Annotated in this window: 59 protein-coding genes and 2 pseudogenes (1 of these 61 only partly in view); 33 read left to right on the top strand and 28 right to left on the bottom strand. The window is 66.0% G+C overall.

Translation table 11 applies throughout. The features are described from left to right. From WC704_RS16370 to WC704_RS16335, 8 genes are all read right to left on the bottom strand, one after another. On the bottom strand, nt 1-2,152 hold the 5' portion of the coding sequence (locus WC704_RS16370; protein WP_372891859.1) for a heavy metal translocating P-type ATPase. Its footprint begins 107 nt before the window's first position; 2,152 of the gene's 2,259 nt are visible here — the first part of the coding sequence; its start codon is at nt 2,150-2,152; its stop codon lies beyond the left edge, outside the window. Nucleotides 2,153-2,402: 250 nt separating this feature from the next. Next, nucleotides 2,403-2,990: an RNA polymerase sigma factor gene (locus tag WC704_RS16365; protein ID WP_372891829.1), complete on the bottom strand. Its 588-nt coding sequence runs from the start codon at nt 2,988-2,990 to the stop codon at nt 2,403-2,405. Continuing rightward, entirely contained in the window at nt 2,987-3,433 is a 447-nt protein-coding gene (locus WC704_RS16360; RefSeq protein WP_372891827.1) for a periplasmic heavy metal sensor, read from the bottom strand. The genes WC704_RS16365 and WC704_RS16360 overlap by 4 nt, the downstream gene beginning before the upstream one ends. Next, complete coding sequence (locus WC704_RS16355) at nt 3,430-3,711, bottom strand: hypothetical protein (RefSeq protein WP_372891825.1); 282 nt, start codon at nt 3,709-3,711, stop codon at nt 3,430-3,432. The genes WC704_RS16360 and WC704_RS16355 overlap by 4 nt, the downstream gene beginning before the upstream one ends. 28 nt (nt 3,712-3,739) lie before the next feature. Continuing rightward, complete coding sequence (locus WC704_RS16350) at nt 3,740-4,630, bottom strand: hypothetical protein (RefSeq protein WP_372891823.1); 891 nt, start codon at nt 4,628-4,630, stop codon at nt 3,740-3,742. 14 nt (nt 4,631-4,644) lie between these two features. Next, on the bottom strand, nt 4,645-7,764 hold the full coding sequence (locus WC704_RS16345) for an efflux RND transporter permease subunit (RefSeq protein ID WP_372891821.1): 3,120 nt from the start codon (nt 7,762-7,764) through the stop codon (nt 4,645-4,647). A gap of 3 nt (nt 7,765-7,767) precedes the next feature. Further along, complete coding sequence (locus WC704_RS16340) at nt 7,768-9,399, bottom strand: efflux RND transporter periplasmic adaptor subunit (RefSeq protein ID WP_372891819.1); 1,632 nt, start codon at nt 9,397-9,399, stop codon at nt 7,768-7,770. Next, nucleotides 9,396-10,514 (bottom strand): TolC family protein, encoded by a 1,119-nt coding sequence (locus tag WC704_RS16335; RefSeq protein WP_372891817.1) that lies wholly within the window; start codon nt 10,512-10,514, stop codon nt 9,396-9,398. The genes WC704_RS16340 and WC704_RS16335 overlap by 4 nt, the downstream gene beginning before the upstream one ends. A 288-nt stretch (nt 10,515-10,802) precedes the next feature. Between WC704_RS16335 and WC704_RS16330 the strand changes: the two genes are divergently transcribed. The 11 genes and pseudogenes from WC704_RS16330 to WC704_RS16280 all read left to right on the top strand — a co-directional run. Then, a complete protein-coding gene (locus WC704_RS16330; RefSeq protein ID WP_372891815.1) occupies nt 10,803-11,189 on the top strand; it encodes a copper resistance protein CopC in 387 nt (128 codons plus the stop codon). Nucleotides 11,190-11,544: 355 nt separating this feature from the next. Then, on the top strand, nt 11,545-11,925 hold the full coding sequence (locus tag WC704_RS16325) for a DUF305 domain-containing protein (protein WP_372891813.1): 381 nt from the start codon (nt 11,545-11,547) through the stop codon (nt 11,923-11,925). A 28-nt stretch (nt 11,926-11,953) separates the two neighbouring features. Next, the gene (locus tag WC704_RS16320; RefSeq protein ID WP_372891811.1) at nt 11,954-12,400 is read left to right on the top strand and encodes a DUF305 domain-containing protein; all 447 of its coding nucleotides are present in this window, start codon (nt 11,954-11,956) and stop codon (nt 12,398-12,400) included. A gap of 40 nt (nt 12,401-12,440) precedes the next feature. Next, nucleotides 12,441-12,707 carry a metal-sensing transcriptional repressor gene (locus WC704_RS16315; protein ID WP_372891809.1) on the top strand — a complete coding sequence of 89 codons (267 nt, stop codon included), beginning with the start codon at nt 12,441-12,443 and terminating at the stop codon, nt 12,705-12,707. A 10-nt stretch (nt 12,708-12,717) separates the two neighbouring features. Then, nucleotides 12,718-13,845 (top strand): cation diffusion facilitator family transporter, encoded by a 1,128-nt coding sequence (locus WC704_RS16310; protein WP_372891807.1) that lies wholly within the window; start codon nt 12,718-12,720, stop codon nt 13,843-13,845. Between the two features lie 277 nt (nt 13,846-14,122). Further along, a complete protein-coding gene (locus WC704_RS16305) occupies nt 14,123-14,485 on the top strand; it encodes a hypothetical protein (RefSeq protein ID WP_372891805.1) in 363 nt (120 codons plus the stop codon). A 98-nt stretch (nt 14,486-14,583) separates the two neighbouring features. Continuing rightward, nucleotides 14,584-14,877: a hypothetical protein gene (locus WC704_RS16300; RefSeq protein WP_372891803.1), complete on the top strand. Its 294-nt coding sequence runs from the start codon at nt 14,584-14,586 to the stop codon at nt 14,875-14,877. A 103-nt stretch (nt 14,878-14,980) separates the two neighbouring features. After that, nucleotides 14,981-16,210: a TolC family protein gene (locus WC704_RS16295; protein WP_372891800.1), complete on the top strand. Its 1,230-nt coding sequence runs from the start codon at nt 14,981-14,983 to the stop codon at nt 16,208-16,210. Then, nucleotides 16,207-17,418 (top strand): efflux RND transporter periplasmic adaptor subunit, encoded by a 1,212-nt coding sequence (locus WC704_RS16290; protein ID WP_372891798.1) that lies wholly within the window; start codon nt 16,207-16,209, stop codon nt 17,416-17,418. Before WC704_RS16295 ends, WC704_RS16290 begins: the two co-directional genes overlap by 4 nt. Beyond that, a complete protein-coding gene (locus tag WC704_RS16285) occupies nt 17,415-20,564 on the top strand; it encodes an efflux RND transporter permease subunit (protein ID WP_372891796.1) in 3,150 nt (1,049 codons plus the stop codon). Before WC704_RS16290 ends, WC704_RS16285 begins: the two co-directional genes overlap by 4 nt. Further along, nucleotides 20,561-20,827: pseudogene (locus WC704_RS16280) on the top strand (copper-binding protein); the annotation flags it as partial. The gene WC704_RS16285 and the pseudogene WC704_RS16280, both read left to right, overlap by 4 nt. On the opposite strand, the gene WC704_RS16275 reads toward WC704_RS16280, so the two are convergent. The 3 genes from WC704_RS16275 to WC704_RS16265 form a co-directional block, all read right to left on the bottom strand. After that, nucleotides 20,743-21,357: a phytanoyl-CoA dioxygenase family protein gene (locus WC704_RS16275; protein WP_372891794.1), complete on the bottom strand. Its 615-nt coding sequence runs from the start codon at nt 21,355-21,357 to the stop codon at nt 20,743-20,745. The pseudogene WC704_RS16280 and the gene WC704_RS16275 overlap by 85 nt on opposite strands. Nucleotides 21,358-21,374: 17 nt before the next feature. Next, nucleotides 21,375-21,995 carry an acyl-homoserine-lactone synthase gene (locus WC704_RS16270; protein ID WP_372891792.1) on the bottom strand — a complete coding sequence of 207 codons (621 nt, stop codon included), beginning with the start codon at nt 21,993-21,995 and terminating at the stop codon, nt 21,375-21,377. Nucleotides 21,996-22,069: 74 nt separating this feature from the next. After that, the gene (locus tag WC704_RS16265) at nt 22,070-22,819 is read right to left on the bottom strand and encodes a LuxR family transcriptional regulator (RefSeq protein ID WP_372891790.1); all 750 of its coding nucleotides are present in this window, start codon (nt 22,817-22,819) and stop codon (nt 22,070-22,072) included. Nucleotides 22,820-23,031: 212 nt separating this feature from the next. Here WC704_RS16265 and WC704_RS16260 point away from each other — a divergent pair, with 212 nt between their 5' ends. Next, nucleotides 23,032-23,382: a transcriptional regulator domain-containing protein gene (locus WC704_RS16260; RefSeq protein ID WP_372891788.1), complete on the top strand. Its 351-nt coding sequence runs from the start codon at nt 23,032-23,034 to the stop codon at nt 23,380-23,382. 61 nt (nt 23,383-23,443) lie between these two features. After that, nucleotides 23,444-23,875: a DUF2285 domain-containing protein gene (locus tag WC704_RS16255; protein ID WP_372891786.1), complete on the top strand. Its 432-nt coding sequence runs from the start codon at nt 23,444-23,446 to the stop codon at nt 23,873-23,875. Between the two features lie 83 nt (nt 23,876-23,958). On the opposite strand, the gene WC704_RS16250 is transcribed toward WC704_RS16255, so the two are convergent. Further along, a complete protein-coding gene (locus WC704_RS16250; RefSeq protein WP_372891784.1) occupies nt 23,959-24,354 on the bottom strand; it encodes a response regulator in 396 nt (131 codons plus the stop codon). A 148-nt stretch (nt 24,355-24,502) separates the two neighbouring features. Continuing rightward, nucleotides 24,503-25,585 carry a sensor histidine kinase gene (locus WC704_RS16245; RefSeq protein WP_372891782.1) on the bottom strand — a complete coding sequence of 361 codons (1,083 nt, stop codon included), beginning with the start codon at nt 25,583-25,585 and terminating at the stop codon, nt 24,503-24,505. Nucleotides 25,586-26,481: 896 nt separating this feature from the next. Here WC704_RS16245 and WC704_RS16240 point away from each other — a divergent pair. From WC704_RS16240 to WC704_RS16215, 6 genes are all read left to right on the top strand, one after another. Continuing rightward, entirely contained in the window at nt 26,482-27,441 is a 960-nt protein-coding gene (locus WC704_RS16240; RefSeq protein ID WP_372891857.1) for an ArdC family protein, read from the top strand. Continuing rightward, nucleotides 27,438-27,653: a hypothetical protein gene (locus tag WC704_RS16235; RefSeq protein WP_372891780.1), complete on the top strand. Its 216-nt coding sequence runs from the start codon at nt 27,438-27,440 to the stop codon at nt 27,651-27,653. Before WC704_RS16240 ends, WC704_RS16235 begins: the two co-directional genes overlap by 4 nt. A 2-nt stretch (nt 27,654-27,655) precedes the next feature. Then, the gene (locus tag WC704_RS16230; protein ID WP_372891778.1) at nt 27,656-28,096 is read left to right on the top strand and encodes a DUF2958 domain-containing protein; all 441 of its coding nucleotides are present in this window, start codon (nt 27,656-27,658) and stop codon (nt 28,094-28,096) included. A gap of 90 nt (nt 28,097-28,186) precedes the next feature. Then, nucleotides 28,187-30,028, top strand: a complete 1,842-nt coding sequence (locus WC704_RS16225; protein WP_372891776.1) for a ParB/RepB/Spo0J family partition protein — start codon at nt 28,187-28,189, stop codon at nt 30,026-30,028. A gap of 132 nt (nt 30,029-30,160) precedes the next feature. Beyond that, nucleotides 30,161-30,604, top strand: a complete 444-nt coding sequence (locus WC704_RS16220) for a hypothetical protein (protein ID WP_372891774.1) — start codon at nt 30,161-30,163, stop codon at nt 30,602-30,604. Between the two features lie 123 nt (nt 30,605-30,727). After that, nucleotides 30,728-31,234 carry a DUF2306 domain-containing protein gene (locus WC704_RS16215; protein WP_372891772.1) on the top strand — a complete coding sequence of 169 codons (507 nt, stop codon included), beginning with the start codon at nt 30,728-30,730 and terminating at the stop codon, nt 31,232-31,234. 85 nt (nt 31,235-31,319) lie between these two features. Here WC704_RS16215 and WC704_RS16210 read toward each other — a convergent pair whose 3' ends face one another. The 3 genes from WC704_RS16210 to WC704_RS16200 all read right to left on the bottom strand — a co-directional run bounded on the left by WC704_RS16210 (nt 31,320) and on the right by WC704_RS16200 (nt 32,709). Continuing rightward, nucleotides 31,320-31,937, bottom strand: a complete 618-nt coding sequence (locus WC704_RS16210; protein WP_372891770.1) for a cation transporter — start codon at nt 31,935-31,937, stop codon at nt 31,320-31,322. Between the two features lie 143 nt (nt 31,938-32,080). Beyond that, nucleotides 32,081-32,287 carry a hypothetical protein gene (locus WC704_RS16205; protein WP_372891768.1) on the bottom strand — a complete coding sequence of 69 codons (207 nt, stop codon included), beginning with the start codon at nt 32,285-32,287 and terminating at the stop codon, nt 32,081-32,083. A gap of 5 nt (nt 32,288-32,292) precedes the next feature. Next, a complete protein-coding gene (locus WC704_RS16200; RefSeq protein WP_372891766.1) occupies nt 32,293-32,709 on the bottom strand; it encodes a thermonuclease family protein in 417 nt (138 codons plus the stop codon). Between the two features lie 440 nt (nt 32,710-33,149). Here WC704_RS16200 and WC704_RS16195 point away from each other — a divergent pair, with 440 nt between their 5' ends. From WC704_RS16195 to WC704_RS16180, 4 genes are all read left to right on the top strand, one after another. Next, entirely contained in the window at nt 33,150-33,470 is a 321-nt protein-coding gene (locus WC704_RS16195) for a DUF736 domain-containing protein (protein WP_372891764.1), read from the top strand. A gap of 180 nt (nt 33,471-33,650) precedes the next feature. Next, nucleotides 33,651-33,875, top strand: a complete 225-nt coding sequence (locus tag WC704_RS16190) for a helix-turn-helix transcriptional regulator (RefSeq protein ID WP_372891762.1) — start codon at nt 33,651-33,653, stop codon at nt 33,873-33,875. Then, nucleotides 33,868-34,473, top strand: a complete 606-nt coding sequence (locus tag WC704_RS16185; protein ID WP_372891760.1) for a S26 family signal peptidase — start codon at nt 33,868-33,870, stop codon at nt 34,471-34,473. The genes WC704_RS16190 and WC704_RS16185 overlap by 8 nt, the downstream gene beginning before the upstream one ends. Next, nucleotides 34,461-35,078, top strand: coding sequence for a lytic transglycosylase domain-containing protein (locus tag WC704_RS16180; RefSeq protein ID WP_372891758.1), 618 nt, complete (start codon nt 34,461-34,463; stop codon nt 35,076-35,078). The genes WC704_RS16185 and WC704_RS16180 overlap by 13 nt, the downstream gene beginning before the upstream one ends. Before the next feature lie 13 nt (nt 35,079-35,091). Here WC704_RS16180 and WC704_RS16175 read toward each other — a convergent pair whose 3' ends face one another. Beyond that, nucleotides 35,092-35,403 carry a hypothetical protein gene (locus WC704_RS16175; protein WP_372891756.1) on the bottom strand — a complete coding sequence of 104 codons (312 nt, stop codon included), beginning with the start codon at nt 35,401-35,403 and terminating at the stop codon, nt 35,092-35,094. 396 nt (nt 35,404-35,799) lie between these two features. Here WC704_RS16175 and WC704_RS16170 point away from each other — a divergent pair, with 396 nt between their 5' ends. Together WC704_RS16170 and WC704_RS16165 are read left to right on the top strand one after the other, a co-directional pair. After that, nucleotides 35,800-36,159, top strand: coding sequence for a hypothetical protein (locus WC704_RS16170; RefSeq protein WP_372891754.1), 360 nt, complete (start codon nt 35,800-35,802; stop codon nt 36,157-36,159). 344 nt (nt 36,160-36,503) lie between these two features. After that, nucleotides 36,504-37,520, top strand: a complete 1,017-nt coding sequence (locus WC704_RS16165) for a DUF4238 domain-containing protein (RefSeq protein ID WP_372891752.1) — start codon at nt 36,504-36,506, stop codon at nt 37,518-37,520. Between the two features lie 123 nt (nt 37,521-37,643). Here the strand turns inward: WC704_RS16165 and WC704_RS16160 are convergent, their stop codons facing one another. Then, nucleotides 37,644-38,687 carry a nucleotidyl transferase AbiEii/AbiGii toxin family protein gene (locus tag WC704_RS16160; RefSeq protein ID WP_372891750.1) on the bottom strand — a complete coding sequence of 348 codons (1,044 nt, stop codon included), beginning with the start codon at nt 38,685-38,687 and terminating at the stop codon, nt 37,644-37,646. A gap of 10 nt (nt 38,688-38,697) precedes the next feature. Next, nucleotides 38,698-39,330 (bottom strand): DUF6088 family protein, encoded by a 633-nt coding sequence (locus WC704_RS16155; RefSeq protein ID WP_372891748.1) that lies wholly within the window; start codon nt 39,328-39,330, stop codon nt 38,698-38,700. 235 nt (nt 39,331-39,565) lie between these two features. Between WC704_RS16155 and rlxS the strand changes: the two genes are divergently transcribed. Continuing rightward, nucleotides 39,566-41,578, top strand: coding sequence for a relaxase/mobilization nuclease RlxS (gene rlxS / locus WC704_RS16150; protein WP_372891746.1), 2,013 nt, complete (start codon nt 39,566-39,568; stop codon nt 41,576-41,578). Between the two features lie 100 nt (nt 41,579-41,678). On the opposite strand, the gene WC704_RS16145 is transcribed toward rlxS, so the two are convergent. The 4 genes from WC704_RS16145 to WC704_RS16130 are packed head-to-tail and all read right to left on the bottom strand — an operon-like array spanning nt 41,679 to nt 44,035. After that, nucleotides 41,679-43,031 carry an NAD(P)/FAD-dependent oxidoreductase gene (locus WC704_RS16145; protein WP_372891855.1) on the bottom strand — a complete coding sequence of 451 codons (1,353 nt, stop codon included), beginning with the start codon at nt 43,029-43,031 and terminating at the stop codon, nt 41,679-41,681. Beyond that, the gene (locus WC704_RS16140) at nt 43,031-43,264 is read right to left on the bottom strand and encodes a GDCCVxC domain-containing (seleno)protein (RefSeq protein ID WP_372891744.1); all 234 of its coding nucleotides are present in this window, start codon (nt 43,262-43,264) and stop codon (nt 43,031-43,033) included. Before WC704_RS16140 ends, WC704_RS16145 begins: the two co-directional genes overlap by 1 nt. A 38-nt stretch (nt 43,265-43,302) precedes the next feature. After that, the gene (locus tag WC704_RS16135; RefSeq protein ID WP_372891742.1) at nt 43,303-43,626 is read right to left on the bottom strand and encodes a heavy-metal-associated domain-containing protein; all 324 of its coding nucleotides are present in this window, start codon (nt 43,624-43,626) and stop codon (nt 43,303-43,305) included. A 10-nt stretch (nt 43,627-43,636) separates the two neighbouring features. Beyond that, entirely contained in the window at nt 43,637-44,035 is a 399-nt protein-coding gene (locus tag WC704_RS16130; protein ID WP_372891740.1) for a mercuric transporter MerT family protein, read from the bottom strand. Nucleotides 44,036-44,106: 71 nt separating this feature from the next. Between WC704_RS16130 and WC704_RS16125 the strand changes: the two genes are divergently transcribed. Further along, nucleotides 44,107-44,526, top strand: a complete 420-nt coding sequence (locus WC704_RS16125; RefSeq protein ID WP_372891738.1) for a helix-turn-helix domain-containing protein — start codon at nt 44,107-44,109, stop codon at nt 44,524-44,526. Between the two features lie 134 nt (nt 44,527-44,660). Here the strand turns inward: WC704_RS16125 and arsC are convergent, their stop codons facing one another. Genes arsC through WC704_RS16100 form a run of 5 tightly spaced genes read right to left on the bottom strand, consistent with a single transcriptional unit; the run spans nt 44,661 to nt 46,945 of the window. Beyond that, nucleotides 44,661-45,071 (bottom strand): arsenate reductase (glutaredoxin), encoded by a 411-nt coding sequence (arsC, locus tag WC704_RS16120; RefSeq protein ID WP_372891736.1) that lies wholly within the window; start codon nt 45,069-45,071, stop codon nt 44,661-44,663. Continuing rightward, the gene (locus WC704_RS16115; RefSeq protein ID WP_372891734.1) at nt 45,068-45,733 is read right to left on the bottom strand and encodes an aquaporin; all 666 of its coding nucleotides are present in this window, start codon (nt 45,731-45,733) and stop codon (nt 45,068-45,070) included. Before WC704_RS16115 ends, arsC begins: the two co-directional genes overlap by 4 nt. Further along, nucleotides 45,730-46,158 (bottom strand): GNAT family N-acetyltransferase, encoded by a 429-nt coding sequence (locus WC704_RS16110; protein ID WP_372891732.1) that lies wholly within the window; start codon nt 46,156-46,158, stop codon nt 45,730-45,732. Before WC704_RS16110 ends, WC704_RS16115 begins: the two co-directional genes overlap by 4 nt. Then, complete coding sequence (locus WC704_RS16105; protein WP_372891853.1) at nt 46,155-46,499, bottom strand: ArsR/SmtB family transcription factor; 345 nt, start codon at nt 46,497-46,499, stop codon at nt 46,155-46,157. The genes WC704_RS16110 and WC704_RS16105 overlap by 4 nt, the downstream gene beginning before the upstream one ends. After that, on the bottom strand, nt 46,499-46,945 hold the full coding sequence (locus tag WC704_RS16100) for an ArsI/CadI family heavy metal resistance metalloenzyme (protein ID WP_372891730.1): 447 nt from the start codon (nt 46,943-46,945) through the stop codon (nt 46,499-46,501). Before WC704_RS16100 ends, WC704_RS16105 begins: the two co-directional genes overlap by 1 nt. Before the next feature lie 168 nt (nt 46,946-47,113). On the opposite strand from WC704_RS16100, the gene WC704_RS16095 reads away from it, so the two are divergent. The 6 genes and pseudogenes from WC704_RS16095 to WC704_RS16070 all read left to right on the top strand — a co-directional run. Further along, nucleotides 47,114-47,845, top strand: a complete 732-nt coding sequence (locus WC704_RS16095; protein ID WP_372891728.1) for an ImuA family protein — start codon at nt 47,114-47,116, stop codon at nt 47,843-47,845. After that, nucleotides 47,766-49,316 carry a DUF6504 family protein gene (locus tag WC704_RS16090; RefSeq protein WP_372891726.1) on the top strand — a complete coding sequence of 517 codons (1,551 nt, stop codon included), beginning with the start codon at nt 47,766-47,768 and terminating at the stop codon, nt 49,314-49,316. The genes WC704_RS16095 and WC704_RS16090 overlap by 80 nt, the downstream gene beginning before the upstream one ends. After that, nucleotides 49,316-52,645 carry an error-prone DNA polymerase gene (locus WC704_RS16085; protein WP_372891724.1) on the top strand — a complete coding sequence of 1,110 codons (3,330 nt, stop codon included), beginning with the start codon at nt 49,316-49,318 and terminating at the stop codon, nt 52,643-52,645. The genes WC704_RS16090 and WC704_RS16085 overlap by 1 nt, the downstream gene beginning before the upstream one ends. Nucleotides 52,646-52,748: 103 nt before the next feature. Next, complete coding sequence (locus WC704_RS16080; RefSeq protein ID WP_372891722.1) at nt 52,749-53,348, top strand: hypothetical protein; 600 nt, start codon at nt 52,749-52,751, stop codon at nt 53,346-53,348. Between the two features lie 110 nt (nt 53,349-53,458). Further along, complete coding sequence (locus WC704_RS16075; protein ID WP_372891720.1) at nt 53,459-54,097, top strand: SOS response-associated peptidase family protein; 639 nt, start codon at nt 53,459-53,461, stop codon at nt 54,095-54,097. A gap of 38 nt (nt 54,098-54,135) precedes the next feature. Then, a pseudogene (locus WC704_RS16070) lies at nt 54,136-54,645 on the top strand (SOS response-associated peptidase); the annotation flags it as partial. Nucleotides 54,646-54,768 lie beyond the last annotated feature (123 nt).

Genomic DNA, 54,768 nt, shown 5'->3' with positions numbered 1-54,768 from the left:
GATAAAGGACGCCCGCCGCCACCGGCACGCCGATGCCGTTAAACAAGAACGAGAAGAACAGGTTCTGCCGGATATTGCTCATCGTCGCCTTCGCCAGGCGGCGGGCGCGGACCATCGCCGCGAGGTCGCCCTTGGTGAGCGTCATGCCCGCGCTCTCGATCGCCACATCGGTGCCGGTGCCCATGGCGACGCCCACGTCCGCCGCGGCGAGAGCCGGCGCGTCGTTGATGCCGTCGCCCGCCATCGCAACCTTGGCGCCCTTGGTCTTGAGTTCACCGATGATTCGCGCCTTGTCTTCGGGTTTCAGGCCGGCGTGAACCTCGTCGATCCCGCCGATCGCCTTGGCAACGGCGTTCGCGGTGCCTTCCGCGTCGCCCGTAAGCATCACGATCCGCAGCCCTTCCTCGCGCAGAGCGGCGATAGCGCCGCGAGCAGATTCCTTGATCGGGTCGGCGACCGCAAGCAGCCCGGCCAGTTTCCCATCGACCGCGACGAACATGACGCCGGCGCCTTCGTCGCGGTGGCGATAGGCGATATCATCCAGCACCGACACGTCGGCACCGACTCGCTCCATCTGCGCGACGTTGCCCACAGCCACTTCCTGGCCATTGACCTTACCCCTGACGCCAAGGCCTGTCTGAGAGTCGAAACCGTCAACCGACGCCACATCCAGCCCTGCATCGCGAGCGCCGGTCACGACCGCATGGGCGAGCGGATGTTCGGAACGCGCCTCGACTGCGGCGGCCGCCACCAGCACTTCATTTCGGGTGAAACCTTCAACAGTCTCTACAGCGACCAGCGTAGGTCGTCCCTCGGTAAGCGTGCCGGTCTTGTCGATCACGAGCGTATCGACGTCGGCCATCATTTGCAGCGCCTCGGCGTCCTTGATCAGCACGCCCGCACGCGCCCCGCGCCCGGTGCCGACCATGATCGACATCGGGGTCGCCAGCCCGAGCGCGCAGGGGCAGGCGATGATCAGCACGGCGATCGCGTTGAGCAGGGCGTGCCCGAACCGCGGTTCAGGGCCGGCCAGGTTCCAGACGACGAATGTCACGATCGCGATCGCAACGACGAGCGGGACGAACCAACCCGACACGCGATCCGCCAACGCCTGGATCGGCGCGCGACTGCGCTGCGCCTCAGCCACCATCTTCACGATGCGCGCGAGCACCGTGTCCGATCCGACCGCGCGCGCCTCGATCACCAGCGCGCCGGTGCCGTTGACGGTGCCGCCGGTCACGCTCGCGCCTTCCTCCTTCAGCACGGGCACGGGTTCGCCGGTTAGCATCGACTCGTCGACCGACGACCGGCCTTCGACCACCACGCCATCGACCGGCACCGCTTCGCCAGGCCGCACGCGCAGGCGATCGCCTGCCGCCACGTCGGCGAGCTCGACTTCCTCATCCTCGCCGCCAGCGCCAATGCGCCGCGCGGTCTTGGGCGCAAGATTCAGCAGCGCGCGGATTGCGCGCCCGGTCGCGGCGCGAGCGCGCAGTTCGAGCACCTGGCCCAGCAGCACCAGCGTTACGACGACGCCAGCCGCTTCGTAATAGACCGGCACCATGCCGTGCATTTGGAACGATGGCGGGAACAGCCCTGGCGCTACGGTCGCGACCACGCTGTAGGCGAACGCCGCGCCAACGCCGATCGAGACCAGGGTGAACATGTTGAGGTGGCGGGTGACGATCGAGGTCCAGCCGCGCTCGAAAAACGGCCAGCCGGCCCACAGCACGATGGGTGCCGTGAGCGCCAGTTGCAGCCACGGATTGATCGCTGGCGGGACGAAGTGGACGCCGAGCATCTCCGCCACCATCGAGATCGCGAGCAGCGGCACGGTCAGCGCGGCGGCGACCCACGTCCGCCGGGTGAAATCGACCAGCTCGGGGTTGGGCGCGTCGTCGAGCGATGGCTCCTCCGGTTCGAGCGCCATCCCGCAGATTGGGCAGGTTCCCGGACCTTCCAGGCGGATTTGCGGATGCATCGGGCAGGTCCACATCGCGCCCGGTGCCGCCTCGGGTTCCGGTCGAGGTTCGTCGTTCAGATAGCGTTCGGGGTCTGCGACGAACTTCGTGCGACAGCCTGCCGAGCAGAAATGATGTTTCCGACCGTCGTGCGTCGCATGATGCGGCGTCGCGGCCGGATCGACATCCATACCGCAGACCGTATCCTCTACCTTGGCGGGAGCACTCATGTCTCCGCTCGTCCGGCTGACCGAACAGCAGCCGCCCGCCGTCTCTTCATGTCCGCGCTCGTTCGCCTGTTTCGTCATGTCAGTCCTCCAGAGCACACCGATATGGAGTTTGACACCATGTCAGGGTCAAGGCCCGAAATCCCGCCACATCGCGATCAGAACCCGCTGGCCCGGCTCCAGAGCAAACGCGCTTTTCTGTTCAGCGCCGCGCTCATCCGCCCTTCCCGTCCAGAGCTGCCAGTAGGGCGCGCAATCTCGCCCGCGCCCGGCTGATCCTGGTTTCGACCGCTTTCTCGCTGATTCCGAGAAGGTCGGCAATCGAGGATTGGGGCCAGCCGTCAAGCGCGCTCAGGATCAACGGCTCCTTGAGACTCGTTGGCAAGGAGGCGATGGTGGCCAGCGTACGTGCCAGTGCCGCCCGGTCGTTCAGGGCCGCATCCATCCCCGGCCTACCATCGGCTACGGTCTCCGCAATGTCCGACGTCAGTGGCAGGGCCATCAAGAAGAATTGGCGCACTACGCGCCGCCGACGCCAGTCGCGCGCCTTGTTGATCGCAATCCGGGCCAGCCAGGCGCGCATGGGGCGGAACCGATCGAATTGATGGAGCTTTGCAAACGCCGCTATGAAGCAGTCTTGCAAGACATCGATCGCCTCGTCGTCTCCGCCAATATGCGCGCGGATCAGGCGGAGGAGTGACTCACGGTGTCGCCGCATGATTTCGCCATAGGCGGCCTGGCGTCCCGCCAGCGCGAGATTCGCCAGCTCCCCGTCCGAGGCCGTAGCGAGATCAATCGTCACCGATGCTCTTCGGTCAACGCCCGAACGACTGCCGCATCGAACCGCGCCGCCTGCGCGGGCCGGAGGATTTTTCGCATGGCGAAGACGTGGGCGAGCGTGTCCTTTTGCAATTCGCCCATCGCGACGTGCGCCTGATCCACGGCGGCGGCAACCTTAGGTCCGGCGTCGTGCTCCTCGGCAATCGCTTCTGCCAGCCGCGCGTTGTCACGTCGCAGTTCCAGCTCGCGCGCGCGTCGGCGCGCGGCAAAGCGCAGTTCAAGCTGTTCCAGCGCCGCGCGTTGATCGGCATCGAGATCGAGACCCTCGTGCACGAATTGATGGAAGTCGATCGTCGAAGGGACCGGCGTTGGCAAAAATGCGCGCCCGATTGCGACACCAGCGAAGCCGGCAAGCAGGGCAATCGCGGCAATGGCCAGCGACTGGCGAAGCCGCAGGCCGATCATGCGCCGAACAGCGTCGACAAAGCATAGGGCGGCTCACCGAACAGGCCCGCCACGTCGTGCAGCGGAGCATCGCGCCGGCTCACATCCCCGCCTGCCGTCACGCCGAGAACCAGCGCGAAGATCGCTGCCCCCGCACCCGACGCGAACAGCGAGGGGCCGTGCACGCGACCGATCGCACCGAGACGCGCCATCACGCGATCCTCGATGCCATCGAGCGATGCCGGGATTGGGGCGTTCGCCAGCCTGGCCAATGCCATGTCGAGATCGTCCATCTTCATCGTCCTTCCTCGCTTCCTGCTAACTCCGTCAGGGCGCAACCGTTGCGGTAAACGGCACGATCGTTTCCCGTCCATTGGCGCGAATTTGCGCGAACAGTTTTAGAACGCCAGCTTGTTCGGGCTGAATGTGGAAGTTGATGGCGGGACCGCCCCGCTCGCCTTCTGATTTCGGTTCTACTCCCAGCGGATGGACATGCTCGATCGAATCCCAGTTGCCGGCAAACGCTACGATATGGCCGAACGCCCCCATGATCGGCTGAAGCTGCGCAAAGGGTTTGCCACTTTTTGTATCGATCACGATGCGGCCCTGCGCTGCCCGCCCGACCTTGAGCGGCATCGTGAAACTCAGGCGGAATCGAAGCCCGTTCCTCTCGGCCGTTGCGACGGTTGCTGCGCTCGGTGCAGGCGCCCTTTCGGCGCCCGCGACCAAATCGTTGCCGACATACTCATGGCGACCGTCGGGCAGTGTCACATCGGCCCACACCTTGTAAGTGCGCCCGAACAGCGGTGTGAAATCGAAATGCCACCGGCCAGGTTTTGCCGGGTCCGCGACTGGGTGGATGTGCTGATAATCAGTCAGACTGGCATCGACGATCAACAGGTGCAGTTTCTTGGTATGTGCCAGCGCGAGGTCATCCGGGCCGAGCGGATTGCCACTGGCGATATTGGCCAATGTGAGCGCAACGCTTTGCGCACGCCCCGGTGCGAGGGGGCCGTTGAGCAACAGCGTCAATTTCATCGTGGGCGTGCTATTATCGCCCTCGCCCCCCATGCCCATACCGACTGGGTCGCCAGCCATATTCGTATTGGCTGTAGCAGTTGGGGCTGGGTCGGCTGATTTCGTCGAGCCGCATCCGACCAACCCGAGCGACAGCGCCGCAAGAGGAAGAAGAAAAAAAGTTTTCATCGCGAACTCCATCCGATTCTGGCTGGTTAAAAGGCTTCGGTCGATCCCGCCGCGCGGGCATCGGCGACCAGGCGGTCGAGCGGTTTGCGGCCGTAGAGACGGAACAGGATCGGGGTGACGAGCGCATCGAGCAGGGTTGCCGACAGCAGGCCGCCAAAGATCGTCACCGCCACCGGATGTAGGATTTCCTTGCCAGGTTCGTCGGCACCGATCAGCAAAGGTGTGAGCGCCAGGCCTGCCCCCAGCGCGGTCATCAACACCGGGGTGAGGCGCTCAAGCGTGCCGCGCTCGATCATTGCATCGCCCCAGGTTTCGCCCTCGTGGAGGACGAGGTTGATGTAATGACTGACCTTCAGGATACCGTTGCGTGCCGCGATCCCGGTCAACGTCACGAAGCCGATCAGGCTGGCGACCGACAGCGGCAATGCGAATAGCCACAGCGCCAAGACCGAGCCGACCAGCGCCATCGGCACCCCCGCCATGATAATCAGCGCCAGCCGCACCGAGCGATAGCGCGTGAACAGGAGCGCGAAGATCAACGCGAACGAGATCAGCGACAAACCGCCGATGGTGAGTGTCGCCTCTTGTTGTGCCTGGAACTGCCCCTCGATGCGGACGAACCCGCCATCGGGCAGTTTGAGCTTGGCGACCTCGGCGTTGATGACCGCGATGATGTCGCCGAGATTGGCACCCGGTGCGGCATTTGCGGACAGCACGATCCGGCGACGGCCGTCTTCGCGCAGAATCTGGTTGGGGCCTTCGGTTTCCTTGACGTCGGCCAGGTTGCGCAGTGGCACCGGACCCTGCGGCGTTTCGATTAGCAGATCGGCTAGGCCGGTCGTCGAACGCTCCTGATCGGGCAGTCGCAACACGACGTCATAGCGCTTGAGGCCATCGACGATGGTGCTGACGATCTTGCCGTTCGACAGCGTCTCGACGGCTTCGGCAATCGCCGCAGGAGCTACGCCGTAGGAGGCGGCGCGGTCGTAATCGATGTTGAGGTCGAGTTGCGGCACGCGCACCTGCCGTTCTACCCGCAGATCGACGATTCCGGGCGCTTTGGCGATGCGGCCTTGCAGCGTCTCGGCTCTGGTGCGCAACGCATCGAGATCTTCGGCGAAAATCTTGACGACGATCTGTGCGGTGACACCCGACAGCAGATGATCGATCCGGTGGCCGATCGGCGCACCGACGGTGACAGAGCCGGGCAGGATTGCGAGGCGCTCGCGGATTTCGCGCGCGACGACTTCGCGATCGGCCGTGCCGGGTTTCAGCGCAACGTCGATCTCGCTCGAATGAACGCCTTCGGCATGCTCGTCGAGTTCAGCGCGCCCGGTGCGGCGGCTGACGCTCGCCACGTCCGGGATTTGCAGCAGCAGCTTTTCAGCGGTGCTGCCAAGCTTGCTCGATTGCTCGAGCGAGAGGCCCGGCTGGAAGGCGAGGCTGACGACGAAGCTGCCTTCGTTGAAGGTTGGCAGGAATGCCTTGGGAAGGCTAGCCGCGCCAAGCATCGCGACCCCGGTCGCGATGCCGCCTGCAATCAGGACCGCTCTGGAGTGCTGGAATCCCCAGCCGAGAAGGCGGCTGTTGGCGTCCTTCAACCGGTGGACGAGTCCGGACTCCGCCGCTTCCGCGCGTTTGGCCGCCAATTCGGGTAGCAGGTAGTAGCAGAGCACCGGGGTCAGCGTGATCGAGGTGACGAGACTGGCGAGGATCGAGATGACGTAGGCGACGCCCAGGGGCTGGAACAGCCGCCCCTCGACCCCGCCGAGGAAGAACAGCGGCAGGAAGACGAGGATGATGATCGCGGTCGCGTAAATGATCCCCGAGCGTACCTCGCCGGTGGCGTGCGCGATCACCGCCAACGCCGGTTTAGGTTCGGCCTCCTGCGCATTCTCGCGGAGCCGGCGATAGACATTTTCGACGCCGACGACCGCATCATCGACGAGCTCGCCAATCGCGATCGCCAGACCCCCCAGAGTCATCGTGTTGATCGACAGGCCGAAGATCTGAAAGACGACCGCGGTGATCAGGATCGACATCGGCAGCGCGGCGAGCGAGATCGCGGTGGTGCGCCAGTTGAGCAGGAACGCGAACAGCACGGCCGCGACGACGATCGCCGCCTCGATCAGCGAGCGCTTGAGCGTGCCGATCGAGGTCTGGATGAAATTGGCCTGGCGAAACTGGACGCGGTCGGCGTGCAGTCCCGCAGGCAGCGTGGCGGTGATTTCCTTCAGTGCCTTTTCGACCTCGTCGGTCACCTTCACCGTCGCCGCGTCGGGTTGCTTCTGGATCGCGATGACGACCGCGGGCTGGCCATCGTAGCCGGCATCGCCGCGCCGGAACGCCGCCGCGAAGTCGACCCGCGCGACTTGTGACAGCCTGACCGGGCCGTCGGCGTTGCTGGCGACAACGAGCTGCTGAAGATCCTCGATCCGCGTCGTCCGCGCGACGTTGCGGATCAGGAACTCGCGTTCGAATTGGTCGACGAAGCCGCCGCCGGTGTTGGTGCCGAAAGCCTGGAGCGCGTCTTCGACGTCCTTCAGTTTGACGCCGACCGCGTTCATCGCGGCGAGATCGGGCGACACGCGATACTGCCGCACCTCGCCGCCAATCGGAATGACCTGCGCGACACCGGGGATCGCAAGCAGCCTTGGCCGGATCTGGAAGTCGGCAATCTCACGCGCCTGCATCGGGCTTGCCCGGCCATAGGGAATCGCGACCAGCATGATCTCGCCCATGATCGAGGTGACCGGCCCCATTTGCGGCACGACGGCGGGCGGAATCTGCTCGCGCACCAGCGTCAGTCGCTCGGCGACCTGCTGGCGCGCGCGGTAAACGTCCTCCTTCCAGCCAAACTCGACATAGACGATCGAAAGGCCGATGCCGGACACCGAGCGGACCCGCTCGACACCGGGGACGCCGCTCATCGACGTCTCGATTGGGCGGGTCACCAATGTTTCGACTTCGGGCGGAGCAAGGCCTGGTGATTCGGTCAGGATCGTGACTACCGGCCGATTGAGGTTGGGGAGCACATCGACCGGCAAGCGGCTCACCGACAGCCCGCCGAACGCCATCAGCGCGAATGCCAGAAACAGCGTCAGTACGCGGTTGCGGAGTGAAAAGGCGACGAGCCGGTCGAACATCGCCTAGCGAACCTGGCCAAGAAGCTCGGCACCCGCCGTCACCACGCGTTCGCCTGGCTTTACGTTGGAGAGCAGCGCAACGCGACCTGCATCGACCGGCGAGGACTTTACGCTGCGTTGCTCGAACAGCTCGGCGTGGGTTTTGACGAACACCGAGGGCAGCCCGTTGGCGCTCGACAGCAAGGCGGCCCGCGGCACGATCACCCCGGCGACCGTTCCACCAAGCGGTGCCTCGATAGTGATTGGTTCACCAATCCGGAGATTGGCCGGGACGCCCATAACCCGGAACAGAGCGGGCGCTGCGCGTCCGCGGTCGACCAAACCGGCCCCTTCGAATACGAGGTCAAACGTCGTGCCGTCGGCGGTCTTGCCAACGGCTTTTGCACCCGTCGCCAGCGCGCGGCGGTCGAACAGGTTGGCCTCGACATAGAGCCGCGAGCGATCGACAATCTCGAACAGGGTAGTTTCGGCGCTCACCACCTGCCCGACGCGGACAGACGAAGATGCGATCACGCCATCGATCGGCGATACCAGCACTTCGCGTGCGCTGCGCGCGCGGCCAAGCGCGGCGCGGCGGCGCTGAAGGCCCGCAAGCGTAATCCCGGCCTCTTCGATTTGTCGACGCGGCACGACACCCTCAAGCCGTCGCAGACGCGCGGCGGTGTTTGCGGCGAGTGAGATTTGCTGATCGAGATCGCTCAGCTCGCGGGCGATGTCGGCACGGTCGATTGCCTGCAAGGGTGGCTCGACAAATGCCAACACCTGACCGGCACGAACCGCCTGTCCGATGATCGGCAAGCCCGCTGCCGATGCCCCGATGCGCCCGCCGGTGGCGCTCTGGATCAGCCCGCCACGCTGCGGATCGGCAACGATCCTGCCAGTCAGGCTTGTCGTCGGCTGTGCTTCGCCCGCCGCCGCAAGCACCGTTCGGACGCCGATGATCCGCTGGACCGATTTGGGGCCGAACAGCTTGCCGTCCGCGGTCTTGACTGCGGCTTCGCCCGATCCGGCAGGGGCAGCCGGAACCGCACCATGATCCTCATCGCCATGCGCGGCTACCGGGGTAGGGCGAACAGGCACGCCAAAGATCAACTGTGAGCCGATCAGCACGGCCAGCCCGGCTGCGACCAGTCGGCGCGAACGCCAATACCACGCCCCGGCCAGCGCAAGCGCCACCAGCGCCGCGATCAACAGCCATCGCCAGATCGGCGTCGCCGTCGTATCTGCTGCGACCGCCGGAACCGTCACCGTACCCGAAAGCGATTCGAACGCCCCGTCGTGGCTCACCAGAAACGACAGTTCGTGCGGGCCCGGCTTTTTCATACCGTCGTCGGAATAGGTATAGACGCCGTTCACTGCCTTCGCCTGCCCGGTCTTGCCATCGACTGTGACGCTAACGGTTGCGCGTGTTACCGGCACATTGTCGGCAAACCCGTCGATCCAGATCGTCAGATCGTCCGCCTTCGCCGCTGCCACCAGTTCGAGCGCGTCGGTCGCCGCTTCCATCCGCGGCGCGATCGACACGCCGACGGGCGTGCTGGCGGCACCATGATCCTCATCGCCGTGCGCAACCGCCAGTGATGCGCTGGCGACCATCGCCAGCGCGGCAAGCGCCATCCGAATAGTTTTGATCATGGCAGAACGCCCATCGCTTGATTGAAGGAAGAGATTGCGGCGAACCGGGCGACCTTCGCGGCTGCAAGATCGCGCTCGGCTTCAGACAATGCCTGTCGCGCGCGCAGCGCTTCGATGAAGCCGATCTCGCCTTCGGCGCGGCCACGTTCGGTAAGCGACAATGCTTCTGCGAGCGCGTCCCGGCGTGTCTGCGCCCGATCGAGCGCGCGCGCCGCCGCGTCGAGCCGTGTTTGAGCCGCGCGCTGTTCGGCTGCCAACCGAATACGGGTCCGATTGGCCTCCGCTGCGGCCCCTAGCGCTTCGGAACGGGCCCCGGCCGCTTCCGCCACGGCGGTCTGATTGCGCCCGAGCGGCACCCTGACGCCGACCAGCAGCGCACTCCGAAATGGCTCGGTCGGCACATTCGGATCGCCGACGCCACCGCGTTCGCGCCTGACTCCGATCGTTCCTTCGAGCCGCACCCGCGCACCATAGGACAGGCTGGTCGCACGCGCGTCGGCCAGCGCCGCCCGGTCGAGCGCGGCACGAAGCGCCGGGCTGTTTTCAAGATCGGTTGCCTGCGCCTGGACTTCAGGGGGTAAGTCCTCAGGCGGAGGCCCGGCGAGTGCGGTATAAACGGCTTCGGCTCGAGCAAGATCGGCTTCGGCCTGCGCCAATCGCGACTCTGCCGTCGAGGTTTCGGCCTGGGCCAGCAACAGGTCGCGCCGGGACTGTTCTCCAGCGCCGACCAGCCGCGCCACCTGTCTGGCGTTGGTCGTAGCGATCCCCACTTGCTCGCGATCTATCGCGACCGCAGCACGCGCCATCGCCAGCGACCACCATGCGTCGCGTACCTCACCGGCGATCCGCAGCCGTGCGGCATCGAGTCCCGATTGCGCGGCATCACCAACACGACCGGCAAAAGTTCGGATCGCCTTGCCTTCTCCTGGCCAGCGAATGCCTGCCGAGACCGAGGTCTCTTCCTCAATGACGCCTTGTGATCGCGTCAGTAGGTCGGCCGATACTACAGGCGGCCCAACGAACGGCCCGCGTCCGCTCCGGCGCAATGCTTCAGCCTGCGCGCGGAGCGCGGGGAGGCTCGCGGTCTCGGAAGATTGGCCGACGGCTACACCCACCGCATCATGCAAGGTTCTAACGGCTATGGGGTCTGCCGTCTTCTGAGCGACGGCTGTCGTTGGTGCGGACATCGCCGCAACAAACAATAGTGCAGCCGACCGAAGGTTAGTGTGGTGCATCAAGGTTGATCTTCCGCGTTTCTAAAGCTGTTACGCAGCCTGGCGATGCAGCCCTCAATCCGGCCTTCAATTTTTTTAAAAATGCAGATCGAATTTCTGCATCGGGTGAGGGGCAGGCCGACGCGCTGCGTATCCTCCTATAGTGCAACACTTCAAAGGATTGGCGGAATGCGTCTCTTCACGACATCGCTCATCGTCTTGGCAATTTCGACCGGATCGCTGCTCGCGACCGAAGCGAATGCCCACGCAAAACTCGTCGCGTCGAATCCGGCGGCTAATGCAACCGTCGTCGGACCCACCAGGCTCCAACTCCGGTTCGATGAAAAGCTCGTTGCCAAAGGGTCGTCGATCCAGTTGTTTGTGACGGCAAAGCCAGGTGTAAAACTGACGGCGCCGATGCCCGTCAGCGTTACCGCCGTCCTCGGGCCGGACGGGAAAATGCTCATCGCGCCGCTCAAGCGACCCCTGACGACTGGGTCATACCTGATCGCCTGGCACGCCACGACCAGCGACGGCGAACGCAAGGATGGAACCTTCGGCTTCAAGGTCCGCTAGCAAGTTCGACGAGGCCCAGAATCTGCATCATCTGCTGCAATCACCCTTCTTGCTTCGGAGGAGAAATATCCGGACTTCCACGGCCTGGTATGTCGGCACCGCCATCGAAGCACTGGCACTCGTCGGAGCCAGCGTGAGCTTCTTGGCGGCTGAACCGCCGCTCAGCGATGTGTTGATAGCCGTCTTCATCCTCGGTGGGATGTTGCTGTCATGGTGGCTCAGTCGGACCAGCAAAGGGTGATCGGCGTACAGAATGCAGGTCAACGGAGGAGGTGCGTGGGGAGCTTCAAAAACAACGGGAAAAATAACCGTATTGCCGCGTTAATGTGCCAATCAATTGTGTCAGGAGAGTCTCATGAACCGTCTATTTGTTCTTCCGCCGCTTTTGCTGCCGATCATGATCGTCGGATGTTCACCTCCCAAACAAGAAGCGCCTGCGGGATCGACCGGCGACATGAATATGGCGATGCCGATGGCCGGGGACTCGGCTGCCACACGCGGATATAAAACGTCGATGTCGACGATGATGGCTAAAATGCCGCAATATACCGGCGATCCCGATGTCGATTTCATGCAGCAAATGCGAGGTCACCATCAAGCAGCGATCGACATGGCAACGGTCGAACTAGCGAATGGTAAGGATCCGGAAGCGCGTGCACTCGCCACGTCAATTATTGCGGCACAGAAAGCTGAGATCGCGCAGATGGGCAAGTGGCTTGAAAAGAAGCCCAACTGAATCGCAGTCAACATAGGAAGTGCGGTCGATGATCAAGAATCCTTATGTCAACCTTGGTATTCAATCAGTCGTCGGCGGCATCGTGATGTACTTTGTCATGTTCGTCATGATCGACGGACTCGGCAGCTTCTACAACAACCTCAACATGGTCTACATGACGCTGATGATGGTCGCACCGATGGTGGTGCTGATGGTGGTCGCGATGCGCGGCATGTTCCCGTCGAATACAGCCAATGCCTCGATCCTCGCCGGATCGCTGATCGTGTTCGTCGGGTGCTTCGGGCTGATCCGCACACAGACGACGATCGGCGACGACGCGTTCCTGCGCTCCATGATCCCGCATCATTCGGGCGCGATCCTGATGTGCCAGCAGGCCACTTTGAAGGATCCGGAAGTGGTGCGACTCTGCCAAGGCATCATCATGTCGCAGCGCCAAGAGATCGAGCAAATGAAGGCGATTCTAGCGCGGAGATAGCCGGATTGACCCCCTCCCCCCTAGGGGGTAGGGGGTGCGCATGTCACACGCATCCGATCCCGAAGTCCGTCGCGGACTGACACAGGCCCAAGGTCACCTCGCCTCCATCCTAACGATGCTGACCGAACAGCGGTCGTGCCTCGATCTCGCCCAGCAGCTGCAGGCGGTCGAGAGCACGATCCGCACGGTCAAGCGCGTGCTCATCCACGACCACATGGAGCATTGCATCGCGGACGCCGTCGCGGACGGCGGTATGAGTTCAGAGCAGGCGCTGCGCGAGTTCAAGTCGCTCACCAAATATCTTTGAGGGACACGGCATGACGAGCATCCGCGAATGGCTGGGTTTCGGCGGCCAGGCGGCCTTCGGGCATGCCGGGCACGGCCATGACCACGGCCCCGGTGGCGGACACGGCCACACGCATGGCGTGATCGACCCTTCGCTCACCACCACCGACCGCGGCATCTGGGCGATCAAGTGGTCGTTCGTCATCCTCGCGGTGACCGCGGCACTGCAGTTCGTCGTCGTGATCCTGTCGGGCTCGGTCGCGCTTCTCGCCGACATGATCCACAACGTCGGTGACGCGACTACGGCGATTCCGCTGTGGTTCGCGTTCGTTTTCGCCCGCCGCAAGCCGTCGAAGACCTTCACCTACGGATTGGGCCGGGTCGAGGATCTGGCCGGCATCCTCATCGTCCTGATCATCCTTTTCAGCGCGGTCGTCGCTGGCTACCAGGCAATCAGCCGCCTGATCCATCCGCAGGCGGTCACGCATCTCGGCTGGCTGGCGGCCGCAGGCGTGATCGGCTTCGTCGGCAACGAGGTCGTCGCGGTGTTCCGCATCCGGGTCGGCCGGCAGATGAACAGTGCTGCGCTGATCGTCGACGGCTACCATGCGCGCACCGACGGCCTCACCTCGCTGGCCGTTGTGCTCGGCGCGGTCGGCGTGTGGTTCGGCTATCCGCTCGCCGATCCGATCATCGGACTGCTCATCACCATCGCAATCATGGGGATCGTCTGGCAGTCGGCGCGCGCCGTCATCACCCGTACGCTGGATGGCGTGGACCCCGGTATCACCGCCGAAATCAGGCACGCCGCCGAGCATGTTCCGGGCATCGTCCAGGTCATCGACGCGAGAGCGCGGTGGATGGGCCATCGTCTACACGCCGATGTCGCCATCGCCATCGATGACCGCACCCAGATGTCGGAAGGCGTCGCGATCGCGCGCGCACTAAAGGCCGAACTACTGGAGCACATCCCAGCGCTCCGCAGTGCGAACGTGACGTTCGATCCTTGGGATCTGCCCGCCCCCGAAGCGCCGCCGGCCTACGGTTCGAGTCATCACCACGCGCCCGACCCTTTCCGGTTCAAGGGCGATCTGGGCGAAGGGGTTTTGGAGATCGTGGACACGCCGGACGGCACCCAATCTTGCAATGCGGCCGACTAGCTCAGTTCGTTAGGCGGCGAACGTCGTAGGCCTCGCTGAGATCAATTTGATGCTTCTATACCGAGGCTACAGAGCACAAGAGACTCGGCGACATTCGGGACAACATTGGCTTTAAGGGTCAACATTACGTCATTTTACTTCAGCTCCACAGTCCTCTTAAATTGGCGGTGCGCGCGCGGGGCTTTGTCGCCGCACGATGGCATCTTAAATGCGAATGTAACCGCCCAACCAGATAGCCCGAATTGACTTTCGCCATGTCATCACGCACGCACAACGTATGCTGAAGCTGTTCCGCCATCTCCTGGTTCTGGGAGTTTTTCTCGGCCTGGCCGGGAATGGCGTCGCGTCGGCGTCACCGGCGTGCCATATGATGACGCAGCATCATGCGGCGGCAATGGCGGATATGCCCGACTGTGACATGGGCAAGTCCTGTCCCGATTGCGGATCGAAGACGAGCAAAGGAATGAAGCCTGGCTGCATGATGATGGCCGGCTGCGCAGTTACCCTTGCGATGAAGGAACCCGCGCCCGCCACGGCTTCGATCACTCTCCACGAGAGGACCGCGTTTTGGCCGGTGACCGCCGTTCTGGCAGGACGCATCGTCCCTCCCGAGCCCGAGCCGCCCACACTCCTTAGCTGAACCGACCGGCGTCGGTGATCGACCGACCAAGTTGCGCACGTCGCGCGACAGTGGGTGATCGCCGAACGCCTGACCGCGTTACAACCAAGGATATCATCATGAAAAACTTCAAGCAGGTGGCCGCGATCGCGGCTGCGCTCACCGTGTTGGCTTCGACCTCGCCGGCGTTCGCCGCCGATACCGCGCCGGCCTCGCCAATGGGCCACTACGAATGGCGTGGGCAGCCCAGTTTCGGTCCTCGGGCGCCCACGCGCGCGCCGACCCGCGTCTGGGTCGGCGACAGCGGGGCGACGGTCGCCAATTGCGACTGTCCGATGATGCACGCTACCGCGATGCAAGCCACGGACTGCGTGACCATGCCGACGAACGGCCGCTCCGCGTCTCAAGGCTAAGCAAACGCTAGTACAGGGAGCGCAGCCGATGGATGATCCATCGGCTGCGCTACAGCGGCTGCTCGCAATCTGTCCTTCAATATCCGTCCACACGGAGGCCGTGATGAGAATCTTCTATCTGCTACTTGCGGGTGTCGTGCTGCCTTCGGCTGCGCTGGCGGGACCGCTTACGTTCGACGACGCGTTGGCGAAGGCTCACGCCAGCGCGCCTTCTGTGAAGGCGAAGGTCTTGGGCGCTGACGCCACGCGATCCGCGCGCATCGCCGCCGGACAACTCCCCGATCCGAAGCTCGCGCTCGGCATCGACAGCTTCCCGATCTCGGGACCGCTCGCCTTCGAACCGCAGCGCGACAACTTCACCTGGGCGAAGATCGGCGTGTCGCAGGACATTCCCAACCTCGCCAAGCGCCGCGCGCAGCGTGGTCGCGCGGACGCCGATATCGCAGTGGCGGATGCGGGTACGCTGGTCGAAGTGCGGGTGGTCGAGGTCCAGACCGCGATTGCCTGGATCAACCTTGCTTATGCGGAACGGCGGCTGGCCGCGCTCGACGACGTGCTGTCGCGGCTCGGGCGCTTCGTTCGAACCTCGCCCAGCGCGGTGGCGTCGGGCAGCGCGCGACCCGCCCAGACTCTGGCGGGACGCGCGGCGCTGGCGCGCCTTCAGGACCGCCGCGACGAACTGGTATCGGCGGTCGCACGGGCGAAAGCGAATCTCACGCGCTGGACCGGCGAACCCGATCCCGAGATTGCCGGCGCCATTCCGGACATGACGGTCGATCCCGCGCGCCTGCGCGCATCGCTTGGCCGACATCCTTCGCTCGCCCTGCTGGCGGCGCAGGTCGGTCGGGCCGACGCCGATCTGCGGCTTGCGCAGGCCGATCGCCGACCTGATTTCGGAGTCGACCTATCCTATCAGCGCCGCGACCCGCGGTTCGGTGACTATGTCTCGGCGGGGGTGACGATCGGGCTGCCGCTGTTCAAGAAGCGGCGGCAGGATCCACTGATCGCCGCGCGCGCTGCCGATGCGGGCGGTGCGCGTGCCGATGCCGACGCGGCCTTGCGCGCGTTGACAGCTGATCTGGAGGCGGGCCTCGCCGATCACGTCATGCACCATGACCAATGGATGCGCGCGCGTGATGTCCTGCAGCCGCTCGCGCATGAGCGCGTCACGCTTGAGACGGCGAGTTACGCCGCCGGCCGTGCCAGCCTGATTGACCTCGTCGATGCCCATAGCGCGCTGGCCGATGCGATCCTCGAAACGCTCGACCGCGAAACCACCGTTGCCGCCGACGGCGTGCGATTGAACCTCCTCTTCGGGAGCGCAAACCAATGACCCTCAATTCGCTGCAGCGCTCGCAACTCGCCGCCGCCTTCGCCGCTGTCACGCTCGTGGCAGGCGCGGGCGGCTACTATCTGGCCAGTTCGCGCGGTGCCGTCCCTGCCGCCGGCGGCAATGTCAGCCGCAAGCCGCTCTATTACTATGACCCGATGGTCCCGCAGGAGCATTACGACAATCCCAATTCTCTGTCGTCGATGGGAATGGGGACAGTTCCCAAATATGCCGATGACGACGGCGCGTCGACGACGCCCGGTGTGAAAGTCGATCCGTCCTCGATGCAGAACCTCGGCATACGGCTAGCGAGCGCGACCAACGGCACGCTCGCCGGCTCGCTCGACGTCACCGGCGCGATCGACTTCAATCAGCGCGACGTCGCCATCGTTCAGGCGCGCGCTGCAGGGTTCATCCAGCGCATCTATGGCCGCGCGCCCGGTGACGTGATCCGCGCGGGTGCCCCGATCGCCGACGTGCTCGTTCCGGAATGGGGCGGCGCGCAGGGCGAATATGAGGCAGTGCGCAAGACCGGCGACCAAGCGCTGATCGCGGCGGCCCGCCAGCGCCTGCGCCTTATCGGCATACCAGGCGGCGCTACGGGCGGACGCGGCACGACCACGATCCGCAGTCCGATCGGCGGCGTCATCACGACGCTCGACGCGCGCGCGGGCGTGACGCTCGCGCCGGGCCAGACGCTCGCCCAGGTCAACGGGCTCGGCACCGTATGGCTTAATGCCGCCGTTCCCGAAGTCCGCGCAACTGATGTGCGCGTCGGCCAGCCCGCGACGGCGGAACTGGCGGGCTTTCCGGGCGAGCGCTTCACCGGTCGCGTCATCGCCGTGCTGCCGACCGCGCAGGCCGACAGCCGAACGCTGACCGTGCGAATCGAACTCGCCAACCGCGATGGCCGACTTCGCCCGGGCATGTTTGCGACTGTCCATCTCGGCGACACGTCGCGTTCGGCGCTGCTCGTGCCGAGCGAGGCGGTCATCCGCACTGGCAAGCGCACGCTCGTGATGCTTGCCGACGGCAAGGGGCGCTTCCGGCCCGCCGAAGTCCGCATCGGGCGTGAGGCCAGCGGCCAGACCGAGATTCTCGCCGGCCTCGTGGCCGGCGAGAAGGTCGTGGCGTCGGGCCAGTTCCTGCTCGACAGCGAAGCTAGTCTGACCGGCATCGCGGCGCGTCCGATCTCGGGCGATGCCAAGTGATCGCGCGGATCATCGAGGCGTCGGTCCGAGCGCGGATTCTCGTCCTGCTCGCGGCCTTCGCGCTTGTCGTCATCGGCGTCGGCGCGGTCCGGTCGACACCAATCGATGCACTCCCCGATCTGTCGGACGTGCAGGTCATTATCCGCACGACCTATCCGGGGCAGGCACCGCGCATCGTCGAAGATCAGGTCACCTATCCGCTCGCGACGACGATGCTGTCTGTGCCCGGCGCGCGCGTCGTGCGCGGCTATTCGTTCGTCGGCGACAGCTTCGTCTACGTGCTGTTCGAGGATGGCACCGATCTCTACTGGGCGCGCAGCCGCGTGCTGGAATATCTGAGTCAGGTGCAGTCCAGGCTGCCAGAGGGCGCCAAGGCGTCGCTCGGCCCCGATGCGACCGGGGTGGGCTGGATCTACGAATATGCGCTCGTCGACAAGACCGGCCGTCACGACCTCGCCCAGTTGCGCAGCATCCAGGACTGGTTCCTACGCTACGAACTGAAGGCGGTGCCGGGCGTCGCCGAGGTCGCGAGCATCGGCGGCATGGTGCGCCAATATCAGGTGATCCTCGATCCCCAGAAGCTCGCCTCTTACGGAATCACCCACGAGACGGTGACCGAGGCGCTCAGGCGCGGCAATCAGGAAAGCGGCGGGTCGGTGCTGGAGATGGCTGAAGCCGAATACATCGTTCGCTCGACCGGATATCTGGCGTCGCTCGACGACTTCCGCGCGATCCCGTTGAAAACCGTCGGCGGCACGCCGGTCATGCTCGGCGACGTGGCGACCATACAGGTCGGCCCGGACATGCGGCGCGGCGTCGCCGAACTTAACGGCCAGGGCGAAGTCGCCGGCGGCGTAATTGTTATGCGTCAGGGCAAGAACGCGCGCGAGGTAATCGACGGCGTCAAGACCAAGCTCGACGAGCTGAAGCGGAGCCTGCCACCCGGCGTCGAGGTGGTGACGACCTACGACCGTTCGGGACTGATCGACCGTGCTGTCGACAATCTCACCGGTAAGCTGATCGAGGAGTTCATCGTCGTCGCATTGGTCTGCGCGCTGTTCCTCTGGCATGCGCGATCAGCGCTCGTCGCCATCCTGACACTGCCGCTCGGCATTCTGGCGGCGTTCATCGCGATGCGCGTGCAGGGACTGAACGCCAACATTCTGTCGCTGGGCGGGATCGCCATCGCGATCGGCGCGATGGTCGATGCGGCGGTGGTGATGATCGAGAACGCCCACAAACATCTCGAACATTGGACCCGCGATCATCCCGACGACACACTGGCGGGACCGGAGCGATGGCGCGTGATCACGGCCGCCGCAGTCGAGGTCGGGCCGGCACTCTTCCTCTCGCTGCTGATCATCACCTTCTCGTTCGTGCCGATCTTCTCGTTGCAGGGGCAGGAAGGTCGGCTGTTCGCGCCGCTCGCCTTCACGAAGACCTACGCGATGGCGGCCGCGGCGATCTTGTCGATCACGCTGATTCCAGTGCTGATGGGCTATCTCATCCGGGGACGCATACCGTCGGAATCGGCAAATCCGATCAATCGTGTGCTCACGCGCGCCTATCGACCCGCTCTCGACTGGGTGCTGGCGCGTCCGAAGCAGGCGCTCGTCATCGCGGGGCTGGTATTCGCGACCAGCATCTGGCCGATCAGCCAGCTCGGCGGCGAATTCATCCCGCAAATGAACGAGGGCGACCTGCTTTACATGCCGTCGGCGCTCCCGGGCATCTCGACCGCCAAGGCCGGGCAACTGCTCCAGCTAACCGACCGCCTTATCAAGACCGTGCCCGAGGTCGACAGCGTGTTCGGCAAGGCCGGGCGCGCCGATACCGCGACCGATCCCGCGCCGCTCGAAATGTTCGAGACGACGATCCGGTTCAAGCCGAAGGACCAGTGGCGCGCCGGGATGACGCAGGAGAAGCTGATCGACGAACTCGACGCAGCCGTGAAGGTGCCCGGCCTTGCCAATTTCTGGATTCCGCCGATCCGCAATCGCATCGATATGCTCTCAACCGGTATCAAGAGCCCGATCGGAATCAAGGTCGCGGGTTCGAACCTCGCCGAGATCGACGCGACCGCTCGGGAGATCGAGCAGGTCGCGAAGACCGTTCCCGGAGTGAGTTCGGCGCTCGCCGAGCGGCTCACCGGCGGACGCTACATCGACGTCACGATCAACCGCGCCGCAGCCGCCCGCTACGGGCTCAATGTCGCCGACGTGCAGTCGGTGGTATCGAGTGCGATCGGCGGCGAGACGGTCGGCCAGACGGTTGAGGGGCTGGCACGCTATCCGATCAGCGTGCGCTATCCGCGCGAGCTTCGCGACAGCATCGACAGTCTTCGCAACCTGCCGGTCCTGACGCCGTCGCTGCAGCAGGTCACGCTCGGCACCGTCGCCGACGTCAACGTCAAAGATGGTCCGCCGATGCTGCGGACCGAGAACGGTAGGCCGGTCACCTGGATCTACATCGATGGTCGGGGGGCACCGCTGACCACCATCGTCGGCAGTCTCCAGCAAGCGATTGCTGCCAAGGTGAAGCTGCCGCCAGGGATCAGCGTCAGCTACACCGGCCAGTTCGAGTTCCTACAGCGCGCGGTCGAACGGCTGAAGATCGTCGTGCCGGCGACGCTGTTGATCATCTTCCTGCTGCTCTGCGCGACGTTCCGGCGGCTCGACGAAGCAGCGCTCGTGATGGGCACGCTGCCGTTCGCGCTGACCGGCGGCGTGTGGCTGCTCTACCTGCTCGGCTACGACCAGTCGGTCGCGACCGGCGTCGGGTTCATCGCGCTCGCCGGCGTGTCGGCGGAGTTCGGCGTAGTGATGCTAATCTATCTGAAGCATGCGCTCGCCGATCGAGGCGCAGACCCGGGCCCGGCCGACGTCGAGGCGGCGGTTCGCGAGGGAGCACTTCTGCGCGTCCGACCCAAAGCGATGACGGTCGCGGTCATCCTCGCCGGCCTGCTGCCGATCCTTCTCGGCACGGGCACCGGCTCGGAGGTGATGAGCCGCATCGCCGCGCCGATGATTGGCGGTATGCTCACGGCACCGCTGCTGTCGATGCTCGTGATACCCGCCGCCTATCTGTTGATGCGCCGGCGTAAGGCCGAAGACAAATTTTCAGCGACCGAAGGAGCCATTGCATGAATCTTCGACCAACTTCCGCACTGGCGCTTGCGCTCCTCGTGGCGGCGTGCGGGAAACCGGCCGCCGCTCCGGATCAGCCGACCGGCAACGTCGTTATGCCTGCCCAGGTCGTGGAGGGGGCAAAAGGCGTCGGCACAATCACCGCAATCGATCCGGTAGCTGGCAAGGTTACCTTCGCTCACGGACCCGTACAAGAACTGCATTGGCCGGCGATGACGATGAGCTTTTCGGCGCCGCTGAAATTGCTCGACGGCTTCGCAATCGGTGACAGGGTGGCCTTCTCGTTCGACTGGAACGGCAAGTCAGGTCGGCTGGTCTCGATCGCGCGGCAGTAGCCGCCAGTTCCGTCATCGCCATCTGCAGTCTTGCATATCATTGTTCGCGGTTTATTCTGGCCCTGCGCCGCGTCGAACGGCGCCGAGGCGTGAGAACCTCGCTTCTGGTCGCGGTGCGGCAACTGCGCCGGGGCGCCGGGATGCACCGCGATCGCCTGGGTGACGTTGAGCTGGATCGTGTCGCACCATGGCGACAGGATCTGTTCGACGACGCCGAGGATGGTCTCGTGCTGGACGAGCCTGGCGGTCTGGTCGGAACGCGACAGCAGGCGGCCGAACCGCTTGGTCGTCTCGCCGTAGAAGCCGCCTTCGCAAAATGGCGTGCGGTCGAAGGTGCTGGCGAGGTCGGCGTCGAGCGCCGCGATCGTTTGCGGCGGCAACGCTTCCGGGATGATGCACCAGCCTTCGCGGCTCAATTCTCCGGTCCAGCGATCGATGTCTCGGGTCGATATTATCATGGTCGTGCTTTCTCTGTTCAGGCCGCGGCCAGGCGCTCGTTGGCGAGGATCGCGTGGCGGCCCCGGATGCCCGCGGCGGCGAGCAGCGCCGGCGTCTCGGGCGTGATGAAGATGTGGAGTGCGGCAAGCGTCCTGCCATCGACGAGACACGGCAGCCCGAGCGGCTCGCAGCGCCAGCCGAATGCGAGGATCTGCTGATACCAGCCGAACTCGGCGATCGCGGTGTAGCTCTCGATGCCGTGATCGAGCGCATGGCCGGCCAGCGCCGCGACCAGCGCATCGCGCACCGCCCGACGATCGGGGGCGCACAGCCGGCGGTCGAGACAGAACCGCGTCACCTCGAAGATTGTGTCGCCGCGTGGCGGCGGTCCCTCGCACAGCATGTCGTAGAGGCTGTCGAGGATGTGCGGTCGGGTCGTCGGCAGCAGGCGGGCGGAGCCGAGATGGCCCTCATCGCGATCGGCAAGGATCAGATAGCGCGCATGCTCGTCGTCGAACTGGTCGATCTCGTATCGGCCGTCGAGCACCGGCACGTCCCATTTGAGGAGATCGACGAATACCGACTTGCGCGCGGCGAACATCGACCGGAAGATTCCGTCCGGCGGTGGAACGGCGTCGTTCTGCACGACGTGAAGCATGGCTTACTCCTTGGCTTGGCAGCCAAAGGGTCGGCCAGTTCGCGGGCCCGGCGATATACCGGAAAAGGGGTATATCAGCGGCGGAAGATATCGGTGAACGTGAGGGTTCCGTCGAACAACGCCCGGATCAGCAGCAATGTACGCTTGTTCACCCCATACCGCTCGCAGCCCTGCCTGATATGGCGCGCCACGGTTTCTTCGCTCAGTCCGAGGATGCGGCTCGTCTCCCAGTCGCTCTTGCCGCGCGCGGCCCACAGCGCACAGTCGCGCTGGCGGTCGGTCAGCGTTTGCGCCGGCTCGAGTTCGAACTGCCGGACCGACCACAACCGGCGCGCCGCCTCGAACGCGAATGCGCCGGTCAGTTGCGCCAGCGGCAGCATTCTATCCGGCATCGGCCGCCCGGCCTCGTTGGCGAACGAGCACGAGCCACGCGCCTCGCCGGGCACGTTGGCCGGAATCGTATATCCGTCGCCAATGCCCTGATCGCTGCCGAGCAGCAGGACCTTGCGATCGCAGGCGGTAAGCGGGATCATCTGCGGGATGTGCGACCAGCGAAAGCCGACGCTCGTCACATGGCTGGCACGGTGGACCGGGTCGGACACGCCGAGCGCGTTGGCATCGTAATAGTCCGCCCAGCGATCGGGGTAGTTGTGCACCCGGATCGCCTTGCCGCCTGCGGCAATAATATCGACGTGATGCGACAGCGCATAATATTGAAAGCCCATGTCGAGCGTGATCGCACGCAGCGCATCGTCAAGATCGCCAGCACTGGAAACGGCAGTGACGCGCGCAACGAACGCCTGCGCGGTCGAACGCATGCCCATGGGGCACCGACCCGATCGCAGGCGACGTCTCAAGTCGCCGTACTCCCCGCGATCACCCTTTTGCGTCCGTCGGCGGGGTCTCACGCCGTCGGCGAACAACTCCCGAAAACCCGCAACCTAACAACAGCTTACGGGCCACTATTCTGCCACGGCGACCTTGGTGAGTCCAATATATTGCAAATATATCGGGGTGCCCGATTCAATCAAAATGGATGCTTTTTGCTTCGTGGTCGGACGAGCGGTTTGCAGTGACATTCCGTTCGACTCCAGACTGGCGCCACGCTGACGATTATGCCCGGCTGCGCGGCATCGATCGGGCCGGACTGATGTGGGAATGGCTGCGGCGCGATCCCGGCTATGTCGCCTGGTACACCCGTGCGAGCACCGCGACGCGCGGCGCCCGGGCGGCAACCGACGATCCCGCGCAATGGGGGATTCACTTTCGCGGAATGCCCGGACCTCGCCGCGCCCGAGGCCCGGATCCTCTGGCGCGCCGATGTCGATCCCGGCACGCTCACCGTCATTGCCACTCCGACGGTCGGTCGCGATCCCGACGGGGTTGATCCGAATGCACTGTCGCGCTGGCTGACGATTGTTGCCGACCCGGGCGGGGTCGAGCATGCCGTGCTATCGGATGGCTGGCATCATATACGGCTCGACCTCGAAGCCGGCACGCTTACGGGCGATTCGCCGATCGTCCTCAGCTACCGCCTTCGCGGCATCGCCAGTGCCGTGACCAAGATCCTCCCGCTGAGGCGTCTGCTCCACCTGTGCCGCCACCACCGCTTTGCCGCGTCGCTGTTTCCCAATGATCGGCGGATCGAGCGCTGGATCGAACTGCTGCGGGTGCACGATGCGCTCGCCGACGGTGCCACCCAGCGGGAAATCGCACAGGCGCTATTCGGTGCCGAGCGCGTGGCGTCCGAATGGTCCGGTCCCTCGGATTCGCTTCGGTCGCGGACACGCCGGCTGATCCGTGACGCCACCGTAATGGCGCAGGGCGGCTATCGGTCATTGCTGCGCGGCGCGCCGCCAGACCCCGCGGACGAGTCTTGAAGGGATCTGCAAAATCGGGGTCGATGACGTACGCTGGCCGCTTAGCGACCGTTTGCAAGTTGCCGGTTTCGCGCCCGGCTGGTTTAGTCCGGGACGATCGCCGACGCTTTGTTCAGCAGTTGCGAGACCGCTGTCACGATCTGGCCGATGGCGAAGGGCTTGGCGATAATCAGGCTGTTGGGGACGCCGTTCGCGGTCCATTCACTCGTGCTCGCACCCGACATGTAGATGACCGGAAAATCGGCGACCAGTTCGCGTGCGCGCCGGGCGACGTCCCATCCGGTCAGTCCGCCGGCCGCCAGGTTTATGTCGGTGACGACCGCCCGCAAGGCGGCATCGTCTTCCTCGAGCATGGCAATGGCGGCTTCGGCGTCCTGCGCCGTCGCAACGCCATAGCGGGCTTCTTCAAGGCCGGAGATGACAAGATCGGCAATCAGGGCTTCGTCTTCGACGACGAGAATGCGCACGTCATCGGTCAATCGCTTCATTCCCCCGTGGCGCACGATCGTTTCATCACGATCCGGCATTGATTCACACACCCAACGCGTTTGGGCCGGAAATTATCCATGGTTGACGGAGAGATGAGCGACACCGTGCCCTTAGCCCGTTCGTCGCCGACCGAACGGCTCAGGCGGCGCGCAGCAGCGGTGTCGCCGCGGCCACGCGCGCGACGGTGACCGCGAAACCGGCTGGGCCGGTCGCCATTGTCACCTGGGCATCGAGCTGCTTGGCCAGCGCCGCGACGATCGTCGTGCCGAGACCGCCATCCGCTTTCGGCGGCTTGTCGGCCGCCTTGCCGACGCCATTGTCCGAGACGATCAGCGTCCAGTCATCCTGGTCGATCGTGTATCGGACAGCGATCGCCGCCTGATCCCGATGGTCGGGAAAGGCGTATTTGAGCGCGTTGATGATGAGTTCGGTGACGATGAGGCCAAGGCTCACTGCCTTGGCCGACGGGATCATTCCGGTATCGGAGGCGACGGTGATGACGACGGGCTGATCGTCGCCGATCATCGACGTCCCGAGCCCGGCGCACAGCTTGTCGAGATAGATGCCAACCTCGATCTGGTCGATGCCGTCGGTCATGTCGAGATGCTGCTGCACGGCCGCGACCGACATCACGCGCTGGTGCGCATCCTGGAGATGGAAACGAGTTTCGTCCGACGACACCGCGCGCGCCTTGAGCAGCAGGATGCTCGCGATGATCTGAAGGCTATTGGCGACACGGTGCCGCATCTCTTCGAGCAGCACCTCGTTCTGACGCCGCAACTCCTCGGAGCGTTCGAGCAACGCTGCCTTTTCGTGTTCGATCGCCCTGCGCTCGGTGACGTCGCGAAAGGCGAGCAGGATCGCCATGGTGTCGCTCTCGTCGTAAAGAACCTTGCGCGCGTTGAGCAGCATGATGCGATGCCCGATCGCCGGGAATTCATGATCCACCTCGAACCCGTCCATCGCGACGCGATCGGGCAGGATCGTCTCGAGCAGCACGCGCAGCGCCGGAATATCCCACTGCCCGTGGCCGAGCGCGTAGAGCAGGCAGCCCTGCGTTTCCGCCGGATCGACCTTGAAGATCTCGTAGAACGACCGGCTCGCCTCGAGCACGCGCAAATCGGCATCGAGCACCAGGAACGGCTCGGGGATCGTGTTGACGATCGCCTGCGCGAGCAGATTCGCTTCTTCGAGGTTCCGCACCGGAAGAGTGGTGGGCATGCCGCTCAGCTTTTCGCAATGCCGTGGAGATCGTCGAAGGTCATCGTCAGCCTTGCGCTTGCAGGCGAAGGCACGAATGTCCCCCGGTCACGGGACGCCTGCATAAGCGGTCGGGTGATGCGGGCGTTCTACCACGCCGCCGAGGGGTTGCCTATGCCTCGCCGGTAGCTGCGGTCCGCCGCCCCGCGCGCTGGTCGCGCGCGGCCGCGCTCTCATGGCTCGTGCCTCGCCACCGAGCCCCGCGGTGCGGGTCTCGGCCTGGCGGTGACGATCGGCTGGCGGGGGTCAGCATGACGCTGACCCTGGACGTGCGGGGCTGAGGACGCACACTGCCGGACCGCTCTGCAGGCCCCCACAAAGCGATACTTTGTGTGTTCCCTTGGCGGCCGGACAGGGTGCGGCGCCCAATGGCGGCCCCGCGGGCGCTCCGGCTTGCGCTCGGGACGGTGCGCCCGGTTTCGCAGGCAGACGACACTTGCCGTCCTGGCCTGCGAAGCCCGACCCTGCACCTCCTGCCCTCCCGCGCCGCCGGGGCGCCCGTTCTTGTTCGGGCGGCGTTGCCGCCGGTTTGACAGTCGCCGCGCCGGCGCGCGGCGGCGTCGTGGTGCCTCTCCCGGAGGCGCGGGAGTGAGCGGCGCTCCCGGCTAGGCCCGCCCGCGTCCTCGGCAAGCCGGGCTGCGCCCGGCTCCTTCACTGCGTTGCGGCCCTCCCACCCCATCGCTGACGCGATGAGGCCCCGGATACGGGTGCCGGGTCCGCTCAAGCGGGCCTCTCCGGTCGCTTCTTGCCGCCCACCCCCGCTTTCCGGGGAGGCCATGCCGGTTTTTGGGTGGCGATGGAGGCGAACCGTGCCTGTCCCGACCAGCCGACCCGCGCGTGGCAAGCGGCGTTCCCGCGTGGCGAAAGGCGCGCGCGTTCCGAACGTCAGCCCCCGGCGCAACGCGCCACAGGAGCCTCGCGCCAATCTCTATGACGAGGTGACCGCGCGGATCGTCGGCGAACTCGAAGCGGGGCGGGTGCCGTGGGTGCAGCCGTGGGGCCGACCCGGCGGCACCGCGCCCGGTCTGCCGCGCAACGCGCTTACCGCGCGGCACTATTCGGGCGTCAACGTCCTGATCCTGTGGGGGGCGGTGATCGAGCACGGCTTCCCGTCGCAAGGGTGGCTTACCTTCCGCCAAGCGCTCGAGGCGGGCGGGAGTGTCGCGAAGGGCGAGCGCGGGACGACCGTCGTCTATGCCGACCGCTTCGTCCCCGAGGCCGAGAAGGCGCGCGCGGTCGAAACCGGCGACGCCGCCAAGACCATTCCATTTCTCAAACGGTTTACCGTGTTCAACGTCGCGCAATGCGAGGGATTACGCCCCGGCCTCGCGCCCGACCCCGCCCCGCTCCCCGACCGCGAGATCGTGCCGGTCGCCGAAAGCGTCATCGCCGCGAGCGGCGTCGCGTTTCGCATCGGCGGTGGCGAGGCGTTCTACAGCCCGTCGCACGACTTCGTGGCAGTCCCGCCGCAGCCCGCGTTCTTCGACCAGATCAACTATTACCGCACCGCGCTGCACGAACTGACCCATGCCACTGGCCACCCCGCGCGGCTCGACCGCAGACAAGTCACCGCGTTCGGCACCAAGGATTACGCGCGCGAGGAACTGGTTGCCGAAATGGGGTCGGCGTTCCTGTGCGCCGCGCTCGGCATCGTCCCGACCGTGCGCCATGCCGACTATCTGGCGTCGTGGCTCGACGTGCTGCGCGCGGACAATCGCGCGATCTTTCGCGCGGCGAGCGCGGCAACCAAGGCGGCGGACTGGCTGCTCGACCGCCACCGCGCGCATGTCGCCGCCAGCGCGGGCGCGGCGGCGTGACCGAAGCCCGCGCCTCGTTCGCGGTCGAGCCGACTCCCATCGGCCCGCAGTCGCTGGTCCCCGGCGTCGTCCCGATCACGCCGCGCGACCGGTTGGCCGCGCGCGCCGCCGCGCCGCTCGAACCGAAGAAGCCGCAGCGCCCCTGCGACCTCGGGCTGTTCGACCTCAACGCCCGCAACCAGCTCGACCTGTTCCAGCTGAGGAAGGACTGACGATGGACCTGCTCACCCCCGACCTGCGCGCGCGACTCCGCGCCAATGCCGTTGCCCATCACGACGCGATGCAGCACGGCACCACCGAGCCGGACCCCGCGCCGGTCGTCAAGTTCTTCAATCCGCTCGGCGCGGCGACATGGCTCGCGACCGAACTCGACAGCGACGGCGACACCTTGTTCGGCCTCGCCGATCTCGGGTTCGGCTGCCCCGAACTCGGCAGTTTCAGCCTCGGCGAGATCGCCGCGCTGCGGCTTCCGTTCGGGCTGACCATCGAGCGCGACCTGTGCTTCGCCAGCACGGTGCCGCTGTCGGTCTGGGCCGACACCGCGCGCCGCGCCGGGTCGATCCTGTGGGCGGCGCAATTGCTCGCGCGGCTCGCGCCGCGCCCCGACCCGTCCGTCGATTCCGACCAGCTTCCGCCTCCGCAAGGGAGCGGCTGACGCGCGGCGCGTTCCCGCCGCAACCCGAAAACCGGTCCCGTCCATCCTTCAAGAAACAGGCGGGACCGGCGCTCACAAGGAGCAAGACCCATGAAACTCGACTTTATCCCGCAAGACAAGCTGTCGGTCAGCAAGACCAACATGCGCTACGCCAAGAAGGCACCCGACGTGTCCGACATACTGCCGACCGTGCGCTCGCGCGGCGTCATCCAGCCGCTGATCGTGCGCCCCAATTGCGGACCCGACGCCTTCGAGATCGTCGCGGGCGCGCGCCGCTGGACCGCCAACGGCATCGCACTGGCCGAGGGGCTGGACCACGGCCCGCTACCGTGCGCGATCCTCGAACCCGGCGACGACGCCGACGCCGTCGAAGCCTCGATGATCGAAAACATGGCGCGGCTCGACCCCGACGAGGTGACGCAGTGGGAAAGCTTCGTCCGGCTGGTCAAGGAAGGCCGCAAGCCCGACGAGATCGCCGCGACGTTCGGATTGCCCGACCTGTCGGTCAAGCGCATCCTCGCGCTCGGCAACCTTCTGCCGCGCATCCGCGACCTCTATCGGCACGAGAAGATCGACGCGGGCACCGTGCGTCACCTGACGATGGCGACCAAGAGCCAGCAAAAGGCTTGGCTGGCGCTGTTCGAGGATTCGCAAGCCTATGTTCCGACCGGCCACCAGTTGAAGGCGTGGCTGTTCGGCGGCGCGGCGATCTCGACCAAGGTCGCGCTGTTCGACGTGGAGGCGTTCCACGGCCAGATCGTCGGCGACCTGTTCGCCGAGGAGCGCTTCTTCGCCGATGCCGATGCGTTCTGGACCGCGCAGAATGCCGCGATCGACGCGAAGCGCGCCGACTATCTCGACGCGGGATGGAGCGATGCGGTGATCGTGCCGCCGTCCGAGAACTTCCAGTATTGGGAGCATGAGCGCGCGGGCAAGCGCAAGGGCGGGCGCGTCTATCTCGACGTATCGGCGCGCGGCGAGGTGACGGTCCACGAAGGCTATGTCAGCCGCAAGGAAGCCGCGCGGATCGCCAAAGGCGAGGCAGTCGGGACCGGCCAGAAGGCGGCGCGCCCCGAGGTGACGAGCACGATGCAGACCTATATCGACCTGCATCGCCACGCCGCCGTGCGCGCCGCGCTCGCCAGCCAGCCCGGCGTCGCGCTGCGCTTGATGGTCGCCCACGCCATCGCCGGGTCGCCGCTGTGGAGCGTCAGGATCGAGAAGCAATCGACCCGCAACGAAGACGTGCGCGAGAGCGTCGAGACGTGCGCCGCCGAAGCCGCGTTCGACGAGAAGCGCCGCGCGGTGCTTGGCGTTCTCGGGTTCGACGAGGACACGCCGACCGTCACCAAGGGCAATGGCGACGATTACGGGCTGGCCGGGCTGTTCCTGCGCCTGCTCGACCTCCCCGACCGGTGCGTCATGGAGGTGATCGCCATCGTCATGGGCGAAACCCTGATGGCGGGCAGCGCCGCCGTCGAGGCGGTCGGAGTGCAGATCGGCGTCGACATGGCCCGCTACTGGCAGGCCGACGACGCCTTCTTCGAGCTGATCCGCGACAAGGAGGTGCTGACCCGCATCGTCGCCGAGGTGGCGGGCGAGACGGTCGCCGCCGCCAATGCGGGCGAGAAGGGCAAGACGATGAAGAAGGTCGTCGCCGACCATCTGGCGGGTGCGAACGGTCGCGCCAAGGTGGATGGGTGGGTGCCCAAGTGGATGGCGTTTCCGCCGTCCGCCTATACGCCGCGCGGCGGCGTCGGCACGGTCAAGGCGCATGCGCTGGTCGAGGCGGCGCGCGAGATCGAGCGTCGCGCCGACCCCGCGCCGGGCGGCGACGACGAGCCGGACCCCGCCGCCCCGGCGAGCGTGGCCGCGCTGCCCGACGCCGGGAACGACGAAACGGAGGGTGACGCCGAGGCGCTGGCGGCGTGACGCGGGACGGGCGGCGGCGCGTTGCCGCCGCCCGCTTGCGATTGCCCTGACCCCCGAAATCCGGCCGCGCGCCCTCGCCCGTCCCCTGGCGGGGCCGGGCTCGGGCGCGCGGGAACTGACAGGAGAAAGACAATGGCCGACCGTGTTTCGGTATCGATCACCATCGGCGGCGAGCTTGCCGCCAGCGACCGCGACCGCTTCGTCGCGGCCGTCGCCGACGAGGGCTTGTCCATCGAATGGGACGGTCCCCGCTTCGACGCCGCGCAGCTGCCCGACGGCGAGCCGCTGCGGCTGTTTGCCCACGAAGTCGCGTGGGGACGGCTCGACGATCTCGAAGCATTGTGCCTCGATCTGGCGCTGCCATTCGTGCGCTGGTCGGGCGGCTATGGCTGCGAATGGTCGCCCGAGATCATCGTGTTCGACGGTTCGGGCGACCTGCTGTCGTTCGACGCCGACGAGCAGGAGCGCGTGGTGATCGGCCGCGCCGACGTCGAGCGGCTCGGCAGCTACGGTGCCGTAATCGCGCATTTCGCCGCCGCCGACTTCGTCGTCCCGCCGCTTCGCCCGACCGGCTGACGCGGCGTCGCGCCCGTCTCGTAGCCGGGCCGGCGCGGCGCGGCGGCGATCCGCGCGACCCCCTTGTGGCGAGCGGATTCGGCGCGGCCTGACGAGTCGGGCATTTTGGCGTAGGTTCGCCGGATGACGGGGACGACCAGCATCATCGGCCTGCCGGTGCCCTCCACCGATCCGATCTTTCTGGCCATCATGGTCGTGCATATCGGGTTCGGTCTGGCCGCCGTCGTCACCGGGCTGCTGGCGATGCTGAGCAGGAAAGGCCGGGGCCGCCACGCATCATGGGGCAAGGTCTATTTCTGGTGCCTTTCCGGCCTCTGCGCCACGATGGCGGCGCTTGCGGTCATGCGCTGGGCGGAGGATTATCCGCTGTTCCTGCTCGGCACGCTCGCCTTCGCCTCGGCCTGGGCAGGGCGGCGCCTGCGTCGTCGGCCCCGGCTCCATCTCGCCGCGATGGGCGTCTCGTACATCGTCATGCTGACCGCATTCTATGTCGACAACGGCAAGGCGCTGCCGCTGTGGAAGGAGCTTCCCGCCTTCGCCTACTGGATCCTGCCGGCCGCGATCGGCGTGCCGCTGATCGCCCTGGCGTGGCTCCGCCATCCGCTGGCGAGACGGCGGGCAGAGCGGTAGCGGCGCAGGGAATCGACGCCGCGCACACGCCTCCGAGGCAGCCCCCCCCGCGCGGCGCGGCGGTCATCGGGGTGCCCGCCGCCAGCTATGCGGCAGCGCGATGCTCGCGCCGCGCCGCGCTCCACACCTCGCGCGCGGCATCGACGTTCATCGCCGCGATGCCGAGGCCGACAATCAGGTCCGGCCACGCGGCACGCCAGACGTACGCGGTGACCATCGCCGCGCCGATGATCGCGAGATTGGCGAAGGCGTCGTTGCGCGCCGACAGGAACGCCGCTCGGGTCAGGCTCCCACCGCGATGCCGGAATCGCGCCAGCATGAGCGCGCAGAACAGATTGACACCAAGCGCGCCCAAGCCGGTGAGCGACAGCGCGAAGGGGTCGGGCGCGACCGGCGCGGCGACCTTGTTCCAGGCGGTCCACAATGTCGCCAGACCCGGTATGAGCAGGATCGCGGCCAGCGCCATGCCGAGCCGCGCGCGATTGCGCGCGGTCCAGTTCAACGCGACCAGGATCAGCAGATTGACCGACGTGTCTTCGAGAAAATCGACCGAATCGGCGAACAGCGAGACCGATCCGATCCGCAATGCGACCGCGAACTCAACCCCGAAATAGGCGAGGTTGAGCAGTGCGACGATCGCGACGACGAGGCGTAGCGCGGCGTGGCCGGTGCGGTTTCTATCGTCAAAGTCGGTTTTCATCATTGCTGCATAGCTCAGGTGTTTTGAGCGACGATAGGGCGCGCGGGCTCAGTCACCCGGCGTGAGCACAAGCGCGCAAGCCGCTGGTGACAATCCTGATTGCGCGACCACGCCGAGCATGACGCCGCGCGGCCGTCCACTTTGCTTCAAACGCGCAGACGTATGACCATCTTTTCGCCGTAGCAGAGTGAGCAGATGTCGCGACGCCGCTCGAACCCTTCGTTGCCGGCAAGGAGCCGCGTTTCCTGATTGGCACGTTGCGGCGTCGTCAGATTGAGACGCTCGGCGATACAGCCGTCGCATACCGGATGGGGCGCAAGCCGCGCAACGAAGGCGCGGACGGGATCGAGCAAGGCCGTCACCCGCGACGTCGATCGGGCGCACCGGCGCACCAATCGGGCTTGGGTGCAAAGCGCGGCCACCATCGAGCGACTCCATCCGCGACGAGAATTGTCGCGAGATCGCGGCCGTTCAGCATCACCTTGGCGACGGTTCGATTGTAGCTCCGGCCGACGCGCACGATCGTCACGTCGCGACCATCGAGCAGGGCGCGTGCGCGCGCCGCCGCCGCCTCGCCGAGAGCGATTTCCGAGCGGCACCTGGCCTGGTCGGCGTGAGTCTCCGGTGCATCGATCCCCGCGATTCGGATGCGCTCGCCGCTGGTCAGCCGGAAGGTGTCGCCATCGGTCACGTAGCGCACGCGCGCCTCCTCGCCGGGGGCGGCGGCGATCAGCAGCAGCGCGGCGATCGCGGCGAGGCGGGGCGTGCGAACCATCGAAGACCAAACCTTTCCCTGCCGTTCTGCCCGTCCCGAGCGCCCCGCGCCAGCGGCGATCTGTCCCGACAACGGCCTCTCGCGAAAGCGGGAACGGCGACGTGCGAGCGGGGCGATTAGCGACGATCCTGCCCCTTCCCGATACCTTCGGGGGCCGCCAATCCGCCCGGCAATTGCCGCGTTCTTCGGTTCGCGCGCAACCCGTCCCGGCTCCTGAGCGCATGACCTGGACAGCCACCGCCCGCGCGAAACCATCGCGGACGAACTGATTTCCCCGACCGCCGTTGGCGGTCTCCTCGCGGCCGCTTCGCTCTCAAATCAGCCCGCCGCTCCGGTCCTCCGCTGCGCTTCGGCCTCACGGTTCGCGCGCGCGGTTCGGCCGTCCCCCCGGTCGCGCCATCGTCCGGAAACGGTTCGGGCGACTTCCAAGGAGACGAACAATGCCAGCCATCGGATATGTCAGCCGCAACGGAAACGGCTTCAAGGGCCAGCTCAAGACCCTGTCGATCCGCGCCGATGTCGAAATCGTGCCGAACACCCGCAAGTCGGGCGACACCCAGCCGGACTATCGCGTCCTGTCGGGCGGGGTCGAGCTCGGGGCCGGGTGGAACCGCCGCAGCGAATCGTCCGGCAACGACTATGTGTCGCTGAGCCTCGCCGCACCCGAGTTCGGTCCGCGCCGGCTCTACGCCAATCTCGGCCGCGCCGCCGGGCAGGACGACGACGACGCCTTCGCGATCATCTGGAACCCCGCCGACTGACCGCGGCGGCCTCCGCGCCCGATCGGGCGCGGGGGCCGCTTCGTTGGCGTGGCGGTCGGACGGCAGAGGGGGGGGTCGGAATCGCGTATAGCGTTTTGCGACCCTGCCGGACCCGGCGCGCGGCGTCCAAGTCGAGCGCGTCGCGGCGCAATCGGGCACCGCGTTTGACCGGACCCGAACATGGACGACACCGCAATCCGCGCGCAGGCCGCGCGCGCCACCTGTCCCTATCTCACCACCAAGCAGACCGCGTTTCATCTCGGCATCGCCGAGAGCACGCTGCGCGCACTGCGCGCCGCCGGCCGCGCCCCGCTCGGCCGCCGCCACGGCCGGACCTGGCGCTATCATATCGACGATATCGAGGCCTGGTCGGTGGCGCGCAGCAGCGGCGGGCGTCATGACTGACCGCCGCGATCCGCCCGGTATCCCGCCACAAAACCTGCCTCTGTTCGCGCACGCCGCGGTCCAGCGCGATGCGCTTCGCGCCGCGCGCCTGCGGCGCAACCGGCTGCGTCGCCGCTGCGCCGTCGCCGCCGCCGGGATCGCGCTGGTGGAATTGACGATCGCCCGGCCACCGCTGCCGCGCCTGATCTGGAACGCCAGCGCGAGCGCCCCGCTGGGACTCTACGCCGTCAGCCCCGACGCGCCGCTGGCGCGCGGCGACATGGTGGTCGCCTGGGCGCCGCCGGCACCGCGCGCGCTCGCCGCCGCGCGGCATTACCTGCCCGCAAACGTGCCGCTGGTGAAGCGGGTGCGCGCCGTCGCCGGCGACCGGGTGTGCGCGATCGGAACTGCGATCTCGGTCGACGGCAGGCACATAGCCGACCGTCTTCTGCGCGACCGCGCCGGTCGCCCGATGCCGTGGTGGCACGGCTGCACGACACTCGGTCGCGGTGCGCTGCTGCTGCTGAACGATGCGCCGGCGTCGTTCGACGGGCGCTATTTCGGGCCAAGCCGCAGGACAGACGTGATCGGCAAGGCGACGCCATTATGGCTGCGCTGAAGGCGATCGCCGTCGCGGTAGCGCTGTTCGCGGCGGCCCCGGCGCACGCGGAATCGGTCGCCGACTGGCGCCCTTACATCATCGAGGCATCAACCCGGTTCGGTGTTCCGGTGGCGTGGATCGAGCACGTCATGCAGGCGGAGAGCGCGGGCCGGACGACGCTGGGCGGGCGGCCGATCACCAGTCGCGCGGGCGCGATGGGGCTGATGCAGCTGATGCCCGCGACCTGGGCGGAACTGCGCGCCGCCTATGCGCTCGGTAGCAATCCCTACGATCCGCACGACAACATCGTCGCCGGCACGGCCTATCTGCGGGCAATGTACGACCGGTTCGGTTATCCCGGCCTATTCGCCGCGTACAATGCCGGGCCGGGGCGCTACGCCGACTATCTGGCCGGCAGGGCGGCGCTCCCCGGCGAAACGCGGGCCTATCTGACCAGCGTGTCGGGAAGCACGCCGGAGCGAGGGAACCCGGATGCCGTACGTCCAGTCGCTGGCCTGTTCGTCACGCTGGCGACCGCGGCGCGCTCCACCGACGCAGCCGCTGCGCCAGCGCCGCCACCGGGGCTGTTCGTCCCGCTGTCGTCGGCCCGCCCCGGCCAATAGCAGGGTGCAGGCGCTAGCGCGGTCGGCTACCGATGAACTTACTCGTGCGCTCGCGGCTGTCCGCCGTGATGACCGCTTCGCTGGCATGAGCGCATTCGTCCCCGCGCACCGATCCTTCCCGGCAGCCTGCGATGATGGTCCGGGCCTCGTCGAGATTGGCGGCGAAGTATTGCGTGCCGCGCGGGGCCGGCACGGCGGCAGCGGGAGCGTAACCATCGGCCATTGCCGCTGATCGCGTCGGCGCGAGAACGGGCCGCAGCATGAACCCGGCCGCGAAGCCAACGGCCAGCAGGACCAGCGCGACGACGATCGATCTACCCTGCATTGTGCCCTCCTGCCTCCGCCGATGAGCGGTCTGAACAATAGCAAATTCCGCTTCGTATTCAAAGCGAAGGCGCCGCCGGATCGGATGATCAGAGCAGCGCAGATCGGTACTTCCAGCGTCGGTTCACCGTGGTGAGGTGGGAGGGGCTCGTCTCGGGTCGTCCGAGCATGGCGGCCGGCGGAACGCCTGTGCAAGGCCGGCGGCGCCTCCAATTTTGCTGCGAACCGGAGGCTGCTGCGCAGCCGAGTCTGTTTGTTTTCGACGCAACAAAATCGGTTCCTCCACCGCCGCTTCGCGGTGCCTGCGCTGCGCTCCGGCAGCCCTGACAGACGCCCCGCCGACCGCCGGACGAGGGCTGTCCTCGATGATGGGGGCAGCAATCGGATGGAGGCTTACATGACGATGTTTCAACCCATTTCGGCAGCGTCGGATCGCGTGCTGGCTACGTTGATCGCGGGGCTCGAAATCGAGTTTGGACGGGGCGCGGGCGAAGGTCTGGCGCAGCATTTCCTGGCCGCGGAGGATGCGGATTTTCGCTGGGATGTGCGGATCGAGGAGCGCTGGCTCGGGGCCTACGACAGCGAGGATGCGGATGACTTCTGGCTCGATCGGGTGGCGATCTGCGGGCGGCTGGACCGCCAATGGTTCGCGGCGACGATGATCGTGGATGGCGACGGCAACGCGCACGGGATGCTCGGATGCCGCGAGTTTCGCAGTCGGAAGGCGGCGTCGGAGGCGATGGCCAGGGCACATTGATCTCTGGAAGTGAGGCCGGGACGTGGTGCGGACAGCATCGCGTCCCGGCCTTCTTTGCCTCGGCTCGTCCACGGGAATGAGGAAGTGGCTGAGATGGTCGAAGAAGGGGATTGGGCGGTGAGATCGGGAGGGGGGCGTAAGGCAAGATAAAGCTGCGGCACCGGTCGTGTCGCAAGTCACTGTCTGCACATCGTTTTTCGGGAGATCCGACGACACCGGCGCGACGCTGCCGGTGTCGGATCAGAAAGAAGTGGCGGTTTTCCGCGGGTTGCGTCGGCACCACAGGCTCTCCAGATCCGGTAGCGCACCGGTGGTGATCGGCAGGAAGGAGGGGCAACGATCGAATGACGCGAGACGGCATCGCCCCGGCGCGCAAGCGGCATCATTTCGTACCGGTCACGTATCTCAAATCGTGGACCGGCGAGGATGGCAGATTGTACGTCTATCACGCCGATCAGGCCGGCACGCCGCTGCATGTCCGCCCCGAGGAAACCGGGTTCGAGAATTACTATTACAGCCAGGTCCGTCCGGACGGCACGCGCGACAATAATTCTTTCGAGGAATTGTTCGGTCGGACGGAGAGCCATTGGCCGATGGTCATGGCGGGCCTCGACGCGCGGCGGTTCGCACCGGGCGATCTCACAACGCTCTACACGATGGCGACGATGCTGCGCGCGCGCGTGCCGGCGGCGCGCGATTATCAGGAGGCGCTGATGGCGCTCGAGACACGCACCAGTCTCAAGGTCTTCGCCGAGCTCGGCAAGCTGCCTGCCAAGCTGCGGCGCTATGAGGACGAATTGGACACGGTCGAGGTGACGGTCGAGCGCTCGCGCACGCTCGGCACGATGGGCGCCGACATGCGGCGGTTCGGCGACCTGACGCGCCGGCTCGGGTTCGAGATCCTCTGCAACGAAACCGGCGTCGATTTCATCTCGTCCGACAACCCGGTGGCCTATTACGATCCGACCGATCCGGGCATCCGCCATCCGTACATCGACAATACCAGGATCGAACTGCTTTTTCCGGTGTCGACCCGCCACGTTCTGCGGGGATCAACGGCCCTGGTGCGCGTCGGTCACGCCGTCCGCTTTCGTCCGCTACGCGACCCGGCCCGCGTGCGCGCGATCAATCGCACGATCGCGCGATATGCCTATCGACTGGCCTTCGCGCGTGATCGCAGCGCCGACGCGTTGATCGACCGTCATCGCACGACTTCGCCGGTGCTCGACGCGCATGTCGTGCGAAAGCCCGGCGAAGTGCAGTATCACATAGGTCACAAATTCGGGCCGCGCCCGGAGCTGCCGAAGTTTCGCCCCGAACGCTGCGAGGACGGTCTCTACGAGGAAGATTTCGACCTTTAGGGTTTGTCATTTGCCGCCGATGGGTCGAGCGAGCCGATCGGCGATCACGGTCGATCGGAGGATCGCCTTTCGACTGGTCGGCGCGGCGCGACCGGTGTGGACGGTTCCGCCAGACGGCAAACGCTAGACGCGGTTCACGACTTCCTCGAGCCCGGCGACGCTTTCGATGACCGCATCGAAGCGTGGCGGGGTGCCGAATATCATCGCCGACATGGCGCCATAATCGCGTCGGAGCACGTCGTGCATCTCGCCCTCGGGCACCAGCGTGAACGTGGGCGGTTCGGCGATGGCGAGGTTGTAGGGCTTTCTGTCGAAGAACATGCGCGCATGCGCGACGCAATCCCGACCCAGTGCCGGGTCGTCCATGGCGCGCTTGCCCTCGTCCGATGCCATCAGCGTATGGACGTCGTAATAGTGTCTCGACACCCGGTTGCCGCCGCCCTGCAGTTCGCCGCGATTGATGAACCACTGCCGCTGTCCGTGCAGGATGACGACTTTGTCCCAGAAGGTGCGTTCCGCATCGACCACGGTGATGCCTGGCACGGCGAGGTCGAGGCCCGGCGCATCGTCATCGACATACGGCCGGATGGTGCACAGCGAATTCGGGTCGAGCGCCGACTTCGCGCCCGACTCGATCTTGACCTGCTGGTCGACGTAGCTGTCGGACGGCGTCGCCGCCGGATATCGCACCAGGAGGGTCTGGTCGTCCTTCGGGTGGCGAAGGATTTCGAGCGCGGTCGCGGGAAGCCCGTTTCGTTTGCAGGCCTGGACGGCGATGGCGCTCAGATCGGCAAGCAGCGGACCGGTGATGTACGCCTCGCAGGCTGCCTTGATCGCAGCGAGCGCCCCCTTGCGTTTCTTGCCGCTCAATCCGGCCAGTTCCTCGATCGAATGGGCCTGGCCGAGATCGTCGCGAAACACCGTGACATCAATGTCTTCGGAAAAGCGGCTGATCAGCCCGAATCCCTTCGACAGCGACGTGCCGCCCTTGAACAGCAATCTCGGACCCTCGGCGCGACCGTTGAAGAGGGCGTCGAGCACCCAGCATACCCAGAAGTCCTTTTCGGTATTCTGCGGCGTCGTGCCGAGGCGTTGTGCCGTCGTCGTGAACAGCCCGGCCCTGGTGTCGTCGTCTGCCGAAATGACTTCGTCGAAGGCGGGGTTCATCGACCGCAGCCTAGAGGATCGGCTTGAGAAAGTCCTGCATCCATGTCGGGAGCGTGGCGAGACCGTCGAGCAGATCGGCGCGGATCGCACCGGTCGAGTCCTTGTCGATCACCGAATGCAGCTTCCAGCGCGTGCCGACGGCGGCGTCGTCGTTCATGCCGGTATCGCGCAGCCAGTGAAGCGCCTGGACGATGCGCATTGCCGGGCGCCCGGCCCAATGCAGCTTGCTCGCTGCGGTGAGCTTGAAGGTGATCTCCAGCTTGCCGAGTTTAATGCGTTTCAGTCTGGCGTCGGTATGCACGACGATCTTCGCCGGAACGGCGTTGGTCAGTCCGAGGTCATTCGCCGCGGTCATCCCGTCGACGAGGATACGGATCTGGTCGCGGCGCACGATTGCGTCGATCACGGCGCGCGGATCGGGCGGGTTGTCGCTCTGGGTCAGCCGGTTGCGGCTCGGTCGGTCATAGAGGCCGCGATCGATGCGGCGGATGTCGCCCGCGCTGGCGAGGCGCTGCAACGCCTTGTCGACCGCGTCACGCGCGCCGAGGTCGATGAAGTCGGAAACGATCCAGACCTTGCGTTTGGGATCGTCGCGCATGCGACGCTGGATCGTGCCTTTGATGTCTGGCTTGAGGTCGGTCATGTCCGAAATATGTATACAGATTTCGGACAAAGCTCAAGGTCTGTCATGTCCGAAATCTGTAGACATATTTCGGACAATAATCGGCCGTGTCGATGCTCCGGAAGGGCGATCTCGCCGACCCCGAAGGCACCGAACGGCGCAGGCACCCGTTCGCTCGGGGGTGCCGTTCGGAGCATGAGGCGCAGACTTCCGCCGTTCTGGCCGGCACCGGTTTTCACGATACCGCGATCGCGCCATGGTCGATGCGCGCACATGCCCGAGACACGATGCCATGGCCGAAGAGAACGAGTTCGAACCGCGCCTCGGGCGCATCCGCCACCGCGGAGGCGCGCGCACCTATCTCGGCCGCGTGCTCGCCGCCGCCAATCTAGCGCGTGGCGGGGCGGCGATGCTCGGCAACCGGAAGGGCTTTTCGGGCAGCCGGATCGGCCGTGGTGCGGGCATCGGCCGGATGCTCGCCAGCCGCGGCGGAACCGCTGCCTACGCGCGGCGCCGCGTCATCATCAAGGCGAGCATCGTCAAGCTCGCAGGCAAAGGACTGGCGGGCGCTGCCGCGCACTTGCGCTATCTCCAGCGCGACGGAACCACGCGCGAGGGTCAGCCGGGCGCGCTCTACGGTTCCGATGCCGATGCCCTGGACGGCAAGGCATTCCGCGAGCGGGCGAGCGGCGACCGCCACCAGTTCCGCTTCATCGTCTCGCCAGAGGATGGCGCCGACTATGACGACCTAAAGCCGCTGACCCGGCGGCTGATGCAACGAGTCGAGGAAGACCTCGGGACGAAGCTCGACTGGGTCGCGGTCGATCACTTCAACACCGGTCATCCCCACACGCACATCGTCGTGCGGGGGAAGGATCACCTCGGCGCCGATCTGGTTATCGCGCGCGACTATCTGACCAGCGGGATGCGCGAGCGCGCGGCTGAGCTGGTCGATATCGATCTCGGCCCGCGCTCGGTGCGTGAGATCGAGCAGGCGTTGCGCGCCGAAGTCGAGCAGGAACGGCGGACCTCGATCGACCGCGCGCTGCTGCGCGGGATCGGCACCGATCGCGCGGTCGCAGCGGACGGGCCGACCGCGCTCGAACAGACGCTGCGCAGCGGCAGGCTGTCCAAGCTCGCGCGGCTCGGCCTGGCCGAGCCGATCGGCGCGGGCCGCTGGCGTCTCGCGCCCGACCTCGACGCCACGCTGAAGGCGATGGGCGAGCGAGGCGATATCATCCGCACGATGCAGCGTGCGTTCACGCGCGCCGTGATCGATCGGCCCGCCACCGATCAGGCGATCTACGATCCGGCTTCGGAGAGTGCCGCGCCGCTGGTCGGTCGCGTGATCGCGCGCGGACTCGCCGACGAGCATGCCGACCGGCATTACCTGATCGTCGATGCGACCGACGGCCGCAGCCACTATGTCGCGATCGGCAAGGGCGGCGCGACCGAGCCGACGCCGGCCGGCGCAATCGTGCGGATCGAGCCGCGACGCATCGCAGAACGAGCGGTCGATCGCACCGTTGCCGCGGTCGCTGCCGCCAATGGCGGCCGCTACGATATCGACGCGCACCTCCGTCACGATCCGACAGCCACGCAGGACTTTGCCGAAACCCACGTCCGCAGGCTCGAAAGTCTGCGTCGGGCGGGCGCCGGCGTGGTGCGCGATCCGGCCGGCGCCTGGACGGTCGCGCCCGACCATCTCGACCGCGTCGCGGCACACGAGAAGGCGATGCTGCGTGACCGGCCCGTCGCGGTCGAATTGCTGTCGGCCTTGCCACTGGACAGGCTGGTCGATGCCGACGCAGCGACCTGGCTCGACCGCGAAGCCCTGGCCGGCGCGCCGACGCCCATTCGGGACGCGGGGTTCGGTCACGAAGTTCAGGCCGCTCAGGTGCGCCGCGGGCAATGGCTAATATCGCAAGGGCTGGCCGAGGATAGGGCCGGCGCGGCGGCCTACCGGCCGGATCTGCTTGCCGTGCTCCAGCGGCGCGAACTGCTGCGCGTCGCGGGGCAGCTGTCAGATGAACTGGCGCTGCCGTTTGGCGAGAGCGCGCCCGGCGCCCGGATCGACGGCCTCTATCGTCGCCGGGTCGATCTTGCGAGCGGCCGGTTCGCGGTGATTGAGCGGTCGCGCGATTTCACGCTGGTGCCGTGGCGGCCGGTGCTGGAGGCGCGGGTGGGCAAGCCGGTGTCCGGCATTCTCCGGGATGCAGGCGTGAGCTGGTCGCTAGGGCGCGGGCGAGCCGGTCCGACGATAGGATGATCCTCGCTCAGGGTGCCGGATGTTTTCCGATGCAGGCCCTTGCCCCGGCGGAGATCGGCAATTTAATCCTGATCCCTCGCAGCGGCCAGCTATGTCGGCATCACAGGATCGAACCGAGATCGGACGTCACGGTGGGATAGGCGGCGACCATCTTCTTCAAGTCGCCGGTCTTCAGTCCGAGGCGAATGGCGAGGCCGCAATAATTGATCAGCTCGGCATAGCCCGGACCCAGCAGGTGGGCGCCAAGAATGGTATCGGCCTTTGCGTCGACGATGATCTTCGTGGCGGCGCACGACTCGCCGACACGGAAATTGGAAAACCACTCGCCCGTATCGTTGAGAACGACGCGCACGTCGTGCCCCGCGTCTCGCGCCTCGGCTTCGAGCATCCCGACGCGGGCGAGTTCGGGAATCGTGAAGACGACGCTGGGAACCCCGCGGTAATCCGGCTCGGCATGATTGCCCTTGAGCATGTTCGACGCCGCGACCTTGCCTTCGAACACGGCGACCGGCGTCAGTCGCGGCCCCGGCGTATCGGCGGCATCACCGGCGGCATAGACGGCCGGGTTGGAGACACTTTGCAGGTGCTCGTTCACTCGGATGCCGGCGATCGTCCGCTCGATCCCCGCGGCGGCGAGGCCCAGACGATCGATCGACGGGATTCTGCCGGCGCCGTGGACGACCAGATCGAACGTCAGTTCCGCCGTGCCGGCACCCGATCTTGTCCGTACCGAATACCCTTCCGCGCCGCGCTCGATCGACTGGAGCTCGGTATCCAGCAGCACGTCGATGCCGAGTTTGCGGCTGTGCTTAAGCAGTCGCTCGACGAGATCGGGGTCGAAACCCTTGAGCGGTCGCCCGCCATGGTCGACAATGCCGATGCTGCTGCCCGCGCGGATCGCGAGATGCGCGAACTCGAACGAAATATACCCGCCACCGATAAACAGGATGCGCCGGGGAAGGTGGTCGAGGTCCATGAAGGCGGCATTGTCGATTACATGTTCGGCGCCAGCCATCGCAAGCGGTCTTGGCTCCGCGCCGGTCGCGATCAGAACGTAGCGGCCTTGCAGGCGGCCCTGCCCGTCGATCTCGACCGTGTTCTCGTTGAGAAAGCGCGCTTGGCCATGAAAGGTCGCGATGCCTTTTTCGTCGAGGCCGCTTTCTATCCGCTTGGGAATCTTGTCGGTGAAGCTGCGCTTGAACGCGACCAGGTCCGGCCAGTTGATTCTGATGCCATCATCATCGACGCCCTTGCCGCGCATCAATCGAGCGTCGTTGATGATCTCGGCGCCCCGGCGGAGGAGCTTCTTCGGGTCGCACCCTCGCAGCGCACATGTCCCGCCATAGGGCAGCTCGTCGACCACCGCGACGGACCAACCCGCTGCAGCACATTTCTCCGCCGCGCTTACCGCCGCCATGCCGACGCCGAGCACGATCAGGTCGAACGATCGCATCACGGCGACGCGCCGACCTGACAGCAGGGCGCGGTTCCGGTGGCGCGTGCCTCCTGGATCGGCGGACAGGGAATTGTGCCGTAGGAGCAGAACACGCAGCAATCGCCCGCGAGCGGGCGAAGCACCACGCCACAGCCCTTGCAGTCATAGAAAAACTGGCAAGCGTTGGTTGGCATCGTCTCGGTCTCGACGTGTCCGCACTGCGGGCACGTCAGGGAGGATTGCAATTCCATGAAAGGCCCTTCGTCCGCTCAGTTGCTCAATCGGATAATCAGCCGCCTTGAAGCTGTGCCGGATAGCCGACATCGGTCGATGCGGCGGCGATCTTCGCGGGCGTCGCGATCGCGGCGTCGTAGGTGACCGTCGCGGTCTTCGCGGCGAAGTCGATCTTGACCAGCTTGACGCCGGTAACCCTGCTCATCGCGGTCTTCACGGTGATCGGGCAGGTTGGGCAGGTCATGTTCTTGATCGCGAACGTCTTGGTCTGCTCGCTCGCCGGCGCGGCAATGGCTGCACCGGTCGGCGCGACGATGATGGCGGTGAAGCCCGCAATACTGGCGAGGCCAGCAAGGGCGATGGTCAGGTGGCGTCTCATATCGGTTCTCCTAGTAAAACAGGGGTGCCCACCATTGCAGCGTCATGGCGAGCAGGACGAGAATCGTCGCGCCCCAAAGCGCCGCCTGGGTGATAAGGCTGGATTCGGGACGAGCGCAGTAACTGCCATCGACGCAGTCCGGCTTGCTTCGAAAATAGACATGCCAGAAGCCGCCCGCGAGAAAGACCAGCGTCACGACCACGAAACAGGGTTTGTAGGGTTCGAGCGCGGTGAGGCTGCCGATCCAGGCGCCCGACACGCCCAGCGTGACGAGCACAAGCGGAACGATGCAGCAAGACGACGCCAGCACCGCGCCGGCCACGCCGCCTGCGGCAAGCCAGCCGCTCGAATTCTTGCCGTCACGGCGCGGCTTCGAACGCTCGACGTCCATTCCTGCCTTCGCCATCATGCTTTGCTCTCGATTTCGGCCTCATCACCATGTAGTTCCTGTAGTAGCTACAGGTTCAAGGGCTAATTTCGATGCCATTCGCTGCCGCCGACCATTCTCTCAAGCGCGGTGCGCTTGCCAAGCGTTTCGGGTGCAACATCGAGACGATCCGATACTATGAGAATATCGCGCTTCTTGCGGCGCCCGACCGAACCAACAGCGGGCACCGGGTCTATTCTCCCGGCGATCAGGCCCGGCTCGGGTTCATTCTGCGGGGCCGCGAGCTCGGTTTTTCGGTCGAGGAACTGCGCAGCCTCCTCAGCCTCGCGGATTCACATGAATATACGTGCGGGGACGTGTTGGCGCTTACCCGGCGCCACCTCGAAGACGTAAGGATCAAGATCAGGGATCTGGCTCGACTCGAGCGGACGCTGGCCAACGTGTCGGATCGCTGCGAGGGCGGTGACGTTCCCCGCTGTCCGGTGATGGACGCCTTGCTGGAGGTGGCTTGAACGGCCGCATCGCTCACGGCCGGTCGGTCATCAATCGCTTGGCGGAGCCGGTCGCGCACGACGCACCGGCCAAGACGCGCTCAAAGCGTCGGTGCAATGGATGCGTCGCCGGCATGGACGGACATGACGAGACGTCAGGGGCTGACGATTTCGCCGTCCTCTTTCGTGAAGCTGGTAACTGCGCGTTCCAGCAGTGGCAGAACGGCCTCCGATGGTCGGCATAGTGCGACACCCTTCGGCGTCATCACGATCGGCCGATTCACGAGAATCGGGTGTGCAATCATCGCCTCGATCACCGCGTCGTCGCCAACCGACGGTTCGAGCAGACCGAGTTCTGCGGCAGGCGTTCCCTTTTCGCGAAGGATGTCGCGCGGCGTCGCACCGATCGCTGCGAGGATCTCGTCGAGCCGATGTCGAGTCCAGCCGACCTTGAGATATTCCACGATCGTTGGCGCGTATCCGGCTGCTTCAATCATCGCGAGCGCGTTGCGCGACGTGCCGCAATCGGGATTGTGGTAGATCGTGATCGGGAAAGCATTGGTCACGTTCGCGTCTCCTCTTTCAGGAGCCAGCCGAAGAACGCCACGGCGGCGAGTGTGCCGGCCAGCTGTCCCGCGATGAAGCCCGCGACCGACGCGGGAGCGATCCCGGTAAAGGTATTCGACAGGCTGCGGGCAACGGTCACGGCCGGGTTGGCGAACGACGTCGATGCGGTGAACCAGTACGCAGCGGTGATGTAGAGACCCACTGCAATGGGAGTGAAGTCGGGCCGGGCGCGCTGGGTGCTGAGGATCGTACCGATCAGGCCGAATGTCGCTACGCATTCGGCGAAGCTCTGCGACACGCCGTCGCGCGCCTTGGCCGAAATCTGGAGGATTGGTTCGGCGAACATCGCATGTGCCGCCCAGACACCGATTATCGCTCCCGCGAGCTGCGCGACGACGTAAAATACCGCGGTTCGCGCCGTCGTCTCGCGCTTGAGCAGGACGGTTAGTGTCACCGCAGGATTGAAGTGCGCGCCGGACACCGGATCGAACATGTGAATCAGCACGACGAGGCCTGCGCCGGTCGCGATTGTGTTGCCGAGCAGCGCAATGGCATCGTTTCCTGCGGCAAGCCGCGCTCCCATGATTCCAGACCCGACGACGATGGCGAGGAGCAAAGCTGTCCCGGCGAACTCGGCTGCGATCCGGCGAGCAAGGGTCATTCTGCGAGCTCGCGCACCAGCAGTGTCGCCGTGGCGGGGCAGAGTGACACGAACTGGGGCGCCGTCGCGATCGCCGGAGGCGCGTCGGCGCGATCGGCCACGCGCCATCCATTTCCGGCGAAGAAGTCGGCGGCGTCGGTCGTCAGAAGCCACAGCCTCGTGGCGCCGTCGCGGCGCGCCTCATCGATCAGTGCCGCGATCATCCGGCTTCCCATCCCGATGCCGCGCGCGGTCTGGACGACGACCAGCGAACGAAGCAGGCGATCGGTGCCGTCGCCGGCGATCCCGCCGAACGCGACCGGTCGGTTGGCCTCGGACATGACGAAGTAGCGCTGCGCGGGGCCGTAGAGATCGCCGACGGGCAACCCGGCGCCGCGCAGAGCGTCATAAAAGGCGGGGTCATCGGCTCGGCAGGATGCGATCACCGCGTGCAGCAGTCGGCTTCGAGCGCCATGTCTGCCAGCGACCCGCAGATTTCAGGCCGCCCGCCGCAGCAGTCTGCGATGAGAAAGCCGAGCAGGTCGCGCATTCGCTCGTAATCGGCGGAGTAGACGATTGACCGTCCATGACGCTGTGATCGAACCAGGCCGGCGTGACCGAGGATCGTCAGGTGCGTCGAGAGCGTGTTCGGGAGCGCGCCGACCTCGCGTGCGATCTCGCCTGCGGGCAGGCCGCCCTCGCCCGCGCGTACGAGCAGGCGGAACACCGCGAGACGGCTGGCGTGGGCCAGCGCCGACAGCGCTTCGAGTGCAGCTGGCAGGTGCATCAGCAGCACGCCGCGCTGGCGTTCGGCGGTGGGGCGCAGTAGGCGCTCGAAGCGTCGGGGATGACCTCGTCCTCGCCATAGGCCGTCGCCTCGCCGTGGGTGAAGAAGGTTTCCCAGCGCACGCCGGCGGTGTCCGTCACCCAGCTCTTGTCCGATTTCGCATAGCAGCACGTCGTCGCTTCCTGATCGAAAGTCGTCGATCCGGCAGCCTTCAGCCGTGTCGCGAGTTCGGCAAGTTCCTCGGCGCTGTCGACCTGCACGCCGACATGATCGATCCCCGCCGAACGCCCGCGCGACGAGATCGCGAGATTGACGCGCGGGTCTTCGAGCATCCACTTCGCATAGTCGTCCTTCGTCACCGTCGGAGGTGTGTCGAACAGGGTGGTGTAGAATCCGATCGCTTGGTCGATGTCCGGAACGCTGACGTGCAAATGGAGGCGCTTCATGCCGATTTCTCCTTTGATTCGATATTTCGACTAGCATCGAAATATATATGGGGGAAGAGGCTTTTTAGGATCGGCATGTGGACGATCCGCATGGCCGGCGATTGACACGCGGCGCGATTGTGGAACAGATAGGGAACGAATCAACCGTCCCTGAGTCTATTCGATGACATGCGCCAATCTTCTGTCCTTGCCGAATTGCGCGCCCGCATCGCCGAGGTCGAGGGAACGGCTGCCCGGCACGCGGCGGTCCCGTTCGGCGTCAAGGCGCTCGACAGTCACCTGCCGGGCGGTGGTCTGGCGGCGGGCGTGCTGCATGAGGTTGCCGGCAGTCCCGACTTGGCTGATGACGCCAGCGCCACGATCTTCCTCGCCGGCATCCTCGCGCGCATCGAAGGGCCGGTCTTCTGGTGTCTGCGCTGGCGCGATCTGTTTGCCCCAGCGCTGCATCTCGCGGGACTGCATCCCGACCGCGTGATCCATGTCGAAGCGGGCAGCGATACGAATGTGCTGCTCGCGATGGAGGAGTGTCTGCGCCATGCCGGTCTGGCCGGCGTCGTCGGTGAGGTTACCAAATACTCGACGACCGCGTCCAAGCGGCTGCAGCTCGCCGCCGAAAGTTCGGGGGTCACCGCGTTCGTGTTTCGGCGCGCGTCCAACCCCGCAATGGCGGCGGAGGGCACGGCTGCGACAACGCGATGGCGGATCGCCGCGGCGCCCAGCGAACCTCTGGGCATTCCGAGTCTGGGGCGGCCTCGCTGGCAAGTCGCGCTGGAGCGGGTGCGCGGGGGCGAGCCGCGTCAATGGATCGTGGAGGGGTGCGATGCGCAGGGTCGTATCGGTCTATCTACCGCACTGGTCGACCGACCGGATGCGGCGGAAGACCGCCAAGCCGCCGCCTGACGGTCGTACCGAAGCGGTCGCGCTCGTCACTGCCATCCCCGATCATGGCCGGCGCATCGTCGCGTCGGTCGATGCCGGCGCTCGCGCATTGGGCATCGCGCCGGGAATGACCGTCACCAAGGCGCGGTCGTTCGCCGACGGACTCGACGTGATCGACGCCGATCCGGAGGCCGATCTCGAAGGGCTCCGCCGCCTCGCTCTATGGACGGGCCAGCGCTACGCGCCGATCGTCGCGCCCAATCCACCCGATGGTCTGTGGCTCGACATCACCGGCTGCGCCTCCTTGTTCGACACCGAGCGCGCGCTGATCAAGGATCTGCACCGCCGTCTCGCAGCGTTCGGGCTGACCGCGCAGATCGCCGTCGCCGACACCGCCGGGTGCGCACATGCCGTCGCGCGGCATGTCCCCGCCGGGCGGCCGGTGACGATCGAGCCCGGCGACACCCGCAAGGCAATGGCGCTGCTGCCGGTCGGTGCACTTCGGCTCGAACCGGGCGTGGTCGAGGGTCTGCGAAAGCTCGGGTTCGACCGGATCGAGCAGTTGATCGGCACACCGCGCGGCCCGCTCGCCAAGCGGTTCGGTCGCACGCTCCACCGTCGGCTCGACCAAGCACTCGGCAGCGCGGCCGAACCGGTCGAGCCGATCTTTCCCGAGGCGCAGCCGCGCTGCCGGCGCGGCTTCATGGAGCCGCTCGTCACCGCAGAGGCGTTTGCCCAGGTCATCGACGATCTCGCCGCCGATCTCGCAGAGCAGCTTGTGCGGATAGGCAAAGGCGCGCGCCGGCTCGATTGTCATTTCCACCGGGTCGACGGGCACAATCAGGCGATCCGGGTCGGCACCGCGGCGCCTTCGCGCGATCCGCATCATCTCGCCAAGCTGCTGGCGGCGAAGATCGAGACGATCGATCCCGGTCACGGCATCGAGGCAATGACGCTGGTGGCGCCATTGGTCGAACCGCTCGGCGCGCGACAGGGAAATGGGCTGGAGAGCGTTACCCGGCGTGGCCCCGACCTCGACGCGCTGGTCGATGCGCTCGCCAACCGACTCGGGCAGCGGCATCTTTACCGTACGACACCCGAGCCGAGCGCAATGCCCGAGCGGTCGGTGAAGGCGACGGCGGCATTGTCGGCAGGTTGCGGCGCGGCATGGAACGCCGATCTGCCGCGCCCGTGCCGGATGCTCGGCAACCCCGAGCCGATCGACGTGACCGCCATGCTGCCGGACCATCCGCCGGCGATGTTCATCTGGCGGCGCAAGCGGTTTCGCGTGACCCAGGCCGATGGTCCCGAACGCCTTCACGGCGAATGGTGGCGCGACGCCGGACTGGAGGCCGAACGGCCCTACGCCGTGCGCGACTATTTTCAGGTCGAGACGACCGGTGGTGGCCGCTATTGGCTGTTCCGCATCGGCGACGGCGAGAACCCGGCGACCGGGACGATGCGCTGGTTCATCCACGGCGCGTTTGCCTGATGCCGGGTCGCGCGGAATGCGGCGATGTCGGCTATGTCGAGCTTCAGGTCACGACCCATTTCAGCTTCCTGCGCGGTGCTTCGTCGCCCGAGGAGCTGTTCGCTGCGGCCGCCCTGCTCGGACTGCCCGCGCTCGGCATCGTCGATCGCAATTCGGTAGCCGGGATCGTCCGCGCCTGGGATGCCGAAAAGACCACCGGCGTGCGCGCGATCGTCGGCTGCCGGCTCGATCTGACCGACGGGACTGCGCTGCTGGTCTATCCGACCGACCGGGCCGCCTACAGCCGGATGTGCCGTCTGCTCAGCGTCGGCAAGGGACGCGCCGGCAAGGGCGCCTGCCATCTCGATTGGTCCGACGTCGAGGAGTGGAATGACGGGCTGATCGCGATGCTCGCGCCGGATCGCGCCGATGCGACCACCGAAGCTGGGATCGCGCGGACCCGGCGCATCTTCGGCGACCGCGCCTATCTAGCGCTGTCGATCCGCCGCCATCCGCGCGATGCCGTGCGGCTGCGCGACCTCGCGGCGATCGCGGCATCGGCGCGGGTCCCCACGGTCGCAACGGGCGATGTGCTTTATCATTCTCCCGATCGTCGCCTGCTGCAGGATGTCGTCACCTGCATCCGCGAGAAATGCACGATCGACCAGCTCGGCGACCGGCGCGAACGTATCGCCGACCGTCACCTCAAGCATGCCTCCGAAATGGAGCGATTGTTCGGGCGCTACCTGAAGGATACGAGCCCGGTCGCGCGCAGTGTCGAGATGGCGGCGCGCTGCACGTTCAGCCTCGACGAGCTCAAATACCAGTATCCCGACGAAATCCGGGTGGCGGGCCGGACGCCGCAGCAGGAACTCGAACGGCTGACCTGGGAGAAGGCGCCCGAGCGCTACCCGGAGGGTCTTGAGGGCAAGGTCTGCGTACAACTCGAACACGAACTTCGGCTGATCGCCCAGCTCGATTACGCGCCCTACTTCCTCACGGTCCATTCGATCGTCGCGTTCGCGCGGAGCAGGGACATCCTGTGCCAGGGGCGCGGCTCGGCGGCCAATTCGGCGGTCTGCTATGTGCTCGGGATCACCTCGATCGATCCGGTCCGTTCCGAACTGCTGTTCGAGCGGTTCGTCTCGGCCGAGCGCCGCGAACCGCCCGACATCGACGTCGATTTCGAGCATGAGCGCCGCGAGGAAGTGATCCAGTGGATTTACGAAACCTACGGTCGGACGCGGAGCGCGCTGACCGCCGTCGTGACCCGCTATCGCGCGCGCGGCGCAGTGCGCGAGGTCGGCAAGGCCCTCGGCCTGTCCGAGGATGCCACCGCCGGCCTTGCATCCTCGGTGTGGGGCTGGAGCCGCGAGGGGGTCGAGGAGAAGCACGCCGCCGAGCTCAACATGGATCTCGGCGATCGGCGTCTCGCGCTGACGCTCGAACTGGCGCGGATGCTGATCAACACGCCGCGCCACCTGTCGCAGCATCCGGGCGGATTCGTGCTCACCCGCGACCGGCTCGACGAACTGGTGCCGATCGACCCTGCGGCGATGGAGGACCGCCAGGTCATCGAATGGGACAAGGACGACATCGACGCGCTCGGGTTCATGAAGGTCGATGTGCTCGCGCTCGGGATGCTGTCGTGCATGCGCCGCGCGTTCGAGTTTCTCGAAACCGACAAGGGGCTGAAGGTCGATCTTGCGACGATCCCCGCTGAAGACCCTGCAACCTACGCGATGATCCGCAAGGCCGACACGCTCGGCGTGTTCCAGATCGAGAGCCGCGCGCAGATGGCGTCGATCCCGCTGATGGCGCCGCGCACCTTCTACGATCTCGTCATCCAGGTCGCAATCGTCCGTCCGGGGCCAATCCAGGGCGACATGGTCCATCCCTATCGCCGCCGCCGCAACGGCCAGGAGGAAGTGACCTATCCGACTCCCGATCTGCGCCGCGTGCTCGAAAAGACGCTCGGCGTGCCACTGTTTCAGGAGCAGGCGATGCGCGTCGCGATCGAGTGCGCAGGGTTCACCGCGAGCGAGGCTGATCTGCTGCGCCGCGCGATGGCGACGTTCAAGTTGACCGGCGGCGTATCGCATTTCCGCGACAAGCTGATCGAGGGCATGGTGACGCGCGGCTACGAACGCGAATTTGCCGAAAAGACCTTCAAGCAGATCGAGGGGTTCGGCTCGTACGGTTTCCCCGAAAGCCACGCGGCGAGCTTCGCGCTGATCGCCTATGCCTCGTCGTGGATGAAATGCCATCATCCCGATGCGTTCTGCGCGGCCCTGCTCAATGCCCAGCCGATGGGGTTCTACGCGCCCGCGCAGATCGTCCGCGACGCGCGCCGGCACGGCGTCGAAATTCGCCCGATCGATGTCAATTCGAGCCGGTGGGACTGCACGCTCGAAGCGAGCAACGGGCGCTACAAGGCGGTGAGGCTCGGGCTGCGGATGGCGCGCGACCTGTCGAACGCGGATGCCGCCGCGATCGTCACCGCGCGCGGCGATGATCCTTACGCGAGCGTCGAGGAGGTCCAGCGCCGCGCCGGCGTCGGCCGCGGCGCGCTCGACCGTATCGGCGATGCTGACGGCTTTGCCTCGCTGGGCGCGAGCCGGCGCCAGGGTCTGTGGGACGTCAAGGGGCTTGGCGATGCGGCGCTGCCGCTGTTCGCCGCCGCCGACGAGCGCGACGGCAAGCTGCGGCAGGAGGCGATCGAGCCGACCGTGCTGCTGGCGCCGATGGGCGATGGTGCCGAAGTGGTTGAGGACTATCGCGCCTCCGGGCTGAGCCTGCGCGCGCATCCGCTCGCCTTCCTGCGCGACGAACTGAAGGCGCGGCGGATGATCACATGCGCGGAACTGCAGACGGTTCGGGACGGACGCTATGTCGAACTTGCGGGGATCGTGCTGGTTCGTCAAAAGCCGGGTTCCGCCAAGGGCGTCATGTTCATCACCCTTGAGGACGAGACCGAGGTTGCCAATCTCGTGGTCTGGACCAAGGTGTTCGAGGCCAACCGTCGAACCGTGCTTGGTGCCTCGATGATGGGGGTGCGCGGCCAGGTCCAGCGCGAGGGCGACGTGATCCATGTCATCGCGCAGCGGCTGGACGATCTGTCGTCGCTGCTCGCCAGCGTCGGCAATCGCAGCGACGTCGCCGACATCTATCGGACCAGCCGCGCCGACGTGGCGAAGAACCCGGTCGGCCCTGATCCGCGCGATCCCGCTGAGCGCACGCTCGGGCGCCCGCCGCGCGACATCTACATCCCCGACCTGAGGCTGGGCTCGGGGATCATTCCGGGCCAGCAGACCGAGGGTATCAAGGTCAAGCCGCGCGACTTTCGGTAACTAGCGCCCGGCAGCTCATCGGCATCCCTGCAACGGGCGGATGCTGGCAGCGGCTGGTCGAAAACGATAGTAGGTTTGCTCGGAGAAGGAGTGCGTTGCGGACATGACCAGCGATACGCTTGCAGATCGTTGGGCGATGTTGCCCGGCCCCGAATGGGAGACACCCTTGCAGGCCAGAACCTGGCTTGTAGAACAGCGTCGCCTGCTCGGATGGTCGCACAAAGATGTGGCAAAGGCGTTCTTCGCGTGCGCCGTCAACAGCGACCTCTATACCGGTCCCGGCGGAGGAGACCGCTTCGACAGGGCCACCGAAAAGCGTGCTGCACGGTTCGAGCGCGAAGGTCAGCATATCCCCGATTGGATGTACTGGATCCCGCTGGCGATCAAACACCACCAGGTTCCTTTCGAAGACCGGTCGGATTGGGAACGCCAGAACATTCCCGAACACAGCGACCTGCGTCGCGAGCGGGAGGAAGACGAATACCAAGCCCATGTCTTCGATCTCAGCGACGACGAGATCGAAGTGATCACCCGCTACCGTGCGATGGATGGAGACCTGCGAACTGCCTTCCTTTTCTTGGCAGACCCCGCGACCCTAAAATGGCTCGCCGCTTCCGCAGCGCGAGCCGCTGAGAAGAACACGACGGTAGAAGAGGCATTGGAGAAGGGATTGGGCTCTATGCCGCGCGACGCCGAGCGATAGATCGAGGCCAAGCCTGCGAAATGTTTTGTTCGACCTTTGTTCCGTGATATCAGTCTGTCGATCGAGTCGGTACGAAAGGCTTGGGCCGCATGTCTAGGCTCTATACAGTGATGGCAAGCGCAGCGGATATTGCCGCTGATTTTTGCGCAGACGTGCCGACGCCGATCGCGGTGCCGACAGAAATAATCGAGGGCAATCCCGGCTTGGTCGTGCTCGAGAACAATGGGCACCGCCTGCTGAAGAACATGAGCTGGGGCTTTCCTCGGCTTACCCGCGAGATGCGCTTGCGCGGCGATCCACCCGGTCGGCTCGGCCTGGTAGCCGATCTCACCAATCCGATGTGGGAGCATATCGTCGTCGATCCACGTTATCGCTGCCTGATCCCGGTCAGCCATTTCGCGAATCCTGACGGCGATCCCGGCGAAAAGACCCGGACATGGTTCTCGGTCGCCGGTGAGCCCCTGGTGGCCTGGGCCGGGTTCTGCCGCAACACGCCCGAGTTCGGCCCGGTCTTCGCCGGCATGACGATGACCGCGAACGTGCTCGTCGAGCCCTACAACGACCGCATGCCCACGCTGCTTGCACGCGATGAATACGACCATTGGCTTCACGGTTCGATCCAGGATGTGATCGCGTTCCAGTTCCGGCCGCCGACCGCAGCCGACCGGATGACGATCCTCAACACGCAGGATCGCTGGAAAAGCGGCAAGCTACCGCCGATGCTCCAGCCGCAGATGGCGCTTCTCTGAACGAGTGCGTTTCGGCAATCCCGTGATAGGATGCCGCCATGTGCAATCTCTACACCGTCCGAAAAAGCGCCGCCGAAGTTGCCGCACATTTCGGTGTTTCGGCGCCGGTCCAGCAATTCAACGCGCCTGAAGAAAGCTATCCGGGCTCGCCGGGCTTGGTGGTGCGCGAACAGGACGGCGCGCGCATCATCCAGTCGATGACGTGGGGCTTTCCGCTGCGTTTGAAAGGCATGAAACCGGAATCGAAGCCTAAGCCCGTCAACAACATTGCCGATGTCAGCAAGAACATGTGGATCGGCCTCGCTCGCAAACCCGAATGGCGCTGCCTGATCCCGCTCACCGGCTTCGCCGAGGCCGAGGGGCCGAAGGGTGCCAAAACCCGAACGTGGTTCAGCGTGAACGGGCAACCGATCTTCGCCTGGGCTGGCCTATGGCGGCAGAGCGCGGAATGGGGCGACGTCTATTCGGGCGTCATGACCGACTGCAACGAGGCGATCCGGCCTGTCCACGATCGAATGCCGGTGCTGCTCCAGCCGGGCGAGTACGACGTAAGCGTGGGCTGGAGGCCGCAGATCAGGCGGCTTCGGCGATCGGTTGCTGATCTGGTCGCCAGTTCCACGGCATGAGTTCATCCCAGCGGGCAGCGGGCCAGTTGTCGGCGATCTTGGCGA

The organism is Sphingomonas sp. (assembly GCF_041661885.1).
Lineage (GTDB): Bacteria > Pseudomonadota > Alphaproteobacteria > Sphingomonadales > Sphingomonadaceae > Sphingomonas.
The sequence above is the reverse complement of the archived record's forward strand: the minus strand, read 5'-3'. Positions and strand labels throughout refer to the sequence as shown.

What these genes read in the sequence shown, in the direction of transcription:
- WC704_RS16295 (WP_372891800.1), top strand. Translation starts at nt 14,981, where the DNA reads ATGAGAATCTTCTATCTGCTACTTGCGGGTGTCGTGCTGCCTTCGGCT.
- WC704_RS16360 (WP_372891827.1), bottom strand. Translation starts at nt 3,433, where the DNA reads ATGATCGGCCTGCGGCTTCGCCAGTCGCTGGCCATTGCCGCGATTGCC.
- WC704_RS16270 (WP_372891792.1), bottom strand. Translation starts at nt 21,995, where the DNA reads ATGCTTCACGTCGTGCAGAACGACGCCGTTCCACCGCCGGACGGAATC.
- WC704_RS16300 (WP_372891803.1), top strand. Translation starts at nt 14,584, where the DNA reads ATGAAAAACTTCAAGCAGGTGGCCGCGATCGCGGCTGCGCTCACCGTG.
- WC704_RS16230 (WP_372891778.1), top strand. Translation starts at nt 27,656, where the DNA reads ATGGACCTGCTCACCCCCGACCTGCGCGCGCGACTCCGCGCCAATGCC.
- WC704_RS16215 (WP_372891772.1), top strand. Translation starts at nt 30,728, where the DNA reads ATGACGGGGACGACCAGCATCATCGGCCTGCCGGTGCCCTCCACCGAT.
- WC704_RS16160 (WP_372891750.1), bottom strand. Translation starts at nt 38,687, where the DNA reads ATGAACCCCGCCTTCGACGAAGTCATTTCGGCAGACGACGACACCAGG.
- WC704_RS16225 (WP_372891776.1), top strand. Translation starts at nt 28,187, where the DNA reads ATGAAACTCGACTTTATCCCGCAAGACAAGCTGTCGGTCAGCAAGACC.
- WC704_RS16185 (WP_372891760.1), top strand. Translation starts at nt 33,868, where the DNA reads ATGACTGACCGCCGCGATCCGCCCGGTATCCCGCCACAAAACCTGCCT.
- WC704_RS16095 (WP_372891728.1), top strand. Translation starts at nt 47,114, where the DNA reads ATGCGCCAATCTTCTGTCCTTGCCGAATTGCGCGCCCGCATCGCCGAG.
- WC704_RS16165 (WP_372891752.1), top strand. Translation starts at nt 36,504, where the DNA reads ATGACGCGAGACGGCATCGCCCCGGCGCGCAAGCGGCATCATTTCGTA.
- WC704_RS16125 (WP_372891738.1), top strand. Translation starts at nt 44,107, where the DNA reads ATGCCATTCGCTGCCGCCGACCATTCTCTCAAGCGCGGTGCGCTTGCC.
- WC704_RS16210 (WP_372891770.1), bottom strand. Translation starts at nt 31,937, where the DNA reads ATGATGAAAACCGACTTTGACGATAGAAACCGCACCGGCCACGCCGCG.
- WC704_RS16345 (WP_372891821.1), bottom strand. Translation starts at nt 7,764, where the DNA reads ATGTTCGACCGGCTCGTCGCCTTTTCACTCCGCAACCGCGTACTGACG.
- WC704_RS16275 (WP_372891794.1), bottom strand. Translation starts at nt 21,357, where the DNA reads ATGATAATATCGACCCGAGACATCGATCGCTGGACCGGAGAATTGAGC.
- rlxS (WP_372891746.1), top strand. Translation starts at nt 39,566, where the DNA reads ATGGTCGATGCGCGCACATGCCCGAGACACGATGCCATGGCCGAAGAG.
- WC704_RS16145 (WP_372891855.1), bottom strand. Translation starts at nt 43,031, where the DNA reads ATGCGATCGTTCGACCTGATCGTGCTCGGCGTCGGCATGGCGGCGGTA.
- WC704_RS16315 (WP_372891809.1), top strand. Translation starts at nt 12,441, where the DNA reads ATGTCACACGCATCCGATCCCGAAGTCCGTCGCGGACTGACACAGGCC.
- WC704_RS16115 (WP_372891734.1), bottom strand. Translation starts at nt 45,733, where the DNA reads ATGACCCTTGCTCGCCGGATCGCAGCCGAGTTCGCCGGGACAGCTTTG.
- WC704_RS16085 (WP_372891724.1), top strand. Translation starts at nt 49,316, where the DNA reads ATGCCGGGTCGCGCGGAATGCGGCGATGTCGGCTATGTCGAGCTTCAG.
- WC704_RS16355 (WP_372891825.1), bottom strand. Translation starts at nt 3,711, where the DNA reads ATGAAGATGGACGATCTCGACATGGCATTGGCCAGGCTGGCGAACGCC.
- WC704_RS16090 (WP_372891726.1), top strand. Translation starts at nt 47,766, where the DNA reads ATGCGCAGGGTCGTATCGGTCTATCTACCGCACTGGTCGACCGACCGG.
- WC704_RS16290 (WP_372891798.1), top strand. Translation starts at nt 16,207, where the DNA reads ATGACCCTCAATTCGCTGCAGCGCTCGCAACTCGCCGCCGCCTTCGCC.
- WC704_RS16320 (WP_372891811.1), top strand. Translation starts at nt 11,954, where the DNA reads ATGATCAAGAATCCTTATGTCAACCTTGGTATTCAATCAGTCGTCGGC.
- WC704_RS16170 (WP_372891754.1), top strand. Translation starts at nt 35,800, where the DNA reads ATGACGATGTTTCAACCCATTTCGGCAGCGTCGGATCGCGTGCTGGCT.
- WC704_RS16075 (WP_372891720.1), top strand. Translation starts at nt 53,459, where the DNA reads ATGGCAAGCGCAGCGGATATTGCCGCTGATTTTTGCGCAGACGTGCCG.
- WC704_RS16195 (WP_372891764.1), top strand. Translation starts at nt 33,150, where the DNA reads ATGCCAGCCATCGGATATGTCAGCCGCAACGGAAACGGCTTCAAGGGC.
- WC704_RS16130 (WP_372891740.1), bottom strand. Translation starts at nt 44,035, where the DNA reads ATGATGGCGAAGGCAGGAATGGACGTCGAGCGTTCGAAGCCGCGCCGT.
- WC704_RS16330 (WP_372891815.1), top strand. Translation starts at nt 10,803, where the DNA reads ATGCGTCTCTTCACGACATCGCTCATCGTCTTGGCAATTTCGACCGGA.
- WC704_RS16305 (WP_372891805.1), top strand. Translation starts at nt 14,123, where the DNA reads ATGCTGAAGCTGTTCCGCCATCTCCTGGTTCTGGGAGTTTTTCTCGGC.
- WC704_RS16325 (WP_372891813.1), top strand. Translation starts at nt 11,545, where the DNA reads ATGAACCGTCTATTTGTTCTTCCGCCGCTTTTGCTGCCGATCATGATC.
- WC704_RS16140 (WP_372891744.1), bottom strand. Translation starts at nt 43,264, where the DNA reads ATGGAATTGCAATCCTCCCTGACGTGCCCGCAGTGCGGACACGTCGAG.
- WC704_RS16155 (WP_372891748.1), bottom strand. Translation starts at nt 39,330, where the DNA reads ATGACCGACCTCAAGCCAGACATCAAAGGCACGATCCAGCGTCGCATG.
- WC704_RS16135 (WP_372891742.1), bottom strand. Translation starts at nt 43,626, where the DNA reads ATGAGACGCCACCTGACCATCGCCCTTGCTGGCCTCGCCAGTATTGCG.
- WC704_RS16220 (WP_372891774.1), top strand. Translation starts at nt 30,161, where the DNA reads ATGGCCGACCGTGTTTCGGTATCGATCACCATCGGCGGCGAGCTTGCC.
- WC704_RS16350 (WP_372891823.1), bottom strand. Translation starts at nt 4,630, where the DNA reads ATGGAGTTCGCGATGAAAACTTTTTTTCTTCTTCCTCTTGCGGCGCTG.
- WC704_RS16310 (WP_372891807.1), top strand. Translation starts at nt 12,718, where the DNA reads ATGACGAGCATCCGCGAATGGCTGGGTTTCGGCGGCCAGGCGGCCTTC.
- WC704_RS16265 (WP_372891790.1), bottom strand. Translation starts at nt 22,819, where the DNA reads ATGGGCATGCGTTCGACCGCGCAGGCGTTCGTTGCGCGCGTCACTGCC.
- WC704_RS16180 (WP_372891758.1), top strand. Translation starts at nt 34,461, where the DNA reads ATGGCTGCGCTGAAGGCGATCGCCGTCGCGGTAGCGCTGTTCGCGGCG.
- WC704_RS16200 (WP_372891766.1), bottom strand. Translation starts at nt 32,709, where the DNA reads ATGGTTCGCACGCCCCGCCTCGCCGCGATCGCCGCGCTGCTGCTGATC.
- WC704_RS16105 (WP_372891853.1), bottom strand. Translation starts at nt 46,499, where the DNA reads ATGCACCTGCCAGCTGCACTCGAAGCGCTGTCGGCGCTGGCCCACGCC.
- WC704_RS16080 (WP_372891722.1), top strand. Translation starts at nt 52,749, where the DNA reads ATGACCAGCGATACGCTTGCAGATCGTTGGGCGATGTTGCCCGGCCCC.
- WC704_RS16245 (WP_372891782.1), bottom strand. Translation starts at nt 25,585, where the DNA reads ATGCCCACCACTCTTCCGGTGCGGAACCTCGAAGAAGCGAATCTGCTC.
- WC704_RS16340 (WP_372891819.1), bottom strand. Translation starts at nt 9,399, where the DNA reads ATGATCAAAACTATTCGGATGGCGCTTGCCGCGCTGGCGATGGTCGCC.
- WC704_RS16175 (WP_372891756.1), bottom strand. Translation starts at nt 35,403, where the DNA reads ATGCAGGGTAGATCGATCGTCGTCGCGCTGGTCCTGCTGGCCGTTGGC.
- WC704_RS16100 (WP_372891730.1), bottom strand. Translation starts at nt 46,945, where the DNA reads ATGAAGCGCCTCCATTTGCACGTCAGCGTTCCGGACATCGACCAAGCG.
- WC704_RS16260 (WP_372891788.1), top strand. Translation starts at nt 23,032, where the DNA reads ATGCTTTTTGCTTCGTGGTCGGACGAGCGGTTTGCAGTGACATTCCGT.
- WC704_RS16190 (WP_372891762.1), top strand. Translation starts at nt 33,651, where the DNA reads ATGGACGACACCGCAATCCGCGCGCAGGCCGCGCGCGCCACCTGTCCC.